The sequence below is a fragment of the Blautia sp. St.27G3 genome (assembly GCF_059728505.1).
This window is the reverse complement of the sequence record NZ_BAAGFO010000002.1, coordinates 749,102-806,772: the sequence shown is the minus strand read 5'-3', so window position 1 is coordinate 806,772 and position 57,671 is coordinate 749,102. Positions and strand designations below refer to the sequence as shown.

Annotated in this window: 50 protein-coding genes (2 of these 50 running past the window's edge); 44 read left to right on the top strand and 6 right to left on the bottom strand. The window is 47.0% G+C overall.

What is annotated here, in order from left to right; translation table 11 throughout:
• The 15 genes from queC to AC6I2O_RS13240 all read left to right on the top strand — a co-directional run.
• Nucleotides 1-580 carry the 3' portion of a 7-cyano-7-deazaguanine synthase QueC gene (gene queC / locus AC6I2O_RS13310; protein ID WP_120391943.1) on the top strand. It extends 113 nt beyond the left edge of the window, so only the last 580 of its 693 coding nucleotides appear in the window; the start codon falls outside the window, past its left edge; it ends in the stop codon at nucleotides 578-580.
• A gap of 172 nt (nucleotides 581-752) precedes the next feature.
• Nucleotides 753-1,604 (top strand): GNAT family N-acetyltransferase, encoded by an 852-nt coding sequence (locus tag AC6I2O_RS13305; protein WP_120391942.1) that lies wholly within the window; start codon nucleotides 753-755, stop codon nucleotides 1,602-1,604.
• The gene (locus AC6I2O_RS13300) at nucleotides 1,597-2,922 is read left to right on the top strand and encodes an MATE family efflux transporter (RefSeq protein WP_120391941.1); all 1,326 of its coding nucleotides are present in this window, start codon (nucleotides 1,597-1,599) and stop codon (nucleotides 2,920-2,922) included. Before AC6I2O_RS13305 ends, AC6I2O_RS13300 begins: the two co-directional genes overlap by 8 nt.
• A gap of 153 nt (nucleotides 2,923-3,075) precedes the next feature.
• On the top strand, nucleotides 3,076-3,756 hold the full coding sequence (locus AC6I2O_RS13295; protein ID WP_120391940.1) for a response regulator transcription factor: 681 nt from the start codon (nucleotides 3,076-3,078) through the stop codon (nucleotides 3,754-3,756).
• Complete coding sequence (locus AC6I2O_RS13290; RefSeq protein ID WP_120391939.1) at nucleotides 3,753-5,018, top strand: HAMP domain-containing sensor histidine kinase; 1,266 nt, start codon at nucleotides 3,753-3,755, stop codon at nucleotides 5,016-5,018. Before AC6I2O_RS13295 ends, AC6I2O_RS13290 begins: the two co-directional genes overlap by 4 nt.
• 78 nt (nucleotides 5,019-5,096) lie before the next feature.
• Nucleotides 5,097-5,855, top strand: coding sequence for an ABC transporter ATP-binding protein (locus tag AC6I2O_RS13285; protein WP_497742895.1), 759 nt, complete (start codon nucleotides 5,097-5,099; stop codon nucleotides 5,853-5,855).
• A 1-nt stretch (nucleotide 5,856) separates the two neighbouring features.
• Nucleotides 5,857-8,199, top strand: coding sequence for an ABC transporter permease (locus tag AC6I2O_RS13280; protein ID WP_497742894.1), 2,343 nt, complete (start codon nucleotides 5,857-5,859; stop codon nucleotides 8,197-8,199).
• A 127-nt stretch (nucleotides 8,200-8,326) separates the two neighbouring features.
• On the top strand, nucleotides 8,327-9,526 hold the full coding sequence (locus tag AC6I2O_RS13275; RefSeq protein WP_120391936.1) for an ROK family transcriptional regulator: 1,200 nt from the start codon (nucleotides 8,327-8,329) through the stop codon (nucleotides 9,524-9,526).
• Between the two features lie 162 nt (nucleotides 9,527-9,688).
• On the top strand, nucleotides 9,689-11,167 hold the full coding sequence (locus AC6I2O_RS13270; protein WP_120391935.1) for a M81 family metallopeptidase: 1,479 nt from the start codon (nucleotides 9,689-9,691) through the stop codon (nucleotides 11,165-11,167).
• Between the two features lie 20 nt (nucleotides 11,168-11,187).
• Complete coding sequence (locus AC6I2O_RS13265; RefSeq protein WP_120391934.1) at nucleotides 11,188-12,699, top strand: sugar ABC transporter ATP-binding protein; 1,512 nt, start codon at nucleotides 11,188-11,190, stop codon at nucleotides 12,697-12,699.
• Between the two features lie 17 nt (nucleotides 12,700-12,716).
• Nucleotides 12,717-13,709 carry a D-allose ABC transporter permease gene (alsC, locus tag AC6I2O_RS13260; protein WP_120391933.1) on the top strand — a complete coding sequence of 331 codons (993 nt, stop codon included), beginning with the start codon at nucleotides 12,717-12,719 and terminating at the stop codon, nucleotides 13,707-13,709.
• Nucleotides 13,710-13,720: 11 nt separating this feature from the next.
• The gene (locus AC6I2O_RS13255; protein WP_497742892.1) at nucleotides 13,721-14,686 is read left to right on the top strand and encodes a zinc-dependent alcohol dehydrogenase; all 966 of its coding nucleotides are present in this window, start codon (nucleotides 13,721-13,723) and stop codon (nucleotides 14,684-14,686) included.
• Nucleotides 14,687-14,705: 19 nt separating this feature from the next.
• Entirely contained in the window at nucleotides 14,706-15,788 is a 1,083-nt protein-coding gene (locus tag AC6I2O_RS13250; protein WP_120391931.1) for a Gfo/Idh/MocA family protein, read from the top strand.
• Nucleotides 15,789-15,868: 80 nt separating this feature from the next.
• Nucleotides 15,869-16,828 carry a D-allose transporter substrate-binding protein gene (gene alsB, locus AC6I2O_RS13245; protein ID WP_497742891.1) on the top strand — a complete coding sequence of 320 codons (960 nt, stop codon included), beginning with the start codon at nucleotides 15,869-15,871 and terminating at the stop codon, nucleotides 16,826-16,828.
• A gap of 2 nt (nucleotides 16,829-16,830) precedes the next feature.
• Nucleotides 16,831-18,219 (top strand): M24 family metallopeptidase, encoded by a 1,389-nt coding sequence (locus AC6I2O_RS13240; protein ID WP_120391929.1) that lies wholly within the window; start codon nucleotides 16,831-16,833, stop codon nucleotides 18,217-18,219.
• A 131-nt stretch (nucleotides 18,220-18,350) separates the two neighbouring features.
• Here the strand turns inward: AC6I2O_RS13240 and tnpC are convergent, their stop codons facing one another.
• Nucleotides 18,351-19,787 (bottom strand): IS66 family transposase, encoded by a 1,437-nt coding sequence (tnpC, locus tag AC6I2O_RS13235; RefSeq protein WP_497741574.1) that lies wholly within the window; start codon nucleotides 19,785-19,787, stop codon nucleotides 18,351-18,353.
• Nucleotides 19,788-20,275: 488 nt separating this feature from the next.
• On the opposite strand from tnpC, the gene AC6I2O_RS13230 reads away from it, so the two are divergent.
• From AC6I2O_RS13230 to AC6I2O_RS13205, 6 genes are all read left to right on the top strand, one after another.
• Nucleotides 20,276-21,274: a LacI family DNA-binding transcriptional regulator gene (locus AC6I2O_RS13230; RefSeq protein WP_497742889.1), complete on the top strand. Its 999-nt coding sequence runs from the start codon at nucleotides 20,276-20,278 to the stop codon at nucleotides 21,272-21,274.
• A gap of 170 nt (nucleotides 21,275-21,444) precedes the next feature.
• A complete protein-coding gene (locus tag AC6I2O_RS13225) occupies nucleotides 21,445-22,566 on the top strand; it encodes a substrate-binding domain-containing protein (RefSeq protein ID WP_497742888.1) in 1,122 nt (373 codons plus the stop codon).
• 114 nt (nucleotides 22,567-22,680) lie between these two features.
• Nucleotides 22,681-24,183, top strand: coding sequence for a sugar ABC transporter ATP-binding protein (locus AC6I2O_RS13220; protein WP_497742886.1), 1,503 nt, complete (start codon nucleotides 22,681-22,683; stop codon nucleotides 24,181-24,183).
• Entirely contained in the window at nucleotides 24,161-25,126 is a 966-nt protein-coding gene (locus AC6I2O_RS13215) for an ABC transporter permease (protein ID WP_497742885.1), read from the top strand. The genes AC6I2O_RS13220 and AC6I2O_RS13215 overlap by 23 nt, the downstream gene beginning before the upstream one ends.
• Before the next feature lie 24 nt (nucleotides 25,127-25,150).
• Nucleotides 25,151-26,470, top strand: coding sequence for an ArgE/DapE family deacylase (locus AC6I2O_RS13210; protein ID WP_497742884.1), 1,320 nt, complete (start codon nucleotides 25,151-25,153; stop codon nucleotides 26,468-26,470).
• Nucleotides 26,471-26,481: 11 nt separating this feature from the next.
• Entirely contained in the window at nucleotides 26,482-27,900 is a 1,419-nt protein-coding gene (locus AC6I2O_RS13205) for a M24 family metallopeptidase (protein ID WP_497742881.1), read from the top strand.
• On the opposite strand, the gene AC6I2O_RS13200 is transcribed toward AC6I2O_RS13205, so the two are convergent.
• Nucleotides 27,878-28,960, bottom strand: a complete 1,083-nt coding sequence (locus AC6I2O_RS13200; RefSeq protein ID WP_120391923.1) for a hypothetical protein — start codon at nucleotides 28,958-28,960, stop codon at nucleotides 27,878-27,880. The genes AC6I2O_RS13205 and AC6I2O_RS13200 overlap by 23 nt on opposite strands.
• 457 nt (nucleotides 28,961-29,417) lie before the next feature.
• Here AC6I2O_RS13200 and AC6I2O_RS13195 point away from each other — a divergent pair, with 457 nt between their 5' ends.
• From AC6I2O_RS13195 to AC6I2O_RS13180, 4 genes are read left to right on the top strand one after another with little or no spacing between them, the layout of a single operon-like run.
• Nucleotides 29,418-30,512 (top strand): fibronectin type III domain-containing protein, encoded by a 1,095-nt coding sequence (locus tag AC6I2O_RS13195; RefSeq protein WP_497742879.1) that lies wholly within the window; start codon nucleotides 29,418-29,420, stop codon nucleotides 30,510-30,512.
• 59 nt (nucleotides 30,513-30,571) lie between these two features.
• Complete coding sequence (locus AC6I2O_RS13190; protein WP_497742878.1) at nucleotides 30,572-31,120, top strand: GNAT family N-acetyltransferase; 549 nt, start codon at nucleotides 30,572-30,574, stop codon at nucleotides 31,118-31,120.
• A complete protein-coding gene (locus AC6I2O_RS13185; protein ID WP_147412271.1) occupies nucleotides 31,078-32,121 on the top strand; it encodes a glycerophosphoryl diester phosphodiesterase membrane domain-containing protein in 1,044 nt (347 codons plus the stop codon). Before AC6I2O_RS13190 ends, AC6I2O_RS13185 begins: the two co-directional genes overlap by 43 nt.
• Nucleotides 32,075-32,581: a glycerophosphodiester phosphodiesterase gene (locus AC6I2O_RS13180; RefSeq protein ID WP_497742877.1), complete on the top strand. Its 507-nt coding sequence runs from the start codon at nucleotides 32,075-32,077 to the stop codon at nucleotides 32,579-32,581. The genes AC6I2O_RS13185 and AC6I2O_RS13180 overlap by 47 nt, the downstream gene beginning before the upstream one ends.
• Before the next feature lies 1 nt (nucleotide 32,582).
• Here the strand turns inward: AC6I2O_RS13180 and AC6I2O_RS13175 are convergent, their stop codons facing one another.
• Nucleotides 32,583-33,122 (bottom strand): flavodoxin domain-containing protein, encoded by a 540-nt coding sequence (locus tag AC6I2O_RS13175; RefSeq protein WP_120391918.1) that lies wholly within the window; start codon nucleotides 33,120-33,122, stop codon nucleotides 32,583-32,585.
• A gap of 162 nt (nucleotides 33,123-33,284) precedes the next feature.
• Between AC6I2O_RS13175 and AC6I2O_RS13170 the strand changes: the two genes are divergently transcribed.
• On the top strand, nucleotides 33,285-33,857 hold the full coding sequence (locus AC6I2O_RS13170; RefSeq protein WP_120391917.1) for a TetR/AcrR family transcriptional regulator: 573 nt from the start codon (nucleotides 33,285-33,287) through the stop codon (nucleotides 33,855-33,857).
• A 68-nt stretch (nucleotides 33,858-33,925) separates the two neighbouring features.
• Nucleotides 33,926-34,693, top strand: coding sequence for a GNAT family N-acetyltransferase (locus tag AC6I2O_RS13165; protein WP_497742875.1), 768 nt, complete (start codon nucleotides 33,926-33,928; stop codon nucleotides 34,691-34,693).
• A gap of 33 nt (nucleotides 34,694-34,726) precedes the next feature.
• On the opposite strand, the gene AC6I2O_RS13160 is transcribed toward AC6I2O_RS13165, so the two are convergent.
• The gene (locus AC6I2O_RS13160; protein ID WP_497742874.1) at nucleotides 34,727-35,785 is read right to left on the bottom strand and encodes a LacI family DNA-binding transcriptional regulator; all 1,059 of its coding nucleotides are present in this window, start codon (nucleotides 35,783-35,785) and stop codon (nucleotides 34,727-34,729) included.
• Nucleotides 35,786-36,070: 285 nt separating this feature from the next.
• Between AC6I2O_RS13160 and AC6I2O_RS13155 the strand changes: the two genes are divergently transcribed.
• The 11 genes from AC6I2O_RS13155 to AC6I2O_RS13105 all read left to right on the top strand — a co-directional run bounded on the left by AC6I2O_RS13155 (nucleotide 36,071) and on the right by AC6I2O_RS13105 (nucleotide 49,687).
• A complete protein-coding gene (locus AC6I2O_RS13155; RefSeq protein WP_120391915.1) occupies nucleotides 36,071-36,814 on the top strand; it encodes a D-lyxose/D-mannose family sugar isomerase in 744 nt (247 codons plus the stop codon).
• A 393-nt stretch (nucleotides 36,815-37,207) separates the two neighbouring features.
• Nucleotides 37,208-37,897, top strand: coding sequence for a beta/alpha barrel domain-containing protein (locus AC6I2O_RS13150; RefSeq protein WP_497742872.1), 690 nt, complete (start codon nucleotides 37,208-37,210; stop codon nucleotides 37,895-37,897).
• Nucleotides 37,898-37,918: 21 nt separating this feature from the next.
• Nucleotides 37,919-38,458, top strand: coding sequence for a YqeG family HAD IIIA-type phosphatase (locus AC6I2O_RS13145; protein WP_120391913.1), 540 nt, complete (start codon nucleotides 37,919-37,921; stop codon nucleotides 38,456-38,458).
• Nucleotides 38,459-38,460: 2 nt separating this feature from the next.
• The gene (locus tag AC6I2O_RS13140; protein ID WP_120391912.1) at nucleotides 38,461-39,294 is read left to right on the top strand and encodes a VanW family protein; all 834 of its coding nucleotides are present in this window, start codon (nucleotides 38,461-38,463) and stop codon (nucleotides 39,292-39,294) included.
• Nucleotides 39,295-39,554: 260 nt separating this feature from the next.
• A complete protein-coding gene (locus AC6I2O_RS13135; protein WP_497742871.1) occupies nucleotides 39,555-41,831 on the top strand; it encodes an alpha/beta hydrolase-fold protein in 2,277 nt (758 codons plus the stop codon).
• 270 nt (nucleotides 41,832-42,101) lie between these two features.
• Nucleotides 42,102-43,058 (top strand): sugar ABC transporter substrate-binding protein, encoded by a 957-nt coding sequence (locus AC6I2O_RS13130; RefSeq protein ID WP_497742870.1) that lies wholly within the window; start codon nucleotides 42,102-42,104, stop codon nucleotides 43,056-43,058.
• Complete coding sequence (locus tag AC6I2O_RS13125; RefSeq protein ID WP_497742869.1) at nucleotides 43,055-44,560, top strand: response regulator; 1,506 nt, start codon at nucleotides 43,055-43,057, stop codon at nucleotides 44,558-44,560. The genes AC6I2O_RS13130 and AC6I2O_RS13125 overlap by 4 nt, the downstream gene beginning before the upstream one ends.
• Nucleotides 44,526-46,052, top strand: a complete 1,527-nt coding sequence (locus tag AC6I2O_RS13120; protein WP_497742868.1) for a sensor histidine kinase — start codon at nucleotides 44,526-44,528, stop codon at nucleotides 46,050-46,052. Before AC6I2O_RS13125 ends, AC6I2O_RS13120 begins: the two co-directional genes overlap by 35 nt.
• A gap of 28 nt (nucleotides 46,053-46,080) precedes the next feature.
• Nucleotides 46,081-47,007: a LysR family transcriptional regulator gene (locus AC6I2O_RS13115; RefSeq protein WP_120391907.1), complete on the top strand. Its 927-nt coding sequence runs from the start codon at nucleotides 46,081-46,083 to the stop codon at nucleotides 47,005-47,007.
• A 162-nt stretch (nucleotides 47,008-47,169) separates the two neighbouring features.
• Nucleotides 47,170-48,534, top strand: coding sequence for an FAD-dependent oxidoreductase (locus AC6I2O_RS13110; protein ID WP_120391906.1), 1,365 nt, complete (start codon nucleotides 47,170-47,172; stop codon nucleotides 48,532-48,534).
• A 34-nt stretch (nucleotides 48,535-48,568) separates the two neighbouring features.
• Nucleotides 48,569-49,687, top strand: a complete 1,119-nt coding sequence (locus AC6I2O_RS13105) for an Ldh family oxidoreductase (protein WP_120391905.1) — start codon at nucleotides 48,569-48,571, stop codon at nucleotides 49,685-49,687.
• 14 nt (nucleotides 49,688-49,701) lie between these two features.
• Here the strand turns inward: AC6I2O_RS13105 and AC6I2O_RS13100 are convergent, their stop codons facing one another.
• A complete protein-coding gene (locus AC6I2O_RS13100; RefSeq protein ID WP_120391904.1) occupies nucleotides 49,702-50,430 on the bottom strand; it encodes a DeoR/GlpR family DNA-binding transcription regulator in 729 nt (242 codons plus the stop codon).
• A gap of 200 nt (nucleotides 50,431-50,630) precedes the next feature.
• Between AC6I2O_RS13100 and AC6I2O_RS13095 the strand changes: the two genes are divergently transcribed.
• Nucleotides 50,631-51,668: a 2-dehydropantoate 2-reductase N-terminal domain-containing protein gene (locus AC6I2O_RS13095; protein ID WP_120391903.1), complete on the top strand. Its 1,038-nt coding sequence runs from the start codon at nucleotides 50,631-50,633 to the stop codon at nucleotides 51,666-51,668.
• 230 nt (nucleotides 51,669-51,898) lie between these two features.
• Here AC6I2O_RS13095 and AC6I2O_RS13090 read toward each other — a convergent pair whose 3' ends face one another.
• Entirely contained in the window at nucleotides 51,899-52,654 is a 756-nt protein-coding gene (locus AC6I2O_RS13090) for a DeoR/GlpR family DNA-binding transcription regulator (RefSeq protein ID WP_497742866.1), read from the bottom strand.
• 153 nt (nucleotides 52,655-52,807) lie between these two features.
• Between AC6I2O_RS13090 and AC6I2O_RS13085 the strand changes: the two genes are divergently transcribed.
• The 5 genes from AC6I2O_RS13085 to AC6I2O_RS13065 all read left to right on the top strand — a co-directional run.
• Complete coding sequence (locus tag AC6I2O_RS13085) at nucleotides 52,808-54,148, top strand: ABC transporter substrate-binding protein (protein ID WP_120391901.1); 1,341 nt, start codon at nucleotides 52,808-52,810, stop codon at nucleotides 54,146-54,148.
• 100 nt (nucleotides 54,149-54,248) lie between these two features.
• The gene (locus AC6I2O_RS13080; protein WP_120391900.1) at nucleotides 54,249-55,124 is read left to right on the top strand and encodes a carbohydrate ABC transporter permease; all 876 of its coding nucleotides are present in this window, start codon (nucleotides 54,249-54,251) and stop codon (nucleotides 55,122-55,124) included.
• A gap of 15 nt (nucleotides 55,125-55,139) precedes the next feature.
• Complete coding sequence (locus AC6I2O_RS13075; protein WP_120391899.1) at nucleotides 55,140-55,970, top strand: carbohydrate ABC transporter permease; 831 nt, start codon at nucleotides 55,140-55,142, stop codon at nucleotides 55,968-55,970.
• Between the two features lie 22 nt (nucleotides 55,971-55,992).
• A complete protein-coding gene (locus tag AC6I2O_RS13070) occupies nucleotides 55,993-57,384 on the top strand; it encodes an FAD-dependent oxidoreductase (RefSeq protein ID WP_120391898.1) in 1,392 nt (463 codons plus the stop codon).
• Nucleotides 57,385-57,414: 30 nt separating this feature from the next.
• Nucleotides 57,415-57,671 carry the start of a sugar phosphate isomerase/epimerase family protein gene (locus AC6I2O_RS13065; protein WP_120391897.1) on the top strand. It continues 667 nt past the right edge of the window, so only the first 257 of its 924 coding nucleotides appear in the window; its start codon is at nucleotides 57,415-57,417; its stop codon lies off the right edge, out of view.

Sequence of the window (57,671 nt, the reverse complement as noted above, 5' to 3'; positions counted from 1 at the left end):
TGGACAGAAGCATGAAAAAGAGATGGAGGCGGCACGCAAGGTTCTCGCGTATTATGGTCTGAAAGGGATGGAACTGGATCTTACGCCGATTTTTGCCGAGAGTGATTGCTCTTTGCTGTCACATTCCGGCAGAAAGATTCCGGAGGGGTCCTATGCCAGCCAGCTTGAGGGGCAGGGTGGCGTGCCGGTAAGTACTTATGTGCCGTTTAGAAATGGACTTTTTCTGGCATCCGCAGCCAGTATGGCATTATCTATGAAATGCAGTTATATCTATTATGGAGCGCACAGGGATGATGCGGCTGGCAATGCTTATCCGGATTGCAGCGAAGCATTTTTTGACAGCATGAATCAGGCAGTGTATGAAGGCTGCGGAAAAGCGCTGCGGATTGAAGCGCCGTTTATTCACTGTAATAAAGCGGACGTAGTGAAAGAGGGACTGCGGCTGGGGGTTCCTTATGAGCTGACCTGGAGCTGTTACGAGGGCGGGGAATATCCCTGCGGACACTGCGGTACGTGTATCGACCGTCAGAAGGCATTCGAAGCAAACGGCATGTCTGATCCGGCTTTGTTGCACAAATAATTAATTGAAAAGATAGGCCCTGAGGGATAATTCCTTCAGGGCTCTTTTTTCGTATAATAAATTTTTGAGTTATGTATTTACAAGGAGGCAGGAATGATCAACAGATACCGCAAGAATCATAAAAATATCCTTTTTAGCTTGTGATACAATATCAGAGAAAGGCGGGGATGACATGGAACACAGACAGGTTGAGCATATTACGGCAGTAATCGCATACGTTGAGGAGCACTTGAATGAGAAGTTAGATTTGGAGACAGTCGCAAATGCAGTACACTATTCGAAATACTATCTGCATCGTATGTTTACAGACACAGTTGGCATGACGCTGCATGAGTATATCCGTCGCAGGAAGCTGACCGAGGCGGCGAAATTGCTGGTATTTTCACAAAAACCACTGCTTGAGGTAGCGCTGCTTGCCGGATATGAAAGTCAGCAGGCTTTTACAAGCGTTTTTAAGGACATGTATAAGCGTACGCCTTTGGAATACAGAGAGAATCAGGCATTTTATCCGTTGCAGCTGGAGTTTACCTTAAACAAAAACGCATCTGCTCCCGCTATCATGGTTTCAGATATTGTCTATGCTACGCAGGATGATATTCCGGACTGGATGAATTTTGCCAGACTTGTAATTGATGGGTTTCCAGGGTTTGACGAGGCGGAGCACCTGGAGCATCTTAAATTCTGTATTGCACAAAAACAGGCATTGATGATACGGGATAAAAAGGTTGTGGTCGGGGCAGCTGCATTTTCACGAAAGACGGGGAGTATTGATTATTTAGGCGTGCATCCACAGTATCGCAAACATGATATAGCGAAAGCATTCCTCGATTTTATTCTGTGCAACCTGTTTACAGGCCGAAAAATCAGTATCACGACATTCCGGGAGGGGGACAAGGCCGATACAGGACAACGGGCAGCGTATAAACAGCTTGGCTTTGCAGAAGCGGAGCTGTTGACAGAGTTTGGTTACCCTACACAACGGCTGATTTTATACCCGAAACAAGAGGAGCATTCACATGAATGACAATATTTTTGATCAGAAATGGAGTATGGTATCACTTTTGCGTTTTGCATTTCCTACCATAGTTATGATGATATTTATGGGGCTTTATACAGTCGTAGATACGATTTTTGTAGCTCGATTTGTTCATACAGATGCACTTTCCGCGATTAATATTGTGTGCCCCGTTATAAATATGACAGTTGGTCTTGGAACGATGATTGCGACCGGAGGCAATGCGATTGTTTCCCGAAAAATAGGGGAAGGGAAGGCTTGTGAAGCAAAAGAGGATTTTACACTGCTCATAATAGCGGCAGCGGTCATCGGATGTGTCATTTTGATAATCGGAACCATATGGATCGATGAGATTGTGTATGCGCTGGGGGCGAGCGAGTTACTTTTTTCTTATTGCAAAGACTATTTGAGTGTGCTGTTTCTGTTTATACCTGCAAATATGATACAGACTGTATTCTCTAACCTGTTTGTAACTGCGGGGAAACCTGGAATGGGTTTTGGTCTGTCTGTTTTCGCTGGCTTTGCGAATATTGTTCTGGATTATGTTTTTATCGTCATCTGTGGCCTTGGTATCTGCGGCGCAGCGCTGGGGACAGGCTGTGGCTATTTGATTCCAACCGTTGCTGGAATTATTTTTTTCAAGCAAAGTAAGGGAATGCTTTCTTTTACCAAGCCAAAGTGGAAATGGGCGGTGCTGAAGGAGAGCTGCTTCAATGGTTCGTCGGAAATGGTGAGTCAGCTTGCAACGGCTGTCACAACATTTCTGTTCAACAGTACAATGATGGCTTTGCTGGAGGAAGAGGGCGTTGCGGCTATCACAATTCTAATTTACTCACAGTTTTTGCTGAATACGTTGTATATTGGTTTTTCGATGGGGGTTGCGCCGGTGATTGGTTTTCATTACGGAAATAAAAACAACGTCCGGCAAAAGAAGGTAGTTCAAAGCTGTATAGGCTTTATCACAGTGGCATCCCTGCTGGTATTTGCGGTTTCCCTGTTTTGTGGCTCTTATATGGTACGGCTTTTTGCGCCTGAGACGTCAAATATATACAGGATTGCAGCAGGCGGATTTTCCGTCTTTTCCTACAGCTTTTTGTTTTGTGGACTGAATATCTTTACTTCTGCCATGTTTACCGCCCTGTCAAATGGAAAGCTGTCGGCAATTCTTTCGTTTTTAAGGACATTTGGACTGCTGACAGGCGGTATTCTTCTGTTGCCGAAGCTTTGGGGTATCACCGGCGTATGGCTGGCTGTGCCGGCTGCAGAAGGGATTATGTTTTTGGTGTCTGCAGGGTGCCTGGTGTATGATAGGGCTCATATGAAGTGACCTCATAATTTGTAGATTTTAATCTGCATGATCCGGGCTGTGCGCCGGAGATTGCAGATCATTACTGGCCTGAAAAGCTTCCCATTGACAGCCATGCCGTTCGTATGATAAGTTATCTTACATACTAACGGTATGTTTTTTGAGGAGAAAAAAATGACATATGACTGCTTGATTATAGATGATGAAAAGCTGCTTGCAGACAGCACGGCGGAATATTTTAATCTGTTCGGCGTGAAAACCGCGGTTGTCTACAGCGTCGCCGCGTGCCGGGACTTTTTCAGGGAGCATACAGCCAGGCTGCTGCTGCTTGACATCAACCTGGGCGACGGAAGCGGATTTGAACTGTGCAAAGAACTGCGGGGAAGCCTGGAAATCCCCATCCTGTTTATCTCAGCGCGCACAAGTGATGACGACCAGATTATTGCCCTGAGTATCGGCGGCGACGATTACATCCAAAAACCGTATTCGCTTGGCGTTTTGCTGGCAAAGGTCAGGGCAGTGCTCAAACGCTGCGCAGGCAGGGAGGCAGCAAGGTATGACAATGGGCGGCTGGCTGTGGATTTTTCTACAAGGCAGGTATTTGTCGACGGCGCCCTGGTAAAGCTGACGTCGCTTGAATTTAAGCTGCTGGCCTATCTGATACAAAGTGAAGGACGTATGGTGGCAAAGCAGGAGCTTTTTGAAAAGGTCTGGGGAGATAAATTTACCGGGGACGGCACACTGAATGTTCATATCCGGAAAATACGCGAGGCCATTGAGCGAGAACCGGGAAATCCGGAATATATTATTACAGTCTGGGGCAACGGGTACCGGTTTGCCGGAGGTAAATCATGAAAAGCCGCATATTTTTGGGGAGTGTGGCTGCTTTGTTCCTCATGGAGCTTGCCGTACTGCTTTTGTTTTTGTTCCCGGAGACAGAGAAGCTTCAGGATACAACGGCAGTCAATGAGGCTCTGCAGACAGTGCAGCGGGACTGGGCTTCGCTGGAGGTGCACAGAAATTGCACTGACCTTGATTATGTTGTGCTGGATTTGTCCGGAGAAGTTCTGTACAGGACAAATCCGGGGCTTAGCGAGAGCATAAACGCGGCAGTCGGCCACAGAGATACCATACTGGATATTAAAGTTGAAAATTCAGTTGCAGGCAAGCTGATTGTGTACAACAATAGCGCCGTCATTTTTCAATCCGAAAAACGGCGCACAGCTTTCGCGGTAGCGGCAGCTGTGCTGTTACAGTGCATCATTTGCGCGGGGTATTTTTTTTATGTGCAGCGCACGGTTTTAAAGCCGTTCCAAAGGCTCAGAAAATTTGCAGAGCGTATTGCGCAGGGCAATCTGGACATTCCGCTGGAAATGGACCGGCAAAATTTGTTCGGGGCATTTACAGAGAGCTTTGATATCATGCGTTCTGAATTAAAAAAGGCAAGAATGGCTGAAGCTGCTGCAAACGAGAGTAAAAAGGAACTGGTGGCAAAGCTGTCGCACGATATCAGAACGCCGGTTGCAAGCATCAAGGCCGCCTCTGAGGTGGGGGAAGCGCTGTCGCAGGATGAAAAAAACAGGCGGAATTACGGGCAGATTATTCAGAAGGCAGACCAGATCAATACGCTGGTAAACAATCTGTTTTCTGCTGCCCTGGAGGAGCTGCAGGAGCTTTCGGTGATACCGACAGAACTGAACAGCGCTGAGCTGCGCCCGATGCTGGAAAGTGCGGATTATCTGCACCGAGCCGTCATACCGCCTGTCCCGGACTGCTTACTGTCTGCGGACAGCCTTCGTTTGCAGCAGGTATTTGACAATATTTTTGCCAATTCCTATAAATATGCGGACACAAAAATAAACGTAACAGTATCGCTGGAGAACAATTATCTGGCAGTCTGTATTGAGGATTACGGCGGCGGGCTTGACGAGGCGGAGCTGCCGCTACTGAAAGAGAAGTTTAAGAGGGGGAGCAATGTAAGGAACACGGAAGGCGCGGGGCTGGGGCTGTATATCTCTGATTATTGCATGAAAAAAATGCAGGGGCAGCTCAGCATTGAAAACGGTTCCACAGGGCTGAAAGCAACTGTCCGGATCGCTTTTAGCAGCGGGATTTAAGGGAGATTTAAGAATTGCATAAAGACTGTTAAGAATTGAAAGTGTACAGTAGGACGTGTGAAAAGGAGGGTATTTTCCATGAAAGAGATTTTATTAGAGACTGAGAAATTAAGTAAATCCTTCTCAAACGGCGGTACCATGCAGCACGTTCTGAAAAATATTGACCTGCAGCTTTACAGGGGCGACTTTACCGTTATCATGGGCGCAAGCGGCGCAGGAAAATCCACGCTTTTGTATGCACTGTCGGGAATGGATACGCCTACGCTCGGGACGATTACATTTGGCAAAAAGGTGATTTCTGACCTGAATTCTGACGGGCTTGCCCTGTTCCGGCGCGCGCACTGCGGCTTTGTGTTCCAGCAGATTTATCTGATTGACGGAATGAGCGTTATGGACAATGTGCTTTCGGCCGGGCTGCTTGTGAGCAGGGACAAAAAGGCGCTTGTGACAAAGGCAAAAGCATTGTTTGCCGCAGTGGATATTTCAGAAGAAACACAAAAGAAATTTCCCGCGCAGCTTTCCGGCGGTGAGGCGCAGCGCGTGGGAATCGTCCGTGCGCTGATCAATTCGCCGGAAATTGTTTTTGCCGATGAACCGACAGGCGCGCTCAACAGTAAAACAGGACTTGACGTGCTTGATACGCTCACAGGCTTTCATGAGCAGGGCCAGAGCGTGGTTATGGTAACGCACGATATGCGCTCCGCCTGCCGGGGGAACCGTATTCTGTACTTAAAGGACGGCATGATTTTAGGAGAATGTGATCTGGGCAGATATTCGCACAGCGATATCCAGAGGCACGAAAAGCTTTCCGCATTCCTGAAAGAGATGGGGTGGTAGCATGAAAAAGAGTTTTTTGATTGCCCGCTCCAATATCCGAAAGGCAAAGGGACAGACCGTCACCATCATTGTCCTGATCCTGCTTGCCGCGCTCATGCTCAATCTCTGGCTGATGCTTTCTATGGACTACAGGAAAAATTTTGACAGATACCACGACAGATTTCATGCCGAGCATGTTACGCTGTCGGTAGACGGCAATACGGATGAGGTTCAAAGCTTTTTGTCGCAGACGGTCGAAAGTGACGAACGTACTGAGGAATACCGGCTGGATTCCTGTATGCATATGGTTGGCACGTTTCCGTACAATGGCGGGGAGATGAACGGCTGGTTCGTTTTTCTGGAAAAGCAGGCAGCAATGACGCGTTCCATCGGAAATCTGGAAATCGTTGAGGAAGGCAGCCTGACAAGCGGCATTTACCTGCCGATTCTCTATAAAACAGAGGATATTGCGGTAGGAAAAGAGGTTGAAATTTCCATCGGAAGCCAGAAAGTGGTTTACACAGTCTGCGGATTTTTTAACAGCATTATGATGGGGTCCCATAACTGCGCGCTGACGGAAATTGTTCTCACAAAGGACAAATATGAGGAACTGGAGCGAATCGGTTGTGCGCCGCAGGCAACCTTATGTTCCGTAAGGCTGACGGATTGGTCGGAAAATCTGAATTATGAGGCAGCATTGAAAAGCAGAGTTTCAGAGCATTATCCGAATATCACGATGGTGAGCAATTGCTATGATATTGTTTCACAGTCCCGGTACATTGCTCAGATGATCTGCTCGGGAATTATGAGCGCTGTTGCGTTTTTTGTGCTTTTAATTGCGCTTGTGGTGATTGTCTCAAACATTATCAATTATATACAGGTGAATATGAAAAGCCTTGGCGCGCTGAAAGCCATGGGTTATACGTCAGGCCAGCTGATTTTTTCGTTATTACTGCAGTTTCTGTGCCTGACCTTCCTTGCGGCGGCCATCGGAGCCGGAATTTCCTACCTTCTGTTTCCTGCGGTCAATACCATGATGATTGCGCAGACGGGCATTCCGTATACCGTTCATTTTTTGCCGGCGCCCTTACTGGTTTCGTTTGCAGTACTGGGCGGTACCGTTGTGCTTGCCGTATGGTCTGCATCGCGCAGAATCAGAAAAATAGAGCCCATTACAGCGCTTCGCTCTGGGATTCAGACGCATAATTTTAAATGCAACCACATTCCGCTTGAAAGGACGAAGGCTCCCTTAAGCCTTGCCCTTGCGTTAAAAACAACGCTTTCCGGCGTAAAGCATAACCTTACCGTCGGCATTACAATGCTTGCTCTTTCCCTTGTCGTTGTGTTTTCAGGTCTGATGACTGAAAATGTAATTGCCGATATGACGCCGTTTCTGAACCTGATCGTAGGAGAAACTGCGGATAGCTGTATCAGTGTGAGGACAGAGGCAGAGGATGGCTTCCTGGCTGAAATGGACGGGGACGGCCGTGTGGAGAAGAGCTATCTGTATACCTCCCTGAATGTATCCCACGTCGGAGGCGCAGAGCTTATGGCTACGCTTTGCGATGATTTCTCAAAAATCAACAATCAGGAGCTTGTATTTGAGGGAAGATTTCCAAAATATGAGAATGAAATCGTGATCGCAGCCAAATATGCAAAAGAGAACGGGTTCCGGATCGGAGATGAAATAGAGATTGCGGTAAACGGAAAACAGGAAAAATATCTGATCTGCGGCTATACACAGATTTCCAACAATCTCGGCAGGGACTGCCTGTTTACCCGGGCAGGGTATGAGAGGCTGGGGAGACTTACGAATGCAAGCTATTACCTCAACCTTGACGATGGGACAGATATTGATGCGTTTAACCTGGAAATGAAAGAAAAGTTTGGCGGAAGTGTAAATACAACGATAAACATAGAAACAACCATAGAGGGCGTGGCCAGCGTATACGTATCTCTTATGACAATCATTGTGATTGCCACACTTGTGCTGTCTGCCGTTATTATCAGTTTTGTACTGTACCTGCTTGTGCGCACGATGCTGAATAACAAAAAGCGGGATTACGGTATCCTGAAATCACTTGGATTTACAACAGGCCAGCTTATCCTGCAGACCTCTCTGTCATTTATGCCAAGCCTCCTCATATCTGTGCTGCTCGGCCTGACTGTGTGCAGCCTGATTATCAATCCTCTGACGGCATTGTTTTTAAAAGGGATCGGAATCGTAAAATGTACGTTTCACGTCCCGCTTGGATTTAACATAGCCGTAGGCGTGGGACTTGTGCTGTTTGCTTTTCTGGCGGTCTGCCTGCTGTCATTGAAAATCAGAAAAATCGCTCCGAGGGCGCTGCTTGCGGAGGAGTAGCCTTTTAGCCCCAGTAGACTTGAAGCAAGAACATTTGACAATTAAAAAAAAGGATTGTAGAATAAGATAAATAATTACATCATGTGAAAAATTGGATAAATATGAAGCGAAGGGAGATATGGGGTGAATGGAGAAGATGACAATACAGGATCAGAGGACGCTTAAATACAATAATCTGAAAATGGTATTGGATATTATCCGGGATAATGAAAGAATTTCAAGAAGTGAAATAGCAAGAAAAATGAGAATGAGTGCAACGAGTGCAACGAGGATCGTGAGTGAGCTGGAAGAGCTGCATTTTGTGGAAGACACAGGATGTTATGAAGATACCAAGGGTGCCGGGAGAAAGGCAACTATGATAGCGGCGCGGGCCGCTGCATGCTATTGCTTTGGAATCAGCATTTCAGACGTAGAAATCCGTATGCGTCTTATTGACTTTTCGGGGAAACTGCTATCGGATAGAGGGGAGGCCCAGATTGAGAAAAATTCCAGCCCGGAAAAACTGGTAGAGAAATTGTATGAAATGTTTTTGGTACTGCTGGAAAAAAACGGACTGCAGGCTGAGAAGATTGCAGCGATTGGAATTGGTATTACCGGTAATGTGGAACCGGCCGGGGGGACAGTTATATATGGAGATTTGCTGCAATGGGTAAATGTTCCGATTGGCGATATGATTGAGAAAAGATTCGGCATCCCTGCCTATGTGGATAATGACGTGAACTGTGCGCTGATGGGGGAATTGTCTCAGAAAAAGTACCGGAATATTGACGATATGATACTGCTGAGCTATGGACGCGGCGTCGGAAGCGCTATTTTAAGCCAGAACAAAATTGCGCGTGGCTCTGTGAATTTTGCAGGTGAGATCGGACATATGATTGTTGACCATACGGACGGAAGATTGTGTTACTGCGGACGGCGCGGCTGCCTGACTGCGTATATCAGTGAAGAAAGAATCATAGAGGATGCGAGAAAAAATAACCCGGATGTTAAAACGATAGATGATATTATTTCTGCTGTTCAGGCGGGGGTTCCATGGGCCGGAATATTGATGGAAAGAATTTGCAGCTATGCGGCAATCTCGATTAATAACGTGGTGTGTATGCTGAATCCGCCCAATCTTATGTTAGGCGGGGATTTGATTGATAATTACCCGTTTTTGTTCGAATATATTCTGAACAAATGTAATGCTGTTATGTACGGACCAATGAAGCCTTCTCTTAAGTTTTATCGTTCTGAATTAAAACAGGATGCGGCAATTATTGGAAGCGCTTTGATTGCAATGGATAAGCATCTCGAAAAAGTGTTGAGAGAGCATTGTGATATTTAAACAAAAATAATGGAGAAAATGTGTTGTAATTGTACTAAAATATATTTTTCTCCATTATTTTCTTGACAATTAATAACACCATGTTTATAATTAACCGTAAATAAGCGGGAAACAAGAAGGAAAATAATAACATCACAAGAATAATTAAAGAGGAGAAAAAGAATGAAAGTCATTACAGGAATGTTTTATCTGGAATGCAATACCTTCAATCCGGAGCTTGTTACGAAAGAGAAATTTATTGTTTCAACGGGGGATACGGCTTTGACCTACCTCCACGTTTCTGACATTTTTGAAAACGCGGGTTTTGAAATTGTTCCGTCGATTGTGGCCTCCGCGTTGCCGGCCGGGATTCTGAAAGAAACCGATTACTGGTTTTTTGCTGATCAGATACTTGAAACGGTAAAGAAGGAGAAGGATGAGCTTGCAGGTATCTGGCTGCATTTGCATGGCGCATTGGAGGTAGAAAATATCGGATCCGGGGAGCTGATTCTGGCAAAGAATCTAAGAGAGCTTGCAGGTGAACATGTGCCAATTGCAATAACATTGGATGCACATGCTAATAATGCGCCTGATTTAAATCAATACATTGATATTATGAGAGGATACCATACGATACCGCATGAAGATCAGGCTGAGACAGAACGAAAAACAGCGGAAGAATTAGTAGGTTTAATGAAAAATAAAACAAGAACGAGGACTGCTCTGGTGACTCTGCCAATGATTCTGGTGGGAGAGAAGGCGCTGGCCAATCATGAACCGTTGAAGCAGCTGATGGCAGAAGCGGATTATTATGAAACATTGCCGGAAGTAGCTGCTGCATCTATTTATATCGGAAATTCCTGGTGCGATTGCCCAAACACACATTTATCAGTCAGCGTTACGCCCAAAAAACCGGAAAATTACAAATTGGCCCAAAAATTGTGTATTCAGCTTGCGGAAAAGGTTTTTGCCGCGCGTGAAAAGTTTGATTTCGAGATACCGGTTATGTCGCCAAAGACAGCTTTGGAGGAAGCATATCGAAGCCATAAAAGGCCTGTTTTCATATCAGATACAGGAGACAATACAACCGGTGGCGCTGTCGGCGACAGTACAGAAATACTCCGGTTGATTCTGGATATGGGAAACTGCAAAAAACGGGTTCTGATTACCACACTGTATGATCCGGAAGCATATGCGGGCTGCCGGGATAAGCAGGAGGGAGAAGCAGTCAGCGTAAGGATAGGTACAGGAAGGGATATTTTTTCAGAACCGGTATTAGTTGAGGGGACGATTTTATCAAAAGGGGAGATTCTCGGGTATTTGAATTGCGAAACAGATGTCAGCGGCCATTGCGTCACAGTCCGAAATGAATTTGCAGACGTAATGATTTGTAATGTGCCGGCTTCCGCTATTTCTGAAAACCATTTCAAAGCATCCAGGACGCCTTTGGAGGAATATGACATTGTCATATTAAAACAGGGATATCTGTTTGCACAGCTGAGGCCGTTTGCAGGAGATTTTTTCATGGCGATTACAAAAGGGACTTCGTACCATTTTATAGAAGAACTGCAGTATCAGAGGATTCAGCATCCAGTATTTCCCTTTGATTCGGATGCGTTATTTGATGCTAAAATGTACTTGAAGAAAGCAGAGGAAAGCTGACAGACAAAGGAGTGTAAACGATGGAAGCATTGGTGCAGATGAATCATATTACAAAACGGTTTCCAGGTGTTGTGGCTCTCCAGGACATTACGCTTGATATTATGCCGGGGGAGGTCCATGTTTTGCTGGGAGAAAACGGCGCCGGAAAATCGACGCTGATGAAAATTCTAAGCGGTGTTTATCAGCCGGACGAGGGGGAAGTCATAATTGGCGGGAAAACGTATGCAAAACTTACGCCACGTGAAGCAAAGGAAAATGGAATCGCAATTATTTATCAGGAATTAAGTGTGATCAATGAGCTCAGCATAATGGAGAACGTATTTCTCGGAGCTCTTCCAGCCAGGAAAAAGGGCGGTATCGGTGTGGTTAATTATACGCAAATGCGGGAGAAAGCCCGGACGCTTCTGGATAGTGTTGAATTGAAACGCGATCCTGGGGAGACGGTTGCGAATTTAAACATATCAGAAAAGCAGATGGTAGAAATCGCCAAAACGCTGGCGCTGGATGCCAAAGTGATTGTTATGGATGAGCCGACGTCTTCTTTAAGTGAAGTGGAGGCCGGGAGGCTTTTCAAACAGATCAGGCAATTAAAAAAGGAAGGGAAAGGGATTGTTTATATTTCGCATAAGCTGGACGAGATCATGGCAATTGGGGATCGTGTTTCTGTGTTAAAAGACGGACAGTATGTAGGCACCTATCCGGTGAAAGAAAGCACGGTGGACGGTCTTGTCACATTGATGGTGGGCCGCGAACTGAAAAATAAATATCAGGGGGGAAGAACAGCCGGCGAGGCCGGAGAAGTGATTTTTGAAGTGAAAAATTTAACCAGAAAAGACCATACGGTTCAAAACGCATCGTTTTTTCTTCGAAAAGGCGAGGTACTGGGATTTTCCGGATTGATCGGGGCAGGGCGAAGTGAACTCATGTGCGCAATATATGGCATTTCACCGATCAAAGAGGGGGAAATCCTGTTAAATGGCAGGAAGCTTCATATCCGTAATCCGTATGACGCGTTAAAACAGGGAATAGGCCTGGTAAGCGAAAACAGAAGAGAAACAGGTTTTTTTGGGAATTTTACGATAAAACGTAATATTTCAATTGCGAAACAGCTTATGCAAACAAAGATGGGCGGTTTGCTTGGCATGATACATGTGAAAGAAGAACAGGAAATTGCAGAAAAGGCGCAAAAGGAGATGTCTATCAAATGCGCTTCCCTGGAACAGAATATTACGGAACTGTCCGGAGGAAATCAGCAGAAAGTGATTCTTGGGAAATGGCTGAGCGCCGGGGTTAAACTGGTGATTTTTGATGAGCCGACAAAAGGAATCGATGTTGGTACGAAATCCGAGATTTATAAACTGATGCAGGACCTGGCACAAAAAGGAATTGGCGTCATTGTTGTCTCTTCTGAAATGCCGGAACTTTTATCTGTCTGCGACCGTATTATCGTTATGAACAGAGGGCATATAAAGGGTGAATTTTCTATTGAAGAGGCGACAGAGGAAAAACTGATGAAAGCAGCGATAGAGTAAACGCGGGAGGAGACGGGATGAGTAAGTCAGCAGAAAAAGACAGGAATGTGAGAAAGAAAAAAACATTTACGGATTATTGGGAAAAATACAGCACAGTTGCCATTTTGGTTCTTATGGTCGTTGTATTTGGTATCCTGGAACCGCAGGCATTTATGACAGGGTCAAATTTTATTAAGATTATCGAGCAGAGCTCTATTACAATTCTTTTGGCCTGCGGTGAATTTTTTGCAATTCTGCTTGCAGGAATTGATCTGTCTGTCGGATCAATACTTGCGTTATCCGGAGTGGTTACGGCAAAACTTATGGTAGATTTTGGAATGCCTCCGGCATTGGCTGTATTGATCGGGACAATCCTTCTTGGCATTCTGATTGGAGGGGTAAATGGCTTTCTGATTAATGTCACAGGCTTACCGCCATTTATCATCACATTAGGCATGCAGTCAATTCTGCGAGGGCTGACGATGATTGTATCAAATGCACGCGCGGTTTCCGGCGTTCCAATTCAGTTTACCAAGTGCGTGGGGGGAAGAATTTTTGATCTGATACCAATTCCAATCATTATTGTTTTGATTACAGCCGGAATTTTTATATTTTTTACGATGAAAACACAGGCTGGAAGAAATCTATATGCAGTAGGCGGAAATCAGCAGGCGGCATGGTATGCGGGAATTAACGTAAAAAAGCATTTTTTGCTGGCCTTTATGATATCGGGGCTTTGTGCAGGTATGGCAGGTATGGTAAATGTAGCCCGGCTTGCGGCGGCAGAACCAACTGCCGGAACAGGGTATGATACGCATGCAATTGCAGCAGTCATCATAGGAGGAACCAGCTTTTTTGGGGGGCAGGGAATGATACCCAAAGTAGTTGTGGGGGGACTCATCATAGGCGTAATCAATAATGGGCTGAACATGGTGGGACTTTCTTCTTACTATCAGACAATTGCAATGGGAGTGCTGATCATAGCGGCTGTTACATTAGACCGGTTCTTTGGATCAGGAAATAAACGATAGGGAGGATGTATATGGAGACAAGAAGAGCTTTTTTGACAGGAATACGAAAGTTTGAGCTTCAAAAGGCAGAGATTGAGCCCAGACCGGAGCAGGTGTTGATTAAAGTGGCAGTCTGCGGATTATGTCATTATGAACTGAATCACTGGAAGGGGCTGATTGGAACCTTTCCGCAGCCGGTTGGACATGAGGTTGCCGGTGAGGTTGTCGCAACTGGTTCTTTGGTAACGAATCTGAAAGCCGGAGATCGCGTCACGACGCTTTTCGAACCGGATGAACAATGCGGATTTTCGGATTATCTCTGTGTAACAGCGAAACATTGTGTGAAGCTGCCTCCGAATGTGCCAATGGAAGAAGCGGTTTGTGAACCGGTGATGTGCGCACTGAATGTAATACGTCAGGCAAAACCGGAAGCAGGCGATCATGCGGTTTTAGTCGGCTGCGGATGTATGGGATTATGGGCGGCCCAGCTTTTAAAGGGTAATCTTCTTACAACGCTGACTGCCATTGATTTTAATGAAGAACGGCTGGAACTTGCAAAGCAGTATGGGGCGACGCATACGATCAATCCCGGGAAGGAACAGGTTGAAGAGCGGCTGGAGGAGATTACAAACGGGCATTTGGCAGATTTTGTGATTGAAGGAACCGGGATTCCGGCAGTTTTAAACGACTGTCTGCGTTATCTTCGGCCGTCAGGCGGTGGACGCCTTTTAATGATGAGTTCGCATGAACAGATAACAAAGGAACTGGATCTGCGGGAAGGCGTCAGAAAGTCAGCAGTACTTATTGTTGCGCATGGAGGACTTTCATCAGACCAGCATGACGATCTGCGCCGTACCGTTGAATTGCTGGCTGCCGGTAAAGTAAATACGAAAGATATGATTACAAACCGTTTTAAGCTTGAAGAGATACAGAAAGCATTTGAAGCATTAGAGCATCCGCCGGCAGGGTACCTGAAGGGAATTATAGTTCCGGAGTAGGAAAGAAGGGGAGAGAAGGATGGAAAACAGAAAAATAGGAATCATAGGATGCGGGAATATAAGCGCTGTTTATTTGAAAAATCTCCGGGAACAGTTCGAAGGAGTTGAGGTATGCGCAGTCTGTGATACGAACAGGGTACTCGCTGAGCGGGCTGCAGAAACGTATCATATTCCATATGTGTATGATAATGCAGATGAGTTATGCAAAAACCCGGAGATCAGAACCATAGTTGTATTAACGACGCCCGGTACGCATGCAGAACTGTGCAAGAAGGCACTTCTGGCAGGGAAAAACGCATATTGTGAAAAACCGCTTGGTACTGATCTGAAAGCGGCGGCAGAGGTAGTTCAAATTGCACGTGAGAAGGGACTGCATATTGGCTGCGCGCCGGACACATATATGGGAGCGGCAATACAGACCGGACATAAACTGATAAAAGACGGATGGATCGGCTTACCGATCGGAGCAAGATGCAATGTTATTATGTTTGGCCCGGAAACATGGCATCCCAACCCTGCGTTTTTTTATAAAAAAGGAGCCGGGCCTGTGTTGGATTGGGGGCCTTATTACATATCCGCGCTGGCCTATCTGCTCGGACCTGTGAGGCGTGTTTCAAGTGTTGCAAAAAAGACGTATGGAATTCGAAAAATGACATGCAAAGAGCGGTACGGACAGGAAATAGAAGTAGAGGTTCCTACCTATATATCAGGAATTTTGGAACATGAAAGCGGAACAGTATCCACAATTATTATCACATTTGACGCATGCAGCGAAGCAAGCCTTGATATGGAAATTATGGGGACGGATGGAACGCTGGTTATTCCAAATCCTGATACGTTTGGGGCAGGGAAGATGGTGCGGTATAAAAGATTGGAGAGGATACACCATGACCTGGAAAAAAACGAGTGGTTTGAGATTCCTTATCTGTTTGGAAACAGCGATAACAGCCGTGGGCTTGGATTGGTTGATATGTTGAATGCGATAGAGGAAAAGCGGTTACACTGCGCGAATGGAGATTTTGCGTACCATGTTTTAGAGGTAATGCTTGCTTTGGAGCAGCCTGGCGATGGAAGCGCTGTAGAGATTCAAAGCAGATTTTGATAGTTAGCTGTGCAGTGGGCGTTTAGAACTGTGCGGTTGTCTATAGAAACAAAAAAAATAAAAGAAAAGGAGATGCAGGTATGAGAAAAAAAGGAAAGGTATGTGGTATTGGGTTAGGGTTGTGTGTTCTTTTGTCAGGTATGGCGTATGGGAGCATTGTAAATGCGGCGGAGGAAGCGGAATATGCATTTGTAATCAAACCGCTTTCTAATCAGTTTTGGTCCGACATGCAGGACGGTATCCTGGAAGAGGCCGGGAAATTGGGGGTAAAAGTAGATGTATATGGCGCGAATACGGAGGAGGATGTGGAAGGGCAGGTTACCCTTATGGAAAATGTAATTTCCAAAGGGTATAAAGCGATCTGCGTTGCACCGATTACTTCTGAAAACCTTGTGCAGCCGATTGCAGAAGCAACAGAAAAGGGTATTTACGTTGTAAATATTGATGAAAAGGTAAATTTGGAAGCCTTAAAGGGATTAGAAGGGGCGATCTATTCCTTTGTAGCGTCAGATAATGATCAGATTGGACGTCTGGGCGGAGAGTATATTGCGAAGCAGCTTGGCGAGGCTGGCGGCGAGGTGGCGGTTATTGCCGGGAAAGCAGGAAATCCGACAGGTGAAGCACGCTGCAATGGAGCAATTGCCGCCATGGAAGAAGCCGGACTTGAGGTTGTAGACGTGCAGCCGGCTGATTATGACAGAACGAAAGCTTACGATGTCACAACGAATTATATTAGCAAGCATCCGGAATTAAAGGCAATTTACTGCGGCAATGACACAATGGCTCTTGGGGCGGTAGAGGCTGCAAAAAAAGCAGGGCGCGAGGATATTATAATTGTTGGGACGGATGGAAATGAAGATGCGGTAACGTCAATTGAAGCCGGAGAGCTGGCCGCAACGGTTGCCCAGGATCCGGGAGCAGTAGGCGCCCGAGCGTTACAGCTTATGTTGGAAGTGGTAGAAAAGGGCGAAGCAATTGATATTGAGGCAGAACCTGTTTCAGAGGCAATTCCGGCTTATTTGATTGCGAAAGAAGAATAAATATGAGAATTGTATATGGAGCTGTAGCCCAACCGCCGCTACATCGAAATTATGTACCTGTTGAGTTAAATGAAAGAACGATGGAAACGCATTACCAGAAAGTAATGGCTGCAATTCAAAAATCCGGTTTGGATGCGCTGCTTATTTATGCCGACCGTGAGCACGGAGCTAATTTTGCATATCTGACCGGGTATGAGCCGAGATTTGAAGAAAGTCTTCTGGTTCTTCATAAAAATGGAGACAGGTATGTCTTATTAGGAAATGAAAACTTAAAAATGGCACGGCACAGCTTCCTTGAAGCGCGGGTTATACATGTTCCCCACTTCTCACTGCCATATCAGCCCATGCTGCCGGATCATACGATGGAAGAGCTGATGCATGCAGCCGGAATCACAGATAACATGAAAATAGGATGCGCAGGCTGGAAGCTGTTTACCAGCCGGAATGAGAAGAATGAGGAATTGATCGATTTGCCGGCATTTATACTGGATGCAGTACGTGCCTGCAATCCAAACGGAAGGGTTGTAAATGCCTGTTCCATTTTTATAGATCCTCAGAATGGAGTACGTATCACAGTGAATGCGAATGAGCTGGCACACTATGAATTTGGGAGTGGTATGGCATCTGGCCTGGTGCTGGATGCACTGAATTCGGTCGAACCGGGAAAGACGGAGATGGAAATTGCGGAAAAGATGAATGTAAAAGGACAGCCGATTACAGTGACGACGATCTGCGCATCCGGAGACCGGTTTGCAAACGCAGTTGTTTTTCCAAGAAACAGGGAAATTTTGGCCGGAGATCCTTTTTCAATAACTCTGGGATTACGTGGAGGGCTGACATCGAGGGCAGCGTATGTAGCTGCGGGGCAGGAAGATCTCCATGTATCGGAAACAGAGTATATGAAAGAGCTGGTTATTCCATATTTTAAAACAGTGGTCAGCTGGTATGAGATGGTCGGGCTTGGCGTTTCATGCGCAGAAGTTTATGAGATGGTCAGAGAGATGCTGCCTCCTGAACGATATTTATGGACGCTGAATCCGGGGCATTTGACAGGGCAGGAAGAGTGGATGGCCTCTCCTTTTTTTAAAGACTCATGTGTCACGGTAAAAAGCGGTATGATGCTCCAAATGGATATTACCCCGCACCTTAGCGGATATACAGGAATCAGTGCAGAGGATGGAGTTGCGATAGCAGATGAGAATCTGAGGGAAGAACTTCGGAATACTTATCCGGAGACGTGGAAACGGATACAGAATCGGAAAAACTATATGAAAAAGATTCTGGGTATCAATTTAAAAGAAGAAACACTGCCTTTAAGCGATATCTGCGGGTATGTGAGGCCAATGCTGCTGAAAAAAGGCCAGGCGCTGCAGGTGTTGGCGGAAAAGTAAATAAGAAAACGCCCGGGTGTTGCAGGCTGGTGGTTAAACCCTTTTCAGTCCAAAATTGAATTTTGGATTGGAGAGGGTTTTTCTTGTGCCTGAAAAAAACATTGGAAAAATGTAACTATTCAGAGCCAACACTATTCAAAGATGAAATTAGGGTGGCCTGAAATTGCATTTTTGATTGCTTCGTAAGCATTGTATCCCTGCTTATGTGCCGTACCAACGTAGGACATGATTTTCAGATAATCTCTGGCGCCTTCTTCAGTTCGGAAGCAGCCGGATACTTTGGTCTTAACCTTTATCATCCGAAGATCACGCTCTGCCTGGTTGTTATCAAACGGAACCATGAAGTTATGGATAAAAAGGCAGACCGAGGCCTTGTGATTCGCAAGGCGTTCTACCAAGGCAAGGATTTTTCCCTTTTTCTTCCGTCCACGTTTTTTCTCTGTGGTTTCCAGAAGAGGATTTTCTTTCCTTGCCAGTTCGAGGAGTTCATCATACTTCTTATCGAACTTATGATAGTGATAATAGCTCAGAGAGTCCTTGCCTTTCTCTATCGCTTTCTCTTTGACCTTTTTCATTTCCAGTAAAAGGTTTATAAACGCAGATGTCCATTTCTGGTCAGGATGATTTTCATTTATCCCTGTCAGCTCACGGAGTAGATGGGCACAGCAGACTGCATGCCGTATATCCAAGTAGTTCCAGTAGGAAGCCCAGCAGTCATGCATGGCAATCCCTCTGAATTCTGGGAGAACACCGCATTGCTCCATGCCTTCGGTCCCACGTTTGGGACTGATATCAAGATAGGTATATTCACAGTTTGAGGCATCATGAACCCACCAGAGCTTTTTATCCACTCTGGTTCCGGTTTCATCGAAATGTCCAAGTGAGGAACCGATCATCTTATCCTTTATCTTACCGACTGTTTCACTCAGGCTGTCAGCGCATCTTTTTACCATGCTGCTGATCGTTCCTGTTGCAATCGGAATGTTAAATACTCCGGAAAGAATCTCATGAGTGCGTTTGATGCTGACTGCACCCACGGTGTTTAATGCGACAGATAGTGCCTGCAGGTTTTCACCATATTGTACGGTTGCTTTTACATCAGAAGGGAATTCTCCTCTGCGGGTGTCCCCATGCAGCATACAGATTGGAAGTTCCAGTGCCTGATGTTCTGTTACATTGACTGTAACAACCGCATCAATCACATGGCGTTTTTCTGCGATGCATGCGGTGCCTTTACACATCTGATAGTGCGGACATCCTCCGCATGAGGATGGCATATGCCTGACGATTTCGTCCGGAGCTGTTATCACCGCCAGATGTGTTCCCTGGTGTCCGCTCTGCCCGCCAGCTTTTTTCCCGGATGGCTTCCGGAGACTCTTTGGGGCAGGCTTTTTAAAGCCATCGCTGGATGGCGGTTTGGAACTGTTTTTGGAATTCTTGTTAAGCTGTTCCTTCAGTTCCTGTATGGTCTGATTGAGTTGGGCAATCAACTGAGTCTGAGCAGCGATAGTTGTTGATAATGCTTCATTTTGTTGTAATAACTGTTTAATCAGTTCATCGTTTGTCAACCGGACCACCTTCTTCCGATAAAATTTGATACTTCTATTTTAACGGAAAATGAGCCAAAAAGCGAATCATATCGTTTTGGTGTACTGTCAAAATGACGGTGGATAACCAGAAAAAATCAGAGATTAACTGCCGATAACTCTCGGATAAAATTGACAAATAGTCCATTATTAGGCTGTGATCAAGGATTGATGATGCCATAATCCACAGGCCAAAAGCACTTGGCAGTTATATTGAAAAGTTATCCACTTTTCGTGATAAAGTAATGGTAAAACAGAAATTTTATTTTCTCTGTTTTGACCAAAAATCAATATGCACTAAACGGGGTGCTGAATAGTTACGGAAAAATGCTGAAATATGTGTAAAATATTCATAAGAAAAATACATATAAAGAAGAATGAAAATATATAAAATAATTGATTAAATTTTATATAAAAAATATATTGACAAAATACAAAAATTTTATATAATTAAATCAGGAGGACGGGAAATGAGGGTAAGCATAAAAGAGATAAGTGGGAAGACAGGATACTCTTTGGCTACTGTATCGAATGTTTTGAACGGAAAAGCAGGCGTTAATGCGGAGACTGCAAAGCAGATTATGAAGATAGCGAATGAGATGGGATATTTGCAGTCAAAAAAGACAAAAAAGATTCGTCTGGTATTATATAAAAAAAATGGAAAAATTTTAGATGACACACCATTTTTTTCCTGCCTGTTCGAGGGAATTGAGTCAGCCTGTAAAGAAAATGGCATGAAGCTGGAGATCAATACGTTGGATGAGCGCAGTTCCGATTATGAGGCAATGCTGCAGGAGATCAGCCGGGATGCGTCAGCCGGGATTCTTTTGCTGGCAACGGAAATGTCAGAAGAAGACGTCCGGAGATTTGAGGGGATACCGTCGCCGGTTATTATTCTGGACAATCGGTTTGACCAGGCTGCATTTTCTTCAGTTTCTACAGAAAATGAGAAGTCATCTTATCAGATTGTAAAGTATTTATATAAAAACGGACACAGGGAGATAGGATTTATCCAGAGCAAGGTGAAGATCGATAATTTCCTGATCCGGGAAAAGGGATACCGGCAGGCTATGCAGGATCTGGGACTTCCGATTCGGGAAGAATACCGTGTGGAGATCAGTCCGTCCATGGAGGAATCCTACGAAGATATGAAGCAGTATCTGAAAAACGGCGGAAAGGCGGCAGAGGCGTACTTTGTGGTAAACGATATGATCGCATTCGGCGTGATGAAAGCGCTGACAGAGGCAGGATATAGTATTCCGCAGGATATATCGCTGGTGGGTTTTGATGATCTTCCGTACAGCGCGGTCAGTTCGCCGGCGCTGTCTACGGTACATGTATTTAAAGAAGAAATGGGAAAAGTAGGCATCAATATGCTGGCAAATAAGATCACGGCAAATTTGTCGACGGTTCTTTACAGTGAACTTGGCACTGTTTTTGTTCCGAGAGAAAGTGTGAGAAAAAAATAATTTATATAAATTAAGTTGCGCGCCCGAAAAGAGAAAGGAGGAATGCGCTGCGAAGGAAACGCAAAGGGACGCCGGAGTGTTTTTGGGGCAGAGACGAATGCAAAGAATCAGTGGGATGAGGTAGCAGTTCAATAAGTATATATTATTTAATGGAGAGAAGGGATTATTTTATGAAAAAACAGTTGAAAAAAATATTGGCGGGAACCTTATGTGCGGCAATGCTGACAGGAACAGTCTGTCTGGCAGCGGAGGCTGATTATGCAATTATCGTGAGTGATGCGCTTCCGGAGGAAGTAGCGGCAAAGGAAGGACCGAACGGGGAAGTGCCGGAATCCGCAGCCCTGCTTGGACTTACGGAAGAGGAAGTAGCAACGCTGAAAGAGGGCAATTACACGGCTGCGATCTGCTGGCATCAGGGGGGCGATACGTATATCACAAAGCATACCCAGTTTATCACAGAGCTTTTTGCGGAGGTTGGTATTGAAGTGGTGGCTGTGACGGACGCAGGCCTGAGCACAGAACAGCAGGTGGCGGATATTGAGACCGTGATTGCCATGAAGCCGGATATTATCATCGGAGAGCCTGTGGATGCAGTGGGGACACGCGACGCATGGCAGAAGGTGACAGATGCGGGGATTGCGCTTGTGTTTATGGATGCGAGCGGAGAAGGAATGACGGCAGGAACGGACTATGTGGGCTGTGTTTCTTCTGATAACTATGGAAACGGCGTGATTGCAGCAAGGCTTCTTGCAGACGCAATCGGAGGAGAAGGTAAGGTCGGCATGTGCTACCGCAATGTAAATCTTTATCCGGTAGAGCAGAGAAAGATCGGTTTTATGGATACAATGGCAGCAGAGTATCCGGATATTGAAATTGCAGAGGCAACTCCGTGCGAAGCGGCTGTGGACTGTGAAGACGCCATGAATGCAATGCTTTTGAAGCATGCTGACCTGAAGGGCGCATTTGGCTGGTATGATGAGCCGTGCGTTGTTATTTCAGCGGCAGCCCGTACGTCCGGCAAGGATGAATTTGCCGTAACAGGATGCGACCTCGGCGAGGACGTAGCTCTGGCACTGGCACAGAATGATATGGTGGCAGGTATCGCGGCGCAGCGTATCAAGGCGCAGGCGAGAGCGCTGGCTATTCTTGGCTGCTATGGAATCCTGGAGAAAGAAGCTCCGGCATTCGTTGCAGTACCGGGTCTTGCCGTTACGCATGATAACATTGTGGAAGGCTGGGAAGAGTGTTACGGCGAGCAGCCGTCCCAGGCGATCCTCGATGCAATCGGCTAAAAATATGCATGTATAAAAACAGTTTGAAAAAAGCAGGATAAAGAAGGAAACTTGAAGAAGAGCTGGTGGAGCATCCAAGATGCAACACCAGCTCAAATAAAAGGGGGGAATGATTTGGCAAAGCCTCTGCTTGAAATGAAAGGGATTAAAAAATCCTTTAATGGCGTATCTGTTTTAAAGGACGTGGATTTTCAGGTGAACCGACGGGAAGTTGTCGCACTGATGGGAGGCAACGGGGCAGGAAAATCTACGCTGATGAAAATCCTGAACGGAGTTTATCAGGCCGATGAAGGAGAAATTTTTCTGGATGGGGAAAAGGTGGAAATCCGGAATGTCCTGGATGCAGGGAAGCATGGCATCGGCATGATTTATCAGGAATTCAGCCTGATTTCAACGCTTACAGTAGCAGAAAATATTTTTCTGGCGCACGAACCCAGAAAACGGAACATGCTGCTGGATAACAGGGCGTGCGTTGAAAAGGCGAAGAAGATTCTGGATGGACTTGGCATAGAGATTGATCCGCGCAAAAAGGTAGAAGAACTGAGCGTGGGCTACCGGCAGATCGTGGAGATCGCGAAGGCATTATCTAAAAATGTAAAAATACTTGTCATGGATGAGCCGACTTCAGCGCTGACAGAGCACGAGACAGAAACATTATTTGAGATTGTCCGGAATCTGCTGAAAATGGATATTTCCGTCATTTTTATCAGCCACAGGATGAAGGAAATTTATCAGATCTGCGACCGGATTACGGTGCTGCGCGACGGTAAGATCGTAATCAGCGATGAAGCGTCAAAGATTCCGATGGATCACATTGTATCGTACATTGTGGGTTCTGCAATGGATAAAAAATTTGAGTGGATTCCAAGAAGCTATTCCATGGAGGCAACTCCGGCGCTGGAGGTGCGAAACCTTACTTACCGGGAACGGGTCAGGGACGTCAGCTTTTCTCTGTATCCCTCAGAGATCCTGGGAATTGCGGGACTGATGGGAAGCGGCAGGACCGAAACCCTGCTTTCTGTTTTCGGCTTATTAAAACCGGATGCAGGAGTGATTCTGGTGAACGGGCAGGAATGCCGGATCCAGGCGCCCGAGGATGCCATGAAACAGGGAATTGCACTGATTCCGGAGTCCAGGCGTGTACAGGGTCTTGTAATGGATCACAGTGTCAAAGAAAACGTACTGATTACCGTTCTGGATAAGATCAGAAAATATGGTTTTCTGAAAGACCGGCAGGGTGAAGCGATTGTAGAAGAACAGATTCGGAATCTTGACATCAAAACAGACCATATGAAGAAAAATGTCTGCCTGCTTTCCGGCGGCAACCAGCAGAAGGTAGTCATATCGAAGTGGCTTGCAAATAAGTCGACGATTCTGATGCTGGATGAACCGACGGCAGGAGTGGACATTGGAGCAAAGACAGAAATCATCTACCGGATGCGTGAACTGGCGGATCAGGGCTGCGCAGTTATTTTTGTATCGAGCGAATTAAACGAGCTGCTGGCTGTTTCTGACCGGATTCTGGTACTGAAGGACGGCAGAAAGATTCAGGAAATCATGCGGAAGGATATAGAAGGCGAGGAGGTACTGCAGCGTGCGATACAGGGCTATGAATAAAAAAGAAATACTGCGGGTGGTAAGAGAATATACGATTTATATTGCATTTTTGCTGGTGGTCATTTTCTTTGCCATCACACTGAGGGGCAAAGGATTTTTTACGGCAGCGAACGCGCTGAACATTATCAGGCAGACAGCGGCGCTGACAATTATGGGAGTCGGTCTGACCTTTGTAATCAGCACAGGCGGAATTGATCTGAGCATTGGTTCAACGGTCGGCCTGTCGAGCCTGATTGCAGCGATTATTCTGCGCGAAGGCGGAAACATTCTTCTGGCCTTTCTCGGGGGCGCAGGAATTGGACTGATGGTCGGGGCATGCAACGGATTCTTGTATGCAAAGCTGAAAATGCCGGCATTTATCTCCACGCTGGCTGTATCGGGAATTGTATACGGGATCGGGCTTCTGCCAACGCAGTCCTCGCCGGTACCGATTGCGGACACGCTGTTTAATAATATTTTCGGATCAGGAAATATCGGTCCGGTACCGATTCTGCTGATCTGGATGGCAGCAGCCGTTATTCTGGGGCATCTGATGCTCCGCCACATGAAATATGGCCGTCAGGTGCTGGCAGTAGGCGGAAATGAAATATCAGCGAAGTACAGCGGAATTAATACGGAAAAAATCAAATTTCTTGTGATGCTGTTCTGCGGGCTGATGGCAGGCATTGCGGGCTGTCTGTATGCCGGAAGAATGCATACCGGGCGCTGTACGTTCGGTGAGGGAGCGGAAACGCAGGTGATCACGGGCGTTGTACTTGGCGGAACAATTATGAGCGGCGGCAAGGGCTCTATTATAGGAACGCTGATCGGTTCCCTGATGATTGGAATGATTTCAAACGGACTTGTTATCATGGGACTTAACGTAGCACAGCAGAAAATTGTACAGGGTATTATACTCCTGCTTGCAATCGCATTTGGAATTGAGCAGGAGCGGGAAGCATAATTTTAAAAATTCGGGAGGATAGAAATGGATCGCAGAAAAGAACAGGTATTGAACTGGATTGAGGAAAACAGAGATGAAGTGGTGGAATTTTTGAGGAAACTGATACAGACGCCGTCGGTAAATCCGTATTTTGACCATGAGCCGGGAGAGGCAAAGGAAGGGCGCGTGCAGCAGGTTGTAAAAGAGCATATGGAGGCGCTCGGGGCACAGGTCGAGATGTGGGAGCCGGATGTGGAAGCTCTCTCAAAATACGAAGGTTATCCGGGATACTCCTCGGATTTTGATGCTGCGGACAGGCCGAACCTCGTGGCAACCGTGAAGGGCGCGGGTACCGGAAAAGGAAAGAGCCTTGTTCTGATGGGCCATATTGATACCGTGGCAAGGGGCACCGGCTGGACGCATGACCCGTTTGGCGGCGAGGTGAAGGACGGAAACATTTACGGGCGCGGCGCCGTTGATATGAAAGGCGGAATCGCAGCCATGATCATGGCAGTGGATGCTGTTGTAAAATCAGGAATTTCTCTGGACGGCGATGTGTCGGTTGCGACTGTCGTGGCGGAGGAGAATCCTGGAATCGGAACGCTGGCCTACGTAGAAAAAGGCTATCGCCCGGACGCCTGTATTATGACAGAGGCAACAAGCCTTCAGGTGGCTCCGCTTTGCCGCGGCGTAATCTGGGGCAAGCTCACAATCGAAGGAAGAAGCGGCCATATTGAGCTCCCGCGCCAGGACTGGAGAGAAGGCGGAGCGGTTGATGCAATTAAAAAAGCCAGGATGTTCCTGGAGCATTTTGACAGCATGAATGAAGAATGGACGATCACAAAGACGCATCCGCTGCTGCGTGTGCCGTGCCAGATTTACGTAGGCAAAGTGGAAATGGGTGAATTTATTTCGACCTACGCTAACAAGGCTGTGATTTACTTTGATGCAACCTACCTTCCGCGTGAGCGCGATGAAAAGGGCGGCGGAAGCCTTGTTATGAAAGAGATTGAGGATATGATAAAGGGCGTCTGCCAGACAGATCCGTGGCTGATGGAGCATCCTCCGGTGCTTGAGTGGCAGATTAATGCAGACTGCGGGGAGACGGATGTGCGCCATCCGTTCGTGCAGACGATTCAGAACAATCTGACCGAACTCGGAAGAGAACCGGTAGTAGAGGGCTGTTATTTCCATACAGATATGGGCTGGGTAGAGAAAGCCGGGATCCCGATTATCAACTTTGGACCTGGTGACCCGCGCCAGGCACACAGCAATGACGAGATGTGTCCGGTGGAGGAGCTGATCGAGGCAACGAAGACAATGGCGCTTACGATTCTTGACTGGTGTCAGGCATCAGAATCATAAGGAGTGAAAAAATGGCAAAATGGAACATAACGGGTGCAGACCAGGTTTCCTATGAGAAAATTTCCCTGCCGCAGATTACTGCGGCGGGGGAGCAGCCGGAGATTCCTGCCTGCGTATATGGAAACAGAATCAGAAAACTGACAGAGCTTCTTGCGCAGCGTGGACTTGACGGAGCTGTGATTTATGCAGACAGGGAGCATCATCAGAACTTTGAATACTTTTTTGGCATTGATATCTGGTTTGAAGAAGCGGTTGGAATCGTATGGAAGGATGGGACATGTGCGGCGCTGCTTGGAAACGAATGTCTGCCGCTGACCATACATGCGAAAGTACCGCTGCGCGGGATTCTGTGTCCGGTGCTGTCGCTTCCGGGACAGCCGATGCAGGGGCATACGCTGGACGAAGGATTTCAGAGCGCAGGCGTTCAAAAAGGGCAGAAGCTTGGCTGTGCGGGCTGGAAACAGCTGGACTCGGAGCAGAGCTTTGACCTTCCTGGATTTATCCTGGACAGCCTGTACCGAGGAGTCGGTGAAGCGGGACGTCTGGTCAATATCACAAAGTTCCTGGCTGGTCCGGGAATTGGGATTCGGAATTATATGGAGGCGGAGCAGGCCGCAGTTTTTGCATGCGCGGCAGAGATGGTATCAAACGGGATGCTTGCAGCGTGGGAAAAACTAGGGGAGGGCGTCACTGAGCTTGAGGTGGGTTCCTGCTTTAATCCCAGGGGATTGCCGCTCTCATGCCACAGCAATGTTTCTTCCGGGCACCGCACGAGGACAGGACTGGTAAGTCCGTCGGGTAAAAAGATGGAAAAGGGCGATCCGTTGACGCTGTGCTGGGCAATGCGCGGGGGGCTTTCCTGCAGAGCAGGGTATCTGGTAGAAGGACCGGAGGATTTGCCAGAGGAGAGCAGGGATTATTATGAAAAAGTTGTAAAGCCTTACTTCGCAGCCGCGGTTACGTGGTATGAAAATATCGGGATTGGCGTGACCGGAGGAGAGATTTATGCGCTGGTGCAGCAGATTTTTCCAAAAGAGCAATACGGCTGGAGCCTGAATCCGGGGCACGGTCTGGCAGCAGAAGAATGGCTGAATTCACCGGTTTTCCCGGGTTCCCAGATTCCGTTTTGCAGCGGTCAGATGATTCAGCTCGATATCATACCAGAGCCGGGCCACGGATACGCGACGAGCAATATTGAGGACGGTATTTTGCTTGCAGATGAGCAGCTGCGAACAGAACTCAGGGAAAAGTATCCCGAAATATGGGGACGGATTCAATACCGGAGACAGTATATGGCAGAGGAGCTTGGCATTCACCTGAAAGAGGAAGTGCTTCCGCTGTACAATACGCAGGGGATTTTGAATCCGTATCTGCTGAAAAAAGGGTATGCGATGAAAAAGGTATCGTTTAATCTGGAACCGAAAAGCTGATCTGAAGATCGGCTTTTTTCTTTATATGGAAGACTGCCCTCCATTGCACAGTGGAAACAGGCTCAAAATACAGGGAGGAAGCTGCTGTGTGATCGGGACCGCGGTGATTGCCGATCACGAACACAGAGGAGGAAAGACACTGATTTTTCTGATCTATCTCTGAGGTATCTGCTTTTCTTGGATGGTCTCCGTCTGAACAGTCGCGGATGGTAAAAAGGCTGTCCGGGATTTCGGGGGATATACGGTAGGCGAGTATCAGAGAATGTTCCGGATAGACGATGTCTTTTCGTCCGAATTGTGTAAAGCTTAAATGGTGTTGCATCTGTTCACATTCCAGTATAGTCAGATCATATTTCTGTCCGCTTATGGGATGAACGATTTCTATATTTTCAGTTCGGTTTGAGAGATCTGTCATAAAATGCCCGGCTGTAACCGGAACGGGACGGATCTGGAAATACAGGGAAATCTTCTGCGGCGCCAGGACAGGCTCTGACTTCCACTCGTAGGAAACCCGTCCGAAGTGCCAACAGCAGGTTCGGTCGCAGCCGTAAGCATTCATCAGTTCTTCTGCGATTTTATCATTTGGCCAGTCGTCATCCGAGGCTGGTTCTGCGTCCTTCGAGTCGGCGGACCGGGAAGTTTGTATGGCAGGAGATCGGTCCTCGTCCGGCGCATCCGTTTCGTTGGCAGTCATCCGCGAAATAGCAGGCGGGTACCACATCAGGCTTCCGCTGATCCTGCATGTAAGCGGGCTGTCGTTCAGGCTCATCTCTGTCATGAAATCTTTGCTGCCTGGATTTTCTGCGTCAAACTGTTCCAGCTCTTCCTGTGTTTTGAGGGAAAGCCGGCGTTCCTGGTTCCATTTTTTCAGAAATGCAGCCATGTCGTCCACTGAAATTTTTTCGCAGACATCCAGGACAGCACCTGCTTTCCCAACGTAAACAGCGGGGATAAAAAGCTCCTGCTTTTCCCAGAGGATTGTTTTTTGAAGCGGAACCGGTGTCAGTTTTTTGGCATACCGGTCACGTCCCCACAGTTTTTTACTGTAATATACGTTCATGTTCCAAGTCTCCTTCCATTTCTGCAAGAGTATTCTTCAGCGCCTGTAAAAATTTTTCTGCATGTTTGGCGAGAATCTGATATTTCTTCCATATAAGAAACACCTATTGAACAGTAGATTGTAGGTGCCCGTGATGTTCAGGGAAGTCCGTTTATGTCCGTGCGGTATCTAGAACCGGTAAGAATAATGATGGTATCGTAACATAAATGTATATAGGTTTCAACTATAGACATGGATATAAAACAGGTTTTTGCTCTTCTATTTTCAGGATTATCCGGCATGCTGCATGTTTGAGAAACGGATATGCAAAGCAGGAGCTGTATCGCTGTGTGGAACACAGAGAAATTGACAGAGAGATTGAATTTAGGTAGAATGAAAGAAAATAAGTTGTTGTATCACACGAGTGTCGTGCTGTTTGTACAACAACGTTCTTGTGTAGGGGGCTGAAATAGACGGTGTGAGAAACATAATTCGAAAAAGAGGGAGCAAAATAGGAGCGCTGTTTTTTTTGTTTCTGGCGCTCAGTATTTCTGTGACAGCGCAGGCAGGATTTTCTAAAAAAGCGCTGTCTTTAAAGGTGAAAAAGAGCGAAGAGAGTATTACTCTTTCATGGGCCGGAAGAAGAGAACTGACGGGATATCAGGTGTATCGGACAAATGCTTCTGGCAGAAATCGTGTAAAAATTAAAACCACGAAGAAAACACGTGTGACTGTTACGGATTTGAAACAAGGGAAAACGTATTATTTCTGCGTCCGAGGATATCAGAAAAAGAACGGAAAAACGAAATATACGAGCTACAGCAAAATAATGAAAGTCAAAATGCCGGTTCGCGGACAGAAATCGACTCTGAAAAAATTGCTTCAGACTGCGCTGCAGCCCGTTGGTTCTACGATGTATGTGTGGGGCGGCGGTTGGAATGAGGCGGATACGGGAGCAGGCAGGGAGGCGCGGACGATCGGTGTCAGCCCAAAATGGAAGCAATTTTTTCAAAAACAGACGAGCGCGTATGATTACAGGAAAACACGGTACCAGATCGCAAATGGGCTGGATTGTTCCGGCTATATCGGGTGGTGCATTTACAATATACAAAATACGGAAAACGGAAAAACAGGTTATGTCATGCTGGCTGATCAGATGGCAGAAAATTTTGCTTCAAGAGGTTGGGGAACGTATACCCAAAAAGGAAAAGTGAAAAATTACAGAGCCGGAGATATTATGAGCTCATCCGGACACGTTTACCTCGTAGTAGGCCAGTGCAGCGATGGAAGCGTTGTGCTGTTACATTCCAGCCCGCCGGGGGTACAGTTGGCTGGAACACCGGATCGAAATGGAAAATCGGAGAGCAAGGCAGTCAAGCTGGCACGCAAGTATATGAAGAAATATTACCCGGAATGGTACAGAAAATATCCGAATTGCGCAAAAGGAAGCTCCTATCTGACCCAGTTTTCGCAGATGCGGTGGGATCTTTCCGGCGATGCGGTGATGACAGATCCGGAGAAATACAGGAATAAGACAGCGGAGCAGATTTTGAGGGATTTGTATTCAACGTGATATATATGCGGACGTACCTGGACAAATGATACAAAAGTGAGAAAGGATAGGTGATAGAAATGCAGTTGGAGACGAAGCGGTTGATTTTGCGTCCGTGGTGTGAGGCGGATGCGGAAGCATTGTATGAGTATGCGAAGAATCCGGCGGTAGGGCCGGTGGCTGGGTGGCCGCCGCATACGAGTGTGGAGAACAGCAGGGAGATTATTCGGGATGTGTTGTCGGCGTCCGAGGTTTATGCTGTCTGCCTGAAAGAGGATGACAGAGTGGTTGGCAGTATCGGGCTGACGGTTGGAAAGGACAGCAATCTGGATTTGCCGGATACGGAGGGCGAAATCGGTTACTGGATTGGCGTGCCGTTCTGGGGACAGGGGCTGATTCCAGAGGCGGTTTTGCGGCTGCAACGGCGCGGGTTCGAGGATTTGAAGCTTGCGAAGATCTGGTGCGGTTATTTTGATGGGAATGAAAAATCAAAGCGTGTGCAGGAAAAGTGCGGATTTACGTACCATCACACGAACAAAGATATTTACTGGGCGCTGATGGATGAGATCCGGACAGAGCACATTACGTGTCTAACGAAAGAGGACTGGGAGAGAAGCCAAGAGAGATGAGGAGAATCCGGGAGGTTGGGGCGCTTGTATTGTACAACTGGAAAGCGCTTGCTGGTTTTGAACTGATTTATAAGTTTGCGTCCGGGCTTTTGTTTTTGCCGCTTTTGTGGAATATATTTGACTGGATAATGAAGGCCAGTGGGTACACGTATCTGACGCTGGAAAATATTGTTCCGTTTTTGATGCAGCCGTTTACGATAATTGCTCTGTTTTTTCTGTTGCTTCTGGTAGTATTGCTTCTTGTTCCTTTTCTGAATTTGGGACTGGGATCGAGTATTTTGACAACGATTTCCATACCGGAGTTTATTCTTGATTATATTGCGGCAGATGGATTTTTATCTTTGCTGCTTTGCTTTGTAACGGTACTGCTGCTTGCGCTGATGATGCGATGGCTGTATGCGTTTCATTATTTTACGCTGGAGGGCTGCTCTTTTGCGGAGGCGAGAAAAAAGAGCGCGCGGCTCGGACAGAAAAAGAGATTTCGCGATTTTTTTGGTTTGCTTTGGGTGCAGTTGGTGCCAGCCGTATTTTTGGTATTGTTTTTTATTGTTGTAGTGACTGCTGCACTGGCTGTGACGAATCTGCTTTCCAGTGTGTTTGTGCTTCAGTGGGTGGCTTCAACGGTGATCTGGATGAAGCTTCTGTTTGCAGTTACGGTTGCCGGTATGCTGGCGGGGCCGGTTAGTTATGGCTGTGTGAGTGTGCTGTATTATAAGCATAAGGAAGAAACAGGAGAGGAGCCGGTGTACAGCGAAGCGCCGCCGTACAACAAAAAAGGGTTCAGCGTGAGATTGCTTCGCGGCGTGTATGTGATCGCAAGTTGTATCGTTCTGGTCGGGAGCTTCGGGCTTGGATATCTGCTGTGTTCTGGGAAGTTGAATCCGCAGATTGAGTATCCGGACTATGGAGATTACAGCGCACAGAGGGGCCTCGGCTTTTTACCCGGAAAACACGATGGCAGCGTTTCGCGGGGCAAAGGAGCTTGGCGCAGATTGGATTGAACTGGATGTGCAGCAGTGCAAAGACGGGCAGATTATTGTGATTCATGATGCTAATCTGCAAAGGACAACAGGCGTGAATCAAAATACCTGGGATATGACGTATGAGGAGATTGAGAAGCTGGATGCGGGCAGTTTTTTTGAACCGGCATATGCAGGGGAGAAGATTCCACTGCTTTCGGAGGTGGTTCAGTTTGTAAAGGAAAGCGGTATCAAACTGAATATAGAGCTGAAACTGACCGGCCATGAAACGGAATTTGAAAAATGCGTGGTGGATATCATTCGCGATGCCGGTATGAAACAGATCTATGTGTGGACTGTAAATACGCAGGAGAGCATCCATAAGATGATTGAAAAAAATGTGGACAATATCATCACGGATGATATTGAGCTGGCCAAGCAGTGCGTGTACGAAAGCAGGTACAGCGATCTTTTGATGGAATATATGAAAATGTTTGAATAAATTAAAGAATATATTTCACAAGAGGCGCAATGCTTTTCTGATCTGTAAAGTCCATGCTTTTCCCATAGGTGGCAAGGAGCTCCCGGTCTTCAGAAGTGAGATCGCAGGGCTCTTTTTTTAGCAGCATTTTACGGAGCATGGACATCATCATCCGGTGCGGCAGACGCAGCCTGGAATAATCAATGCCTCCTCTTAAGTGGAAGACGGCGATGTTTTGCAGGATTTCCGGGGAAATCGTTTTGCTCATTGCTTCTTTGATATGAGCAACATTGTCTGGATTGTTCGGGTCTGCCAGTCCGCAGGTAAAAAGAATGACCTGTTTGTTTTTTACAAGGTCCCAGTTTCGGGTGAGCAGTTTGAGTCCGCTTATCCCTCCAGCATAAAGGCCGCCGCCGTATACAATCACATCATAAGAGGCGAAATTTGCGGGATAAAAATTTTTTCGTTCATAAACGGGGCAGGATAAGGCTGCGGCGATCCAGTTGGCGTATTGTTTGGTGTAACCGTATTTTGATTCATATACAACGACTGTTTTTTTCATAAATGAAGGACTCCTTTATTGTTGTATTGTTCCTATAGTGCTTTGGGCTGCTATTTGTAGTATACTGATGACTAAGTTATATCGTGGCAGAGGGAAAAAAGCAAGGAATTGTGGGAAAGTGCTACATAACCGGTGGTATTGTGACAGAATGAGGGTGGTTGGATGAACGGACATGTAAGGCAGAAGGAGCAGTCGGCGAAAAGAATAGAGGATGCATTGTTTCAGCTGATGGGGGAGAAAATTTTTGCCGAGATTACGGTCTCTGAGCTTTCGGACAGAGCAGATGTGGCGCGCAGGACTTTTTATCGGCTGTACAAAGGGAAAGAGGATGTACTGCATGGATATTTTGGCAGATTGTGCCGGGAATATCAAAGGACATTTCCTGCTTTGAAAAATTATCATTTTCTTCGGGTTGCGGAGGACTATTTCGGGTTCTGGTACTGCCACAAAGAAGTATTGCTTCTGATGCATCAGTGCGGCCTGGATGATATGCTGTACTGTGAGATCGGCCGTGCGGCGACTGCGGTAGTCAAAAATCGTATAAACAGTGAACAAAGTCCAGAAGATTGGGAAATTGAGTGCTTTGCCAGTTATTCTGCCGGTGGTTTCGGATTGCTTTTGCAGCGGTGGGTGGAATCTGGTATGCAGGAAGGGCCGAAGCATTATGCCAGAAGAGTCGGGAAGGCATTGCTGCATTTTATCAGGCCCGCCGTGCAGGCAGAATCAGGGAAATGAGAGGCGTATGCCATGTGCAAAGAGCGGGAGAAAAGTATTCTATTTGTGCGGGAGAAAGGGGAAAATTTATGATTTATGAGGAAAAACAGTGTGCGAAAACGGCGCGGATTTTCGGAGAATGGCAGGAGACAATGATCTGGTCCTGTCTTTCACAGGTGATGGGGCATATTTTTGTAAAAGACAGAGACCATCCGGACTCTGCGATGGCGATGCTGGGGGATTTCTGTTTTCTGGCAGGTGTGCCGGAACCGGAGCTGGCAGCTTACAAACCGGAATACTGCAAGCAGGATTTTATCATTATGGTGCCTCAAAAGGAAGCGTGGGCCAGGTGTATTGAGACGTGTTATGGGGAGAAGGCAAAACGAGTGACACGATATGCCATGAAAAAGGAAGGCGATCTGTTTGACCGCAAGGCGCTGGAACGGGCGGCTGCGGGACTTCCGGAAGAATATCAGATCAGGATGATAGACGAAGAACTGTTTGAACAGTGCAGGCAGATTCCCTGGTGCCGTGATTTTGTTGCGCAGTACGATACGTATGAGAAATATCGCGCGAGCGGTCTGGGGGCGGCTGTCCTGAAAGGGGATGAGATCGTATCCGGAGCGTCTTCTTATTCAAGCTATCCGGGCGGCATTGAGATCGAGATTGACACAAGGGAGGATTACCGCAGGCGCGGGCTTGCGTACGCGGCAGGCGCCAGGCTGATCCTGGAGTGCCTGGCGCGCGGATGGTATCCGAGCTGGGATGCGCAAAATAGATGGTCTGTTGCACTGGCGGAAAAACTGGGATACCACTACAGCCATGCATATACTGCATATGAAATATGGGGTTACTGAGAAAGCGGCAATGTTTTATTGAATCCAGCTTTTTTATGTCCGATCAAGGGATGAATTATAATCTGAATCTGTGGATTTTCGTGGTACAAGGCAGCAGGAAAGCGTTTCACAGTGTACGTTTCGTACATTGCCGTCACCTGGTTCCTGTTCGATTGCATCAATTAAAAGCTCCATGGCTGATCTGCCAAGCCGTCTTTTTTCCACGTGTACCGAGGAGAGCGGGGGATTGAGCATCTGGCAGACAAATACATCGTCGAAGCCGAGAACTTTTACATCCTCGGGGATTCGGAAGTGATGCTCTAAGAGTGCCTGCATCACCCCAATCGCCATCTGGTCATTGGCGACAAAGATTCCGTCAAAGGGAAGCTGGTGACTGAGTAGCTCCAGCGTTTTTTCATATCCGGAGTTATGGGAGAGATCGCCGCTTAAAATCAACCGGTTGTTCATGGGAAGTCTGTATTTTTTTAAAGTGTCAAGATAGGCGTTGTAACGATCATCTCCGGTACCAACTGGAGCTGATATGTGGGCAATGCTGCGGCATCCTGCGTCAATCAGATGCTGCATGGCCTGACATGCGCCATGATACGTATCGACACAGATCGAATCAATGCCATACGGTGAAAAATCTCGTTCTAACGATACAAGTCTGATATCTTTTCCGGATTTCTGGATCTGATCGTGCAGATAATTCGCGTATTCTTTCATTGACTCTTTTTTTACGATGGAACTGAACACAATTCCATCGACCTGTCTCATAATCAAATCAGTTATATTTTTTTTCTCTGTCTCAAAGTCACAGTTGGAATCAGAAATGGTAACAGAATATCCTCTGAAAGAAGCAATTTTGGCTGCTTCCTTTAATACATACGGAAAAAAAAGGCCGCACATATCAAGCGCGACAAAACCGAGCTGCATGCTGCGTTTACTTTTCATGCTCCGCGCGGCATAGTTTGTGGAGTAATGCAGTTCTTCGATGGCGGACACCACCCGCTGTCTGACATCTTCGCTGACATATTTCGTTCCATTGATGACATGCGATACGGTTGAGATCGCTACATGGGCCGTTCGTGCCACATCTTTGATTGTTGCCATAAAAATCCTTTCTGCTTTTTGACGAGCGTGCTGCACTTCTGGATCACGCATTACAGGTTTGAGATTTGTGATCTGCTGTTATTTAAGAAACTTTTCAAAAAATGAGAACCTGTCTGTTATTTTAACCTGTAATAGAAAATGATGCAATGAAAAAATATAATTGACAAAAAAACGTTTTTCTTTTAAAATAACAATTAGAAAAACGTTTTTCTAAAATTATTATATAATTATGTCAGTAACTTGAAAAATAATAGGTATAACGTGGGGGTTACAGGAGGGATTCGAATGAAACGGTCAAAGGCGAACGAAATTATTCAGTACACGATGGATGCATTAAAAAAGGCGCAGTTTCCGCTGCCGCCATTTGCGTATTATGGACCGGAGGAGTGGGCCAGACTTCCGGAGGAAGAGATTGAACTTGTCGAGAATATGCTGGGGTGGGATATTACTGATTTTGGAAGCGGCGATTTTGACAGAGTTGGACTAACAATTTTTACGTTCCGAAACGGGAACTTTTATGCAAAAGAGAAATATTGCAAGCCATACGCAGAAAAGATGCTTTATGTGATGGACGGGCAGATTCTTCCGTTCCATTATCACTGGGAGAAGCAGGAGGATATCATCAACCGCGGTGGCGGAGATTTGGAGCTTACGCTATACAATTGTACGGAGGTTGATTTTGCAGATGTCGAGGGCGGAAGAGCACACCAACCAGGCCAGTTTGCAGATACGCCGGTGACGGCATATGTGGATGGCAAACAGATCACAGTTCCGGCAGGCGGAAAGCTTTTGCTTCATCCGGGACAGTCCATTTCACTGATGCCAGGCCAGTACCATCAGTGGCAGGGGGTGCCGGGAACGGGAGATGTGATTTTATTTGAGGTATCGACAACAAACGATGATACGATCGACAACCGGTTCCATACAGCAGGAGACCGTATTCCATCTATGGAAGAGGATGTCCCGGCAAAATATCTGATGTTTGCAGATTACCCAGAATATACGAAATATTCGTTTATTAAAAAGTAGGAATATTGACTGTTGCAAGCAGGAGGGGAGAGGAAGGGCCATGATGTTTCTCCTGAATTTCGATCTCTGGTTTTTATCGTTCTTGTATTGCGTTTCAGCAATTTATTTTCCAGTTTGATAGTTTTACACCGTAAAATATTTGATGGTCAGATATTAGACTTTGCAATAGGGAAAATGGCATGATTTGTCAATAGACTATTGCAGAAAATTGTGTTACATTACTGCTTTAAATTTTATAATTCGTGAAATTAGATAGGAAGAAAGTGATTTCCATGCTTCGAATTTATATTATTTAAGAAAATATTTAAACTATGTTAAAAATTTTTTGGTATAATCTTAAAAATATGTGTTTTATTTTGGGCTATCACGAATGATAAGGAGGCAGAGTGTGTTATGAATGGGTGTCCGGAATTAATTGTAATGTTAACATATAATGACTGTACATCAAAAAATGCCAGTCAGATTTTTGAGGAGTGTAAGAATTCAAAGGCGAAATTTTGGGGCTTCAAGGAGAAGGGGCTTCCGAAAGAAGAGATGAAAGAGCTGTTTGCCTATATGAAAAAGTGTGGGAAGACAACAGTTCTGGAGGTTGTGGCATATACGGAAGAGGAATGTCTGGAAGGTACGAAGAAGGCCCTGGAATGTGGATGTGATATCCTGATGGGTACATTTTTCTTTGATTCTGTCTTTGAGCTTTGCAGGAAAAACAATCTTAAATACATGCCGTTTGTAGGAAAGGTGACAGAACGTCCGTCTATTCTTGATGGGACTGTGGAAGAAATGCTTGAGGAAGCGCGCCGATATCTGGAAAGAGGAGTGTATGGCTTTGATTTGCTTGGTTACCGATATACGGGAAACGCCTCTGCTTTGATTCGGGATTTTGTGGCCGGAGTAAATGCGCCTGTCTGTGTTGCGGGCAGCGTAAACAGCTACGAGCGGCTGGATGAGATAAAAGATTCCGGTGCATGGGCCTTTACGATCGGCGGGGCGTTTTTTGAAAATAAATTTGACGGAACGTTCGCGGAGCAGATCGATAAGGTGTGCGATTATATCGCGGCTTCCTGCGGCGAAGCAGACAGATAAAGGAACGAAGGGGAGGAATCCATGTTTAAAATACTTTATCCGTTCGAGTACGCAGAAAGTGTTTTTGCGATTGATTATGAGAAACTGTACCGAAAAGGGTATCGGGCCGTTATTTTTGACATTGACAATACGCTGGTGCATCACGGGGAAGACTCTACAGAGGAGGTGGATGAGCTTTTTCGGAGCATTCACAGGACTGGCTTGAAAACACTTCTGCTATCGAATAATGACGAGCCGAGAATCCGCAGATTCATGAGAAATATTGATACGCTGTACATATGTGACGCTGCGAAGCCGGATGTGGCAGGCTATTTAAAGGCAATAGATATGCTTGAGATAGAGAAAAAAGAAGCCGTTGTCATTGGCGACCAGATTTTTACGGATATTTATGGCGCGAATAAGAGCGGAATTGATAATATACTGGTGAAATATATGCGGTATCCGGATGAAAAGAAGATCGGAATACGAAGAAATCTGGAGAAAATTATTCTCTGGTTTTACGGAATCAGACGATCCTGTCAGAACAGGATCGGGGATATATACAAAAGGGAGGCTGTCTGAATATGCCGGAAAAGAAGAAAAAACTTTTTTGTGAGCTTCATCCTGCCTGCTATGCGATTTCAGTACAAAAAGAAATTATGAAGCGGCATTTAAAGGATCTGAAGAGTCCTGAAAAATTTGCAAAAACGATACAGAAAGAGGCGCTGCCGCATGTTGTTTCCAGCTACAGTACGAATATGATCAAGCGCGCGCCGGGCATTGATTTAAAGCTTCAGGAAAACAAAGCAGTAAATATCCGACTGGCGGGCAGTAAAATGAACGGAATGATTATCCGCCCTGGAGAAGTGTTTTCGTTTTGGAGAACAGTAGGAAGAACAAAGAAGCAAAAAGGTTACAAAGAAGGAAGAATTATCTATGCGAATAAGCTGAAGCCGGGAGTAGGCGGAGGACTCTGCAACCTGGGCAACACACTGCATTTGCTGGTGCTGCACAGCCCGCTTGAGGTGACGGAGTTCCACAGCCATTCCGACGCGCTGGCTCCGGATGCGGGAAAACGGGTTCCGTTCAGCTCAGGGACGTCAGTCAGTTATAATTACATAGATTACCGTTTTAAAAACAATACGGATCAGAATCTTCAGCTGTGCATCTGGTGCGAAGGAGAAATGCTGCACGCTGAGCTGCGCAGCGAGCGGGAATTTCCGTGGCGCTATGAACTCGTGGAAGAAGATCACCATTTCCGGAAAGAAAAGGAAAAATATTACCGGATTTCCAGGATCTATAAAGTGACGATTGACAAAGAGAGCGGAGAGATCCTGAAGAAGGAACTTGTCCTGGATAACCATTCAGAGGTTATGTATGATTACGATCTGATTCCCAAGGATATGATCCGGGAATAAGAAATAAAATGTGAAAAAAGAATACAGGTGAAAAATTCCGCCTGCGTACCTTGCTGATTGAGGCAGTTGCGCAGGTGGAATTTTTTGACTTTTTAAAATCAGACAGCCCACATTTTTTAGATTTTGCCCCTATCGTTTTTTCAGACCCCCCAAATGGGAAAAGAAAGGTAAAAACAACAGCTTTTACAGCTGCAGGATTTCCGGTTATAGTCTGAATAACGAAAAACAAAGTTCCTGCTACGCAGGAGAAGGAGGACAAAATGAGAAATAAAATGATGGGCCGTTTTACTGTTTTGACGCTTGGCCTCAGTATGCTGGGCGCGCCGGTTTGTTCCGGAAGTGTAATCGCGGCAGAAAATGCGGCAACACAAAGTGAAGCCGGAAAAGACGGGATTGCAGGCGCGGCGCAGGCACAGGCGCTGACACAGGAAGAACTTGCTGCAGTGAAAGAGACGACAGTATTTCAGGATGAAACCTCAGCAACCGGTTATTCTGTAAAATTCTGTTTTACGGATCCGGATTTCGGCACAGACAAAGAAACACAGCGTGTTCGGCTTTACGGTGAATGGGGATTTTCCGACCCCATGCATTCAACGATCTGGACCGGCGAATACGTGTCACCGTGGGAGTGGCAGGATGGCTATAAGCTTTGGTTCGGAACACATACGGCGCCGTACTACGATATGGAACGGGGAGAGGACGGCTGCTGGTCTCTTGTAGTTCCGCTTCCGGCAGGCGGCTATAAATACCGTTTTTATATCGGAGGGGACGTGGATGCGGATGTAAATGATGTGAAAGGCTGCTATATGTCCTATGACCAGAACAATGTTCCTTACTTAAGCCCAGTGGAAAAGGATCCGTATACCCTGTCAGCACACGCTTACTTTACATCGTACATTTATGTTCCGTGGGATCCTGAAAAACAGGCGAATACAGACCGCGTAGACGAGCAGTGCCCGCGGGATGACGGACAGACCGGTACTGTTTTTTATGAGAAGGCGACCATTGCAGAAGGAGATTTTGCAGGAAAGGAATCTGTCTATGGCGTATATCTGCCGTATGGCTATGAGAAAAATGCAGACGAAGAGTACCGCATCCTTGTGATGGTGCACGGCGGCGGGGAAAGCGAACCGAGCTGGTTTAACTCAGGACTTGTTGAAATCCTTGACAATATGATCGCAGAGGGACGCATGGAGCCTACGATTGTTGTGACGCCGAGCATGAATGACTTTGACCGGACAGACGGCCAGAATATGCGTCATGATTATGACCGCGTTTCTCTTGACAATTTTATTGCAGACCAGATTCTTCCGTATATGGAGGAGAATTACCATGTATCTTCTGATAAAGAGATGCATGCGATCGGCGGATGCTCGAACGGCGGCATCCAGACATGGGTTGCTTATTTTAACCACAACGAAGACTATAAGTACTATATCGTACAAAGCGGGGCAGAACCGGCTCAGTCACTGTGCGACATTGATTACACGAGAGAAGATCTGCGCGACGATGTTGTGATGATCGGCGTATCTCTGTATGACAATGCAGGATGGAACCTGGAACGTCCGGTCATTGAGAAAGCCTATATACCGGTTTACAATATGGCCAAGGCTAATCTCCCGTTTGAGATCATCAATGAAATCCAGTATGGCCACGGATATCCGGGATGGAAGATTGAACTGGTACGCTTCTTTGACGATTATCTGTGGAAGACAGATGCGCGTGAAATGGACGTTCCGGAGATTACACCGCTTCCGTCCGTGACATATTCGGATACGCTTTCCGGAGAGCAGCTGTATCAGGCAGCGCTTCTGTACCGCGAAAAGGGTGATTTCAAAACAGCACTCACGTTTATGCATGAAGCTCTGGCAAGAGGCTGCGACAATGCGCTTGTTGAGATGGCAGCATGGTATTTCTGCGGCAAGGCGCCACTGGCAGAGGGTGAGGACAATATTGAAACGGCAACTCATCTGATGGATCTGGCAACAGAGCGGGGTAATGCGATGGCTGCATACTACTGGGGCCTGATTTACTCAGACTGCTCCATCCCGGGCCTGGGCCAGAAAGTGGAAGAAGGGCATTTTGAGGTTGATATCGACAAGGCGATTGAATATTATGAGCTGTCGATTGAGCTGGGATATCAGAAAGCCTACAAATTCCTCGGAAACATGTATTACAATGGCGATTACGGCGTAGAGCAGGACAAGGCAAAAGCAGTGGAATATTACGCAGCAGGTGCAGAAGCCGGTGACTTTACGTGTACGCATCTGTATGCAGACTGCCTGTATAACGGAGACGGTATCGAGCAGGATGGAGCAAAGGCAATGGAGCTGTATCAGTGGCTTGTGGATGTGAAGGCGCACAACAAGAACGATTATTCCTGGGCAGCTTATATGCTCGGCAACATCTACACAGAAGGTACGTATGTGGAGCAGGATACGCAGAAGGCGCAGGAATATTATGGGCTGGCAGCAGAACTCGGAAACAAGGATGCAATGCAGGTACTCGGAATTGAGCCGGAGACGAAGGCAGAATAATCCGAATATTATTTGAGATAAAGTGGAATAAGCTTATATAGGAACCAAAGCTGAGAAGCAGAGTAAGTAAGAATAGTCAGAAATAATCTCAGGCATATGCCTGTGATAAAAAATCAGGATCCTGGCAGGCGAGGCAAAACAGGGAAGCGAATGAAGTTCCGGTTTGTCATTCCTGCCGGGATTTATGTGGTTTTCATATTGTTTCAGAATCGTGATCTGTGATAAAATCAGAAAAGCCAGACAGATATTCAGGAAAAATCAGGTGGGTCTATGAGTTTGAGAGAAAAGGTATTTGTCGCCATTTCGATGGCAGTGTTTTGTATATTTGCAGTATTTTTTATGAAACCATCAAAGGGAAAAACGCAGACAAGCGGCGTGCGCATTGCCGCAATCATGCCGGATGTGACGAACAGCTTCTGGGCGGGGGTATGGAACGGGGTTGACAATGGTGCAGCATCGGCCAATGTACGCCTTTCACGGTATCGGTATGCAACGGGGAAAGATACCCGGGAAATGAACGAGAAACTGGAGACAGCGCTTTTGTCAAAGCCGGAGGGGATTTTGCTTTGCGCGAATCAGTATACGGAGCCCCGGACGCGCGAGCTGCTTGCACAGGCTATGGAGACAGGGATTGTGGTCGTACTTTGCGATACGGATACGGAAGAAAAACTCAGAGATGCCTATGTGGGAGCCGACAATGAGAAAGCCGGGCATGACTGTGCGGGATACCTGCTGAATCACGGGGAAATCCGGACAGCGGTTATTATAAAAAGCAGCGAAGAGCGGATTTCCGGCGCGACAAGGCAGAGGGAGCAGGCTTTTCTGGAGCATTTTGCAGATGACAGTCAGATTCAAATCGAAAAGCTGGTTTTGACCGGTGAGGGAAACGATAATTTTCAGATTCTGGAGGAAAAGCTGCTGTCGCTTGGCGAGGAGACGGCGCTGGTCTGCTTCAATTCTTCTACGACGATTCTTGCAGCACAGACGGTTGAGCGGCTGAAGATGGCTGACAAAGTGACTGTGGTCGGTTTTTCAGAAACAGAGGAAGCATTTTCCTATACGCAGGAGGGTGTGATTGATGCGCTGTTTACGCAGGACAATGAAGAGCTTGGCTGGAAATCAGTGGAACTTGTGGAAGAGCTGGTGAGTGGAAAAACAGAAGGAAAAACAAAGCCGGTGATTTATATTGATATGATACCGGTACGCGGAGGGGAGGGGCGTATTTGAGTTATAGTTTACTGATTGTAGAGGATGAACGGCTGGAGGCAGAGATGCTGGAGGACATGATTCGGAACAGCTACCCCCAGATTCCGTATATTTACTCCGCTGATAATGGAATTGACGCATTGCGGCTCACGCAGAAGAAAAATCCGGATATCGTGCTGCTTGATATCAATATTCCGGGAATTTCCGGAATTGAATATATGAAAGCATTATCAGAGAATCATTTTCAGGGTCATGTGGTGATTACAACAGCGTATGATTCTTTTCAGTATGCGAAAGAAACCATGAAATATGGGGCAGTCGGATATCTGTTAAAACCAATCATGGATACAGAACTTTCAGAATTCATGGAAAAATGTTTTGAACTTGTGCAGGAAAAACGGAAGGCTCAGCAGATATCGGAGGGGATGATTTCGATTTGCTCGTATGCGCAGCGGTATCTGATGAATGATTTTCTGAGGGGAAATGTGCCGGAAAGAGCAATGCAAAACGCATACGGATGGCCGGCAGACGGGAATCTGCAGGCGAGGATGGTACGGCTTTGTTTTGGAAAAGAGCTTGACGAGAGCAGGCAAAAAGAAGTTGTACAGACTATGGAGAGCATTTTTCAGCCGTTTTTCCGAACTCTGTGGACGATTGACAGTCGGAAACTGCTGTGTGTATTTACACCGCAGGAGTGTCATGAGGCAGAAGCGCTGGAAGTAGCGGTGTGGTGTGCCGCATCTGTGCTGGTTTGTGTCCTGGAGAAAAAAGCAGCTGACTGCCTGATCGGAATTGAGATTACATTTACAAAAGTGTGCAGTACGTACCGTGAGCTGATGGAGGCGGTTCCAGGTGCAGCGCCGTTTCAGATTTCACTGAATATGGGAGAGCAGAGCGCTTATGACAGACGGATGAAGCTGTCGAAAGCGGTGCAGCGCATGAGGGAAGGAAATGCAAAACGGGCCGTCCATGTATTTCATGGAATGTTTGAGCAAAAGGAGACCTGGTGGGGAGGCGTTTATCTGTTTTTAAAAGCTGTGCTTCAGTATCAGGAGGAGATTGATGTCATGGACGGGCTGCTTGCAGTCGATGCCAAAAAGCCGATGGAGAGTCTGGCCGGTTGGCTGCAGGAGATCCTGACACAGCCGGAGCAAAAAGATGTGTCCATTCATCCGGTGATTGCAGAAGCGGTGCGCATTATGGAAAAAGAGTATGGTTCATTGGAGCTGTCCCAGGCAACGCTTGCAGAGCGTCTTGGCCTGAATCCGGCCTATTCCAGTAGACGTTTCAAAAAGGAAACAGGACAAAACTTCTCGACGTCCATGACACAGATACGGATGTGCCATGCAAAGGAGCTTCTTGACCAGGGTATGACACCGGAGCAGGTATCGGTGAAATGCGGATATACGAACAGAAAGTATTTTTATGAAACATATCGGCTGTATTATGGGATTTCTGCAGCGCAGTATGTACAAAGGAATGAAAACAATGAGAGAGGGAAAAACACATCGGTTGAAATATGAAGTATTCCGGCTTGTTGTGATCGGAGTGCTGATTCTGTGCATCGTGTTTGCGGTGACGATGTTCATTGAATTTCGCATGCTGACGAGAATGCGGAGCACGATTGACAGTAATACGGTTTTTTCAGAGTATTACGAGGCTATAAACGAGGCAGAAAAGTGTCTGGGCAGATATGTCAATGCACGGCAGGAAGAACAGAGGCTTGCGTGCATTGAGGCCGGAAAACATGTTGCGCAGAACAGCCGTCAGATGCGGGAAACGTTTGACGATCCGCAGTTTGTGGATCACTATTATCTGACAGAGAGCTGGCTTTTCTATTACAATCGCATGATTCTTCCTGATGAGGAAAATGGAAGTACAGAAATTCTGGAAGATTATGCGATGTGTGAGAAGCTTTACCGGTATTTACTGGATAACGAAAATGAGCTTAATTCCATTCGCACGGGAATTACGTTTCGCATCTACCATGAACAGTTTTCACTCTGGATGCGGCAGTTTGCCGTGATGGCAATGGGAATTCTGCTTTGCAGCGCCTATCTGCTGATTTTCAGCGGCGCGAGGGTGCGTAGACTGGTAAAGCCGATTACAGATTTGACGGAGCAGATGCAGGATTTTAAAAATGGGGCAGTATTTTTTACGGAAGATATAGAGGAAAATAGAGATAGAGCCGTGCTTCTTCCGGACAGGAGGAAGGAAACGGATAGCATTCTTGTTACAGAAACCCAGATTCTGGAGAATACATTCCGGGATATGTCAGAGGTAATACGTGACCAGATGGCGGAACTTCTTGAGAAAATGCAGCTCGATCAGCAGGTACGGGAGCTGCAGGTTCAGAATATGCAGATGCAGGTTTCCCTCAACGAGGCACATATGAAGCTGATCCAGTCGCTGCTCAGCCCCCATTTTCTGTTTAACTGCCTGAATACTGTTTCCGGGCTCGCGTACTTTGAACATGCGCCGCAAACGCGGGAAGCCAGCCAGCTGATAGCCTGTTACCTGCGGGATTCGATCCGGCTGATCGGCCAGAATATTTCACTGGAAGAGGAGATTCGTCATACCAGGGAATATATGAAAATTCAGGAGCTGCGGTTTGGGGAGCGGATTTCCTTTACAATTCAGTCCGACGGCATGAACGGAGAGGTGAAGGTGCCATCCATGCTGCTGCAGCCTCTGGTGGAAAATGCGATTTCCCACGGTTTAAAGACCGTCTGGGAGGGGGGAAGGATTGAAATAAAAGTACAGACCTGCGGGGGAAAAGTGTTTTTGCAGGTGGAAGATAACGGAGAGGGAATGGATCGTACGGCGCTTGAAAAAGTCCGGGCAGACCTGAAAGGGGCGGGAGCCCTTGAAAAGATGACCGGCTTGTATGGTGTTGCAGCAAGACTGACGACAATTTACGGAAACTGCGCATCGGTAGAAGTAAACAGTGAGCCAGGGAAGGGAACCCGTGTCTCTGTCACACTGGAGACGGTGCCAAACAACGGGAACAGTTGAGTATGGAGCGTATAAACGGAGAGAAAAAATGACACTGACACAGCTACATTATTTTATTACAATTTCAGAAACAAAATCCCTGAATAAGGCGGCCGAGCTGCTGTATGTCTCCCAGCCCTCCCTGACCAGTGCAATCCGGGAGCTTGAGAAAGAGCTTGGGATCACCCTGTTTTACAGAAGCGGACGCGGCGTTACGCTGACGGGCGACGGAACGGAGTTTTTACTTTACGCAAAACAGATCTACGCACAGTATGAGAGTGTGATGGAAAAGTACGGGAAGGGAACAGCCGGCAAAAAGAAATTTGGCGTATCGACGCAGCATTATTCCTTTGCAGTGAAAGCCTTTGTGGATATGGTAAAGGAGTTTGATCTGTCGAAATACGAATTTGCAATCCGGGAGACGCGAACAGCGGAAGTAATCAGTGATGTCAGCACAATGAAAAGCGAGGTCGGCGTGCTGTATTTATGCGATTTTAACCGCAAATGCATGGAAAAGCTTCTGCACTCTGCAGGACTGAAATTCTGCCATCTGATTCACTGCGAGGCATACGTTTATATCTGGAAACACCACCCTCTTGCAAAGGAGGCGTCTGTCAGTATGGAGCAGCTGAGCGGCTACCCGTGCCTTTCTTTTGAGCAGGGTGACAACAGTTCTTTTTACTTTGCGGAGGAGATTCTGTCTGCGAATGAGTATCCGCAGACCATCAAGGCGAATGACCGTGCGACCATGCTGAATCTGATGGTGGGGCTGAACGGCTATACACTCTGTTCCGGTATCATATGCGAGGAGCTGAACGGCAGTGAGTTTGTTGCAGTTCCGTTTCAAGATGATGAAGAGAACCCGAACAGTACAATGGAAATCGGTTATATTGTGAGAGAGAATACCATACTTTCGCGTATGGGGGAGCGGTATGTGGAGAAGCTGAAGGCGTATCTGGGGATTTCAGATGGATAACGGGCAAGAGCTAAAAACAGGCTTTTGCTCTTTTTTTGCAAAAGTTTGCAAGACTTTCAGGAAAAATATGAAAAAAATTCGATCTATTCACCATCTATTGCTGGATTATTAAAAAAAGAATATAGTGATTCTAGCAATAAAATTATACAATAGGAGGATCAGATGAGATATATCTGCGAAATTCAGAAAATAACAGAAGCAGATGTGCTGGTAATCGGCGGCGGGCCTGCAGGTTTCGGAGCAGCCGTAGCGGCTGCACGTAACGGGGCTAAAACAGTTTTAATTGAAAGAAACAGCGTACTTGGCGGAATGGCGACGGCCGGGCTGGTAGGCCCGTTTATGACCTGCTATGACGATGACTGCACCGAGCAGATTGTAAAGGGGATTTTCGACGAGCTCTGCGTGCGTACAGAGGCGAAGGGCGGAGCAATTCATCCTTCGAAGATTCGCGGAATGACTTCTTATTCGTCCTATTATCTGCGCAGCCATGAGCATGTAACGCCATACCAGTCAGAAATCCTTGCCATTGTGATGGATGAAATGGCGAAGGAGGCTGGCGTGGAGGTTTTGTTCCACACTCAGCTGGCTGATGTTATAACGGAAAACGGAAGGATTACACATGCGGTGGTTCTGATGAAGGAAGGGCTTGAGGCAATCAGGGCAAAGTGCTACATTGACTGCAGCGGCGATGCAGATGCTGCGGTAAAGGCCGGCGTGCCGGTGCGGCTCGGAGAGAAAGGCAGCGGCGCCATGCAGCCCGCGTCGCTATTCTTTGAAGTAGATCATATTGACCGGAACGCCTATATAGCCGGGCTGGAAGAGAGAAAGAAAGCGCTGGATGACCACATGGGAAACTGTTATTCCTGGATGATTGAAGAGGCAAGAAAAAACGGAGACTGGAGTATTGATAAAAATGAAATCGGGATGTATGAGCAGAATATACCGGGCAGATGGAAAGTAAATACAACCCGCATGCCACATGTCAATGCGACGGATACAAGGCAGATCAGCGCGGCAATGGTAGAGGGGAGAAAGCAGGTGCAGGAGGTGCTTGCGTTTATCCGAAAATATCTTCCGGGCGGAAAAGATGCACAGCTGCTGCAGGTGGCGTCTGTCCTGGGCGTACGCGAGACCAGGCATATAAAAGGAAAGTATGAGCTGACGGCGGAGGATATTCTGGAAAAAAAGCATTTTGAGGATGCAATCTGTACCTTTGCTTATGCGCTTGACATCCACCATTCGGAGGGCGGAGGCGTTACGTTTACTACGGTAAACGGATATTACACGATTCCCTATCGCTGTATGCTTCCGGAAAACTGCAAAAATCTTCTGGTAGCAGGCCGCTGTATCAGCGGAACGTCAGAGGCGGCAGGCAGCTACCGGGTGATGCCGGCCTGCATGGCAATGGGACAGGCGGCAGGAACAGCGGCGTCGTTGGCGGTGAAGGAAGGTATCGCACCGGAGAAAGTTGACGTCCAAAAGTTGCGCCGGATTCTGACGGAGCAGGGCGCTGTAATCAAAGAATAATTATTTTGATATAAATAAAGGAGGAGAAACGAAAATGGAATTTGATAACAGACCTTATGTGAACTGGAAGCTGGCGGACGATTTTATGACGGCTGTTCTGATGAAGGTGGGAGTACCGGAAGAAGAGGCAAGGCTTTGCTCAGATGTTCTTCTGGAGAGTGACCGACGCGGGATTGAGAGCCATGGCTGTAATCGTTTCAAACCGATTTACATTGACCGCATCAGGGCAGGAATCCTGAATCCGGTCACCAGAATTGACATTCTGAAAGAGACGCCGACGACGGCGGTTCTGGATGCGAACGATGGCATGGGTATGGTTGCCAGTAAAAAAGCAATGGATCTTTGCATTGAGAAGGCGCGCAAATACGGTATGGGTATGGTTGCGGTGCGCAATTCCTCCCATTATGGGATCGCAGGCTACTGGGCAGGGCTTGCGGCAAAGGAAGATATGATCGGAATTACGGGGACGAATGCCAGGCCGTCGATTGCGCCGACGTTTGGCGTGGAAAACATGCTGGGCACGAACCCCCTGACGTTTGCGATGCCGACGGACGAGCCATTTCCGTTTATACTTGACTGTGCGACCTCCATTACGCAGAACGGAAAGATTGAATATTATGCGCGGATTGGAAAAGATACTCCGGCCGGTATGGTGATCGGCCGTGACGGACTAACGATGACGGACAGCGGGCAGATCCTGAAAGATATGCGTTCTGGAAAGGCTGCTCTGGCTCCTCTTGGCGGCATAGGAGAAGAGCTGGGGGGCTATAAGGGATATGGATACGCTACGGTAGTCGAAATCCTCTGCGCAGCCCTGCAGTCAGGAATTTTCCTGCGCGCTCTGGATGGAAAAGACGAAAACGGCGGGAAACGGCCGTACCACCTCGGACACTTCTTTATGGCGATTGATACGGAAGCCTTTCTGGGAGCGGAGACATTTAAAAAGACGTGCGGCGATATTCTCCGCGAACTGCGCGGGTCACAGAAAGCGCCGGGACAGGAAAGGATCTATACGGCGGGTGAGAAAGAATATGACGTATGGCTTTACAGGAAGGAAAAGGGAGTTCCGATAACGGAAGCGGTACAGAAGGAATTCATAGAACTGCGGGACGAGTTTGGACTGTCGCAGTTCCGCTTCCCTTTTGAATCATAAAAGCAGGCTTGCCATTATACGGTACGGATGGATTCCGGGAGCGGGATATTGCAGATTACTCCGTCGAGATCCGTACTGTCGCAGACCTTGAATAAAAAAGACTGGCCGATTTTTGAAGAATCACAGAGAAAGTAGCTTTGTGTGGCTCTGGTTATCATGGTTCTTCGAAGATCGGTCTCTTTTTCTGAAAAATCAGAGATTTCGCCTGACAGCGAGAGTCCCTGAGCAGAAAAAAAGAGGTAATCAGCGTAAATATTTTTCACCATATCAACGGCGGCCGAGCCGGCAAAGGCACGGTTGCGGGAAATAAGCTGGCCTCCGGTACACAGGACGCGGACGTCGGAACCGTCCAGCTGGTCAATGATTTTAAGTGAATTTGTAATGACGGTAAGGTCCGTATATTCTCTGAGATAAGGAACCATATGCTGCACAGTGGAGGAAGCGTCCATGAGGATGGTGGCTCCGTTGTGAAGCAGTCCGGCAGCCCTGGCGGCAATCAGCTCCTTTTGCGGGCGGCTTTCGTGCTCGCGCAGGGAAAGCGGAAGATCAGACGAGCTGGCATATTTGGAAAGCATGACGCCGCCGTATACGCGTTTTACAAGGCTGAGCTTTTCCAGGGTGTTTAAATCGCGGCGTACAGTGGCCTCACTGACAAAAAGCAGCCTTGCAAGATCGGAAATATGGATGGTTTTTTCTTTTTCAAGGATGGAAAGAATTTCCTCCTGACGCTGACACTGTAGCATACCGGTACGCCCCTTTCCTGCCTGTATCGCAGCATGTGAAAATTGTATGGAATGCAAAAGTTTGCAAAAGTTTCAAAGAAAAGATGACGGTTTTTCGACTTGCCCGCCATGCGTTGACGCTTGCATAGAGGAAAAGTATAGTAATTATATGCCTGTAAGAGTTTGAAATCAAGAAAAAAAGAAAAAGGAGGACGGGTAATTTGAGTACAATTGTAATTGTCGGATCAGGGATGATGGGATCAGCGCTTGCGGTTCCGCTGTGTGAAAACGGACATAAGGTGCGCCTGGTTGGCTCGCCGCTGGATCGGGAAATTATTGAACACGGACAAAAGACAAATGAGCATCTGACACTGAAACGGAAGATGCCGGAGCAGGTTTCCTGGTATTTTGCGGAGGAAGTAAGGGAGGCCATGGAAGGCGCTGATTTGTATATTAATGGAGTCAGCAGCTTTGGCCTTGACTGGTTTTTGCAGGAAATGCTTCCCCTCATTCCGGAGACGCTTCCGGTTCTGTCTGTCACAAAGGGAATGATAAATACAGAAGACGGGTATTTGAAATCTTATCCGGAAATTTTTGAGGAAGCTTCCCGGAAAAAGATTTCCTTTAACGCAATCGGCGGACCGTGTACGAGCTACGAACTGGCGGACAGGGATTTTACGGAAGTGACCTTTTGCGGACGCGATATGGAGACGCTGCGCTGGCTGAAGTCTCTGTTTGAGACAGAGTACTACAATGTCAGCCTTTCTACGGACGTGCGCGGCGTCGAGTGCGCGGTAGCAATGAAAAATGCGTATGCGCTGGGCGTGAGCCTTGCAATCGGAATGTCGTACAAACGGGAGGGCAGGGAATTTGAACATTATAATTCACAGGCGGCCCTGTTTGGGCAGGCTGTTGTGGAGATGCTTCGGATTCTGGAGTTGTGTGCGGGGGATCCGTCGAACGTGCGCCTGCTAGCCGGAGATTTATACGTTACGGTATTTGGCGGAAGAACGAGAAAAATCGGTATTTTGCTTGGAACCGGGATGCATTTTGAAGAGGCGATGAAGAAGCTGTCCGGAGTGACGCTGGAATCGGTCGTAATTGCTGCAAGGGCGGCAGCTGCGATCCGGACCCTGGCAGCGTCCGGGAAAGCCAGGACAGAAGATTTCCCCCTGCTGATGCATGTGGATGAACTGATCAACCAGGGAAAGACGGTAGACGTACCGTGGAAGGCATTTGAATACGAGCTGGAACAGTAGAGACTGGAAACGTGAATGGAAATAAATGAAAGCATAGTGTATATAAGCTTCGACGCTTATCTGTACTATGCTTTTTATCGTATAGGAAACTTCGTCTCCCATACGATAAAAGCCTCCGGCAGGATGCGCAGCTCGCGGAGAAGAAATCAGCTGCAAGCAGAACCGCTCGCGCGCGGCGAATGCGCTTTTGCGCATTCTTTTCATCGTATCAGAAACTTTTTTCGAAATATTCAGTCATGGATCCTGGTGCTGATATTGATAAATTTTACATCTGGAAGAAAAGACAGATCAGTATTTGTGATAACTCCGGTAATCTCGCTGGCGTGGCAAAGCGTGTAAGTGGAATGCGTGCCGACTTTTTCTGCATTACACAGAAAATAGGACTGCGTTGCCTGGCGGAGCATGTATTTCCGCACATGGACGCCGAAATCAGTGGCTCCGGCAATAAAACCGTCGCTGCTTAAAGACTGCGCGGAAAAAAACAGATAATCTACATGAAAGGCCCGGATATTTTCCAGGGTCCACACGCTGGAGGTGACAAGGCTGTGGCTGTCAAGCTGGCCGCCCAGAAGAAAAACAGTGATGTTCTTTTCGTGAAGCTTTGTGGCCGTTTTGATGCAGTTGGTAAAAACGGTGATTTTATAATCCGGATTCAGATAGTCCGCCAGATACAGGGCGCTGGACGAAGAATCCAGCATGACGCTGGCGTGCGGTGGAATCAGGCTTACGGCATAGCGCGCCAGATCCCGCTTGGTTGCTTTTGCCTGATTTTCCCGAAACGCGAGCGGATGGTCGTGCGACTCCTGCATCAGCGGAACAATATTGCCGTATAAAAGCCGGATTAGCCCTTTTTGTTCAAGGCAGTGCAGATCCCGGCGGATTGTGGCGTCGCTGGCGTAGAGGGCGGCGCATAATTCTTTTACGCTGCAGCACTCCTTTTTCAGCACCAGTTCCAATATTTCGTTTTGACGTTGTTCTTTGTTCATTATTACTCCTTTTTGAATAAATAAAATGAAAAAAACATACATATAGCATAGCATAAAATGAAAAATTGTCAATATTTTTAACTCTATTGACGAAGAATTGATAAAGTTTTATAATGCAGATACCAAAAAGAGAAGGAACAGGAGGGTAACAAAATGAAACAGATATTGAGACATGTAACTGCAGGGCTGCTGACATTTACAATGATTTTGCCGCTTACAGGGGGTGGGGCGCAGACGGCTGTTGCTGCAGGGTCAGATCCCGTGTATATCAATGAAAATGCTGCAGAGCTTACAGGAGAAGTGCGTTTCTATACGGCGTTTGCCGAGGAAGTAGGGACAGGCGCGCTGATTGAAGCTTTTAATGAGTATTATCCAAACGTAACAGTGATTCCGACCGTATACAAGAATAATTCAGATGGAAATATTGCGGCTGACACTGCGATGATGGGCGGAGTAATAGACGTTCTGCTGAGCTTTAATGTATCAAATACAGCCGACCGCTGGGCGAACAATATGTTCCTAGATATCACCGACAGGCTGGCTGCAGACAATCTCGATCTTATAACAGAATGGGGAACTGATACGTATAAATTGAACGACAGGATTTACAGCTTTCCGTCGGGCGCTATGTCGTACTATGTAGCGATTAATATGGATATGTGGAATGCAGCAGGGCTTGGCGAGCTCCCGAAAGAGTGGACCTGGGACGAATACCTGGAAGCATGCCGGGCGATGACGAAGGACGGAGTATACGGAGGTGTTGACTATTCGGATGTTGATTCGTGGACGCTCCGTGTAAACCAGGTGAAGGGCGAGAACGGATATTATAATGAAGAAGGCCTTTCTGATTTTGACAGTGAGCTCTGGACAAAAGCGCTGCAGCTTGAAGTGGATGCAGAGGAGGAAGGGATCTGGTATGGAAAGACGGAAATGATTGCGGATAATCTCAGAAACCGCCAGCTGTTCCTGGAAGGGAGAGTGGCCACCTCCATTGACTGTATTCTGACCAGGTTTATTACATCGATTGAGCACGATTTCAAGATCGGCTATGCGCCGTATCCGGTATGGGAAAAGGGACAGACAAATTATATAGACGGGCCGGTGCCGTTCTCACATATCGGAATTGCATCCAACTGCCAGGATGAAGAGGCTGCGTACGCATTTGCCAAATTTGCGGCAACGCTTGGAAACAAGTACATGTATGCATCCGGACACGCCGGAAAATGGACAGGAAATAAGGGGGATGAAATCCTGGAGCTTGTATTTGGAAGCACAGAAGAAGCAGAAAAATGGGTGGATGCGGATACATTCAACGAGTACGTGGTTTCAGCCGGGAAAACGGCTTATTCAGACAGTTATATTGTGGCATATACGGACATTTACGATATGATTATAGAATATTCAAGATATGTTCTGTCCGGGGAAATGACGGTGGAAGAGATGCTGGAGGATCTGAAGACGTACGCTGACGAGGCAATTGAAGAGCAGCTGTAAATATGCGCCGTATTTGATACAGGAAGATCCGCTGTTTCGAAAACATCAGCGGATCTTTCCTTATGCGGCTTCGGATTTGTGCGGACAGGAGGAGAGTTGAATGAATAAAAAGAAAGAGGCAGTGGCCGGATGGCTTTTTATGACCCCTGCATTGTTTATTTTTCTCACGCTTGTATTGATACCGGTTATTTCCTCGATTATTCTTTCTTTCACAAAGTGGAATTTTCTTTCGGGTTTTTCCGGGATTGAGTTTACAGGGGTGAACAATTTTATAAAGCTGTTTACAAAAGACAGAAAATTCAAAAAGGCGTTGGTAAACACTGTTATTTATGCAATCACAATTGCCCCGACAACGGTCGCGTTGTCTTTGTTTCTGGCGCATATGCTGAATACGAAAGTATATCTGAAAAAGTTTTTGCGCATGTGTTTTTTTATTCCCTATATATCAAGTATGGTAGCCCTGGCGGCAGTGTTTCGGTATATGTTCCGTACAGACGGCCCTGTGAATCTGATTCTGGGAAAAGTATTTGGCATGGATCCTGTGCCAAACTGGATGATAGATGGAAGCCTGTGCCGCATCCCGGTAATTCTGGTTATGATTTATGCAGGAATTGGGTTCTGCGTGATTGTGTATATGGCAGCGCTGCAGGCGGTACCGTCCGAGCTGTATGAAGCGGCGCAGATCGACGGGGCAAGCGCAGTGAGGAGCTTTTTTAAGATTACGCTGCCGCTTGTATCGTCTACGACGTTTTATCTCCTGATTGTCCGTCTGATTGCGGCATTTAAAATTTTTACAGCCGTGAACGTGATGGATTCCAATGGCGGCGCTGTCAGCGTCGTGGAGATTATTTACGACGAGGCGTTTGGAAAATACAATTTTGGCTATGCCAGCGCTGCAAGTTGGGTACTGGTTGCCATTATTTTGCTTGTCACCCTGCTTCAGATGTGGGGACAGAAAAAATGGGTTCACTATTAATGCGGGGGTGACAGGATGAAGAAAAAGAATAGAACCGTTAAAATTATAAATACGATATGGGTCGGCGCTATAGCAATTATTTTTCTCTGCCCGCTTTTATGGATGCTTTCCTCATCGTTAAAGGCGGGGCACGAGGTGTTTTCCCTGGATTTCCACTGGATTCCGGAAGTAATCCGCTGGGAGAACTACGCCAGAGTCTGGAATAACGCGGAGATTCCTTTCTGGAAGCTTTTTTTAAATTCATTTAAGATTGCCATACTCGGTACGGCCGGTCAGCTTTTAATTTCTTCCATGGCCGGTTATGCGCTGGCAAAAATCAGATTCAGGGGAAAAAATCTGGTGTTTATCCTTATCCTGGTTACGATGATGATACCGGCGCAGGCTTTGATTATCCCGAGATACATACTGTTTGATGCAATCGGGCTGTATGGGACGCATTGGGCTCTGATTCTGCAGTCATGGTTTAATGTAACGTCCATTTTTCTTCTCCGGCAGTTCTACATGGGTTTGCCGGACGACCTGATGGAGGCGGCAAGGGTAGACGGCGCCAGCCATTACATCATCTGGCTTAAGGTAATGCTGCCGCTGACCAAAACGCCGATGATTACAGTGATCGTGCTTGCATTTATCAGTTCCTGGAATGAATATCTGAATGCATTGATTTTCCTGCCAACGTATGATTTGTATACAGTATCTCAGGGTATCCGCTGGTTCCTGCAGCTGACGGATGATTATAATCTGATGATGGCAGCGGCAGCCAGCGCAATTCTTCCTATCATTATTCTGTTTTTGTTCACACAGAAACATTTTGTCGAGAGTATTGCAACAAGCGGTGTAAAAGGCTGATACTAGTATAAAGGAGAACAGGATGGAAAAATTCACAAAACCGATGGACATTTCCCTAAAATGTGAATGTGACGTAGTCGTAGTAGGGGGCGGGCCGGCCGGATTCTGCGCTGCAGCGGCAGCTGCAAGAAACGGTGCGCGGACGGTTCTGGTAGAACAAAATGGCTATTGCGGCGGTATGGCAACCGGCGCGCTGGTAGGACCGTTTATGACGTCCTATAATAAATCCGGAACCAGGATGATTGTGCGCGGCATGTTTGAGGAGGTGATCAACCGCCTGGTGGAGCAGGGAGGCGCAATTCATCCAAAATACTGCCGGGCGGGAGGGCCGGAGGCAGGCTACCATTTCCGGGGGCATGACCACTGCGCGCCGTTTGATCCGGAGATCCTGAAACGGGTAATTGACGAGATGCTTACAGAAGCGGGCGTAAAGATACTCTATCATACGAGCTTTGTGGAACCGGTCACGGAACAAAATTGCATGAAAGGGATCATCGTTTCCTCAAAAAACGGAATGGAGAGCATTTGGGCAAAGGTTGTGGTTGACGCCAGTGGAGATGCGGATGTCGCCTACCGGGCAGGGGTTCCGTGCATGATAGGCGACGGAAAAAAGGGAACCATGCAGCCGGCGACCATGTTTTTCCGTATTGGAAATGTGGACAGCGACAGGCTGAACGCAGAAATTGAGGCGAATAAGGACAGAATTGATCTGTATATCGACGGAGTGAGGCACGGCGCATTCCACTGGAAAATCCAGGAGGCGAAAAAAAACGGGGATTTCAGCATTGACAGGTGGGTGGTCGGGCTCTACCGCGGCGTAAAGAAGGACGAATGGAGCGTCAATATTTCAAGAATCGGAAATGTGAACGGGACGGATTCCGAAAGCCTGTCGCAGGCAGAGGTAATCGGCCGGCAGCAGGTGGAGGAAATTTTCCGGTTTTTAAAGAAATACATTCCGGGATGTGAGGACGCGGTTTTACTGGCCAGCGGCTCCACGATTGGAATACGGGAAACACGGCATATTAAAGGCGAAGCGGTATTCTGTGCCGAGGACGTCCTGGAGGGAAGGATTCCGGATGATGTGATTTTGCTGACCTCAAGCTCCATTGATGTACATGGGACAGTCGGCGGAGCGGGAACGAAATATCTTACAATCGAAAACGGCGAATGGTACGGGGTTCCGTTCCGCTGTCTTGTTCCGCTGAATATCGAGCAGCTGCTGGTAGCCGGGAGAAGTATTTCCGCTACATCAGAAGGAGCCGGGGCGGTCAGAGTTATGCCGCCCTGTATGGAAATGGGGCATGCGGCGGGGGTTGCGGCGGCCATGGCAGTAAAGGAACAGTGTCTGGTCCGTAATGTCAACATAAAAAAGCTGCAGGCACAGCTGGTGGAAGAGGGCAGTTTTTTGGGATAGAACGCAGGAGACAGAAACGGGAGGTGCAGGATGGAACTTGTAATACAGAATGCAGGCATGACAGATTTCTGGGGAATAGAAGACGGGTACAGGCTAATCAGCGAGGCCGGGTTTACCGGGATTGACTGGAACTGGGGTCCGATCTGGGATAAAGAAAAACTGATAAAAAAGAAAGAAATACCCTATTGTATTTTTGATGAACCGTTTGAAAAGGTACTGGAGGTATATCAGCCCGAGCTGGATACCATGAGGCGTTACGGCCTTTGGCCAATGCAGGCACACGCTCC

Coding starts and splice junctions, on each gene's coding strand:
- AC6I2O_RS13205 (WP_497742881.1), top strand. CDS start 26,482: ATGGCAAAATGGAACATAACGGGTGCAGACCAGGTTTCCTATGAGAAA.
- AC6I2O_RS13070 (WP_120391898.1), top strand. CDS start 55,993: ATGGAAAAATTCACAAAACCGATGGACATTTCCCTAAAATGTGAATGT.
- AC6I2O_RS13170 (WP_120391917.1), top strand. CDS start 33,285: ATGAACGGACATGTAAGGCAGAAGGAGCAGTCGGCGAAAAGAATAGAG.
- AC6I2O_RS13105 (WP_120391905.1), top strand. CDS start 48,569: ATGGAATTTGATAACAGACCTTATGTGAACTGGAAGCTGGCGGACGAT.
- AC6I2O_RS13295 (WP_120391940.1), top strand. CDS start 3,076: ATGACATATGACTGCTTGATTATAGATGATGAAAAGCTGCTTGCAGAC.
- AC6I2O_RS13200 (WP_120391923.1), bottom strand. CDS start 28,960: ATGAACGTATATTACAGTAAAAAACTGTGGGGACGTGACCGGTATGCC.
- AC6I2O_RS13240 (WP_120391929.1), top strand. CDS start 16,831: ATGAGAATTGTATATGGAGCTGTAGCCCAACCGCCGCTACATCGAAAT.
- AC6I2O_RS13120 (WP_497742868.1), top strand. CDS start 44,526: ATGAGAGAGGGAAAAACACATCGGTTGAAATATGAAGTATTCCGGCTT.
- alsB (WP_497742891.1), top strand. CDS start 15,869: ATGAGAAAAAAAGGAAAGGTATGTGGTATTGGGTTAGGGTTGTGTGTT.
- AC6I2O_RS13190 (WP_497742878.1), top strand. CDS start 30,572: ATGCAGTTGGAGACGAAGCGGTTGATTTTGCGTCCGTGGTGTGAGGCG.
- AC6I2O_RS13265 (WP_120391934.1), top strand. CDS start 11,188: ATGGAAGCATTGGTGCAGATGAATCATATTACAAAACGGTTTCCAGGT.
- AC6I2O_RS13145 (WP_120391913.1), top strand. CDS start 37,919: ATGTTTAAAATACTTTATCCGTTCGAGTACGCAGAAAGTGTTTTTGCG.
- AC6I2O_RS13155 (WP_120391915.1), top strand. CDS start 36,071: ATGAAACGGTCAAAGGCGAACGAAATTATTCAGTACACGATGGATGCA.
- AC6I2O_RS13285 (WP_497742895.1), top strand. CDS start 5,097: ATGAAAGAGATTTTATTAGAGACTGAGAAATTAAGTAAATCCTTCTCA.
- AC6I2O_RS13175 (WP_120391918.1), bottom strand. CDS start 33,122: ATGAAAAAAACAGTCGTTGTATATGAATCAAAATACGGTTACACCAAA.
- AC6I2O_RS13165 (WP_497742875.1), top strand. CDS start 33,926: ATGATTTATGAGGAAAAACAGTGTGCGAAAACGGCGCGGATTTTCGGA.
- AC6I2O_RS13100 (WP_120391904.1), bottom strand. CDS start 50,430: ATGCTACAGTGTCAGCGTCAGGAGGAAATTCTTTCCATCCTTGAAAAA.
- AC6I2O_RS13300 (WP_120391941.1), top strand. CDS start 1,597: ATGAATGACAATATTTTTGATCAGAAATGGAGTATGGTATCACTTTTG.
- AC6I2O_RS13080 (WP_120391900.1), top strand. CDS start 54,249: ATGAATAAAAAGAAAGAGGCAGTGGCCGGATGGCTTTTTATGACCCCT.
- AC6I2O_RS13130 (WP_497742870.1), top strand. CDS start 42,102: ATGAGTTTGAGAGAAAAGGTATTTGTCGCCATTTCGATGGCAGTGTTT.
- AC6I2O_RS13275 (WP_120391936.1), top strand. CDS start 8,327: ATGGAGAAGATGACAATACAGGATCAGAGGACGCTTAAATACAATAAT.
- AC6I2O_RS13180 (WP_497742877.1), top strand. CDS start 32,075: ATGGCAGCGTTTCGCGGGGCAAAGGAGCTTGGCGCAGATTGGATTGAA.
- AC6I2O_RS13140 (WP_120391912.1), top strand. CDS start 38,461: ATGCCGGAAAAGAAGAAAAAACTTTTTTGTGAGCTTCATCCTGCCTGC.
- AC6I2O_RS13085 (WP_120391901.1), top strand. CDS start 52,808: ATGAAACAGATATTGAGACATGTAACTGCAGGGCTGCTGACATTTACA.
- AC6I2O_RS13255 (WP_497742892.1), top strand. CDS start 13,721: ATGGAGACAAGAAGAGCTTTTTTGACAGGAATACGAAAGTTTGAGCTT.
- AC6I2O_RS13090 (WP_497742866.1), bottom strand. CDS start 52,654: ATGAACAAAGAACAACGTCAAAACGAAATATTGGAACTGGTGCTGAAA.
- AC6I2O_RS13280 (WP_497742894.1), top strand. CDS start 5,857: ATGAAAAAGAGTTTTTTGATTGCCCGCTCCAATATCCGAAAGGCAAAG.
- AC6I2O_RS13230 (WP_497742889.1), top strand. CDS start 20,276: ATGAGGGTAAGCATAAAAGAGATAAGTGGGAAGACAGGATACTCTTTG.
- AC6I2O_RS13110 (WP_120391906.1), top strand. CDS start 47,170: ATGAGATATATCTGCGAAATTCAGAAAATAACAGAAGCAGATGTGCTG.
- AC6I2O_RS13135 (WP_497742871.1), top strand. CDS start 39,555: ATGAGAAATAAAATGATGGGCCGTTTTACTGTTTTGACGCTTGGCCTC.
- AC6I2O_RS13225 (WP_497742888.1), top strand. CDS start 21,445: ATGAAAAAACAGTTGAAAAAAATATTGGCGGGAACCTTATGTGCGGCA.
- AC6I2O_RS13075 (WP_120391899.1), top strand. CDS start 55,140: ATGAAGAAAAAGAATAGAACCGTTAAAATTATAAATACGATATGGGTC.
- AC6I2O_RS13290 (WP_120391939.1), top strand. CDS start 3,753: ATGAAAAGCCGCATATTTTTGGGGAGTGTGGCTGCTTTGTTCCTCATG.
- AC6I2O_RS13150 (WP_497742872.1), top strand. CDS start 37,208: ATGAATGGGTGTCCGGAATTAATTGTAATGTTAACATATAATGACTGT.
- AC6I2O_RS13305 (WP_120391942.1), top strand. CDS start 753: ATGGAACACAGACAGGTTGAGCATATTACGGCAGTAATCGCATACGTT.
- AC6I2O_RS13210 (WP_497742884.1), top strand. CDS start 25,151: ATGGATCGCAGAAAAGAACAGGTATTGAACTGGATTGAGGAAAACAGA.
- alsC (WP_120391933.1), top strand. CDS start 12,717: ATGAGTAAGTCAGCAGAAAAAGACAGGAATGTGAGAAAGAAAAAAACA.
- AC6I2O_RS13250 (WP_120391931.1), top strand. CDS start 14,706: ATGGAAAACAGAAAAATAGGAATCATAGGATGCGGGAATATAAGCGCT.
- AC6I2O_RS13160 (WP_497742874.1), bottom strand. CDS start 35,785: ATGGCAACAATCAAAGATGTGGCACGAACGGCCCATGTAGCGATCTCA.
- AC6I2O_RS13115 (WP_120391907.1), top strand. CDS start 46,081: ATGACACTGACACAGCTACATTATTTTATTACAATTTCAGAAACAAAA.
- AC6I2O_RS13270 (WP_120391935.1), top strand. CDS start 9,689: ATGAAAGTCATTACAGGAATGTTTTATCTGGAATGCAATACCTTCAAT.